Here is a 47,919-nt window from a genome sequence, read left to right on the forward strand (position 1 = left end):
CATGGTCTGCCTCTCTCGTTGAATCTTTAATCCGCAGAAAGCCTAGATTAAGTTTTACAACGTCGTGTAACGATATTACGCGTGAACTCTTTATTATTCCGAGACGATTGAAAGTGTAAAATTATTATGAATATTCCATGAATGTCAGTAAGTGAAATATTCAGATAATTGATTACATTTTTCAAAAATATGTAGCCTCACCTAAAGACAGCATAAGACGATTGGCCCAATTGAAAAATGCTGATGCTTGAATGAGATCCAGTATTTCTTCATCAGAAAATCCAGATGTTTTCAGTTCAATAATATTGTTCTCATCAAACTTATTTTCACTTTCTGTTAAAGTTACTGCTGCCTGTACAATATCTTTATTCCGTTCCTCAAATTTAGAATCTATTCCGTGATCCAGAAGATTTTTTATATCTGTATCATCCTTAGAAAACTGTACAGAAAACCGGGCATGAACAGACGCACAATAAATGCAGCCATTATACCGTGATACTGCAGCAGCAGCCAATTCCCGCTCTGCTCTAGGCAGACCACCCGCAGAATAGAAAATGTCTTTATCCAGGCGCGTTCTCGCCCCCAGAACATCGGGATCACGCGCAAGTAGACGGAAATATGTAGATTTAGAACGCGCCTGATCTACAAGTCCACGATAGTGCTGCGGTGTCAAATCCTCAGGCTCCAATGGTGCAATCCACGGAAGCCAGTCCAATTGACTGACAGTAAACGTGTTGACTGATTTACTATTGGGGTAGGAGAGAATATTGATCATTATTTATACGCTTTCTGTTGTTCGTGAAGACGACTGAGCAACAAGCGCTGCAAAACCAGCAACAATGCGGACCTGAAAGCTTAAAAAAGAAATGAGTTGAGATAAAACAACAATACCGTCTTCATCCCATACGGCAGAAGCGAGGTGGCTTAGCCCTGTCGCGTTGGCATCCCGAGGATGAGTGGCTAGAAGATGAGCGTGTTCCAAGGCTGCAATTAGGCGGGAACCAAAAATGCGCTCCTGCTCAGGAGTATGTTTCCAGATTTCTCCTGACACATCTTCCGCACTCAATGGGCCCGAGGGGTAAGAACCCCATGGACCATTAGCATCAATTTTCTGCAAAATCTGTGCCAGTTCATGCTCCCATACAGGAGATACGCTTTGCAAGAGTGCGCGATAATGGCTTTGTGTTGCGGGTTCCTTATAAAGGCCGGCTACAAAAGCCGCAATCAGGCGGCGTTCATCCAAGCTGACTGGTCCAGGCGTCTGCGGGTACAGCAAAAGCTGGTAGCTCAGTTCGGCCTGTTCACGAGCAACGGCTCGACGCTGATAGTTTTTTGCAACAGCACTGCCCGGAATAATCCCTGCAAGTTGTTCGATAATGGTTTGTGCGGCTTGAACTTGTTCTGGCATAATTTTAAGCTTTCCTACGCAGGTCAGCACTGTTTGATGTTCCCCACCCCAAAGCTGGCGCAACCTGTGTTGCAAACAACTCCAGAGAGCGTAAAATAAAAGAATGTGGTGGATCCACAGAGTGGACCTGAATAGTCACTTCAGTTGCATGATCCAACGCGCGATCAGCAGACAAGGAGCGCACGACTTCTTCCGGTGTGCCTAAATGCACATCAAATGTGCGCAAAAGGCTTTCAACACTACTGTCATCAATCGTGTGGCCGCTGGCCCGGAATTTTTCCACCTGCCGCAACAACCCTGTACGCGCAAAATCCAACGCCTGAGATCGATCATCCGCGACAAATACGCTACGAGAAGCCATAATCCGTGGTGCGACATGTGCAGGCAGGTTTTTAAGATAAGCCTCTATCAGTGGAATCTGAATATCTGCAAGGCTGGCGTCCGTTCGTCCCTGCGGACGCGGTTGGGTGCGAGAAAGCATGAGTCCATCCCCAGCGGCTCCTGCCTTTTCTGCCCCTACGGCAGAAAAGGTAGCCTGCCAGCTCCGCAACTCCAAACCACGTCCAGCGGGCCACAGATGGTTTTGGCCAGGAAGCGCCTCCCCTTTCCAGGCAGCTTTAACAATCCCAAGATTACGATCCATCAATGCATGTCTTTGAGCAAATTGCTGCCCAAAAGCTTCGTATGAACGCGGGGTTCCCCCAGAGCCAAACCCGACTTCCAGCCGCCCATTGGACAAGATGTCTGTTACCACCGCATCTTCAGCGACCCGAACAGGATTTTCCATTGTCAGGGTTACAACACCTGTTCCCAGCCGAATACGCTGCGTGCGTGCGGCAACATAAGACAAAAAGGGGAAAAGTGCAGGCAATCCACCCTCATCCCCATGGAAATGATGCTGCGCAACCCATGCCGTATCAAATCCCAGAGCTTCTGCTTTGTTTATTTGCTCCGCAGCCAAAGCGTAACGCTCTTCCGCTGGAACATTATCCAGAAGTCTTGTAAAAAAACCTATTGTTTTTTGACTCATTACCAAAATCATCCAATGAATTAAAAAGTAAACAAAACACTGATTTTAAGTTTACTTATGTCATTTCCATGATCATCATTCCCACAACTTTAATAGAAATATTTTATCATCCTCAATACAACGCTCCCTCCCGCTCACCACGGAATGGAAAAGGACGCACCTAAATCATACACGCATTAAAACCATTAAAAATCGTAAAAACAACAAAAAACGTAAATTGATAAGATAATTTTTTTTCAACTTGACGAATCTGAAAATTTATAATTAACGACATTTATCGTAGTTAATTTGGATTTCCACATGTTTTTATCGTTTATATGTTGTTGTCACAAGCATGATCCCGCGACGAGGCAATTCGAATTTTTGATTACGGTCAGTAAACACAATGTCAAAACCAAAGAGAAATAGCCCCATTAAAGTTGGGTTAACCCTTGCGATTATCTTCCCATCATCAGCATTTTCTATTGTGGCACATGCGCGTTCAACGGCAGTATCTGCCGCTTCCGTGGAAGAACTAACTGTAAGCAAGGATGCAAACGATATCCCGTCAGTTTTTCGTACATCCACTCCTCGGCATAGCACAACGCGCGTCAGCATAATTAGCGGGGAAGACCTGCTTAAAACCGGACAGACAAACGTTATTAACGCTTTGCAGCAGGCATCACCCGAGATCAATGCTCCGCCAGGCGGTGGTGGCGGTGGATATTCAACAACCCCTACCCAGACTGTTATTCTACGCAATCTTAATGCGGATGAAACACTGGTGCTGGTCAATGGCGTGCGCCGACATGCCAGTGCATTAGGGAACTGGAACTACGGTCCAGCGCAAGGAACTGAGCCAGCCGATCTGAGCTTAATACCAATAAGCGCCATTGATCATGTTGAAATTATTACCGAGGGTGCAACCGCCCTATACGGGCAGGATGCCATCGGTGGCGCAGTGAACATTGTGCTCAAGAATGGCGCGCGCAATGGTGGTACTGCCAATGTACAAAATAGCGGATACTATAAAGGCGATGGTCAGGGAGTTACTGGCTATGGTGATATATCGCGCACTATTGGCACCAAAGGTGGCGGTATGGATCTGGCATGGCAGGTGCAAAACCAGCTTCCCACGCACCGGGATGGTATTAATCCCTCATTAGGTGATGTTAATCGCATTGAAGGGGTTAGCCGGACACTGTCCGAACTTTTCGCTTTTAACGGACATATGCCCATTACCCGCTCGATCCGGGCTTACCTGACTGCAACACTCGCACACCGTGTAACTGATCGCGTAGGATTTGTACGTGGAGCAAACAACATAAACAACGTTCAGTCTTTACACCCCAACGGGTTTGAACCCATTGAATCTTTTGATGAAATGGATTTTCAAGTCAATGGTGGTTTACGTGGCACATTAGGGGCGGGTGTCGCATGGAATACATATGCGTCCTTTGGTCGCGAACAGGTAAACCAAAGCGCTTATGATGACAATAACCCGACTTTTGGCCCAGAAAGCCAGACACGCTTCAATATGGGCAAAATTATTAATACCGAGCTGATCGGCGGCATTAAATTCTCTAAAAATTTTACCATTCCTACTCTTTCAAAACCCGCGGCTTTGGAATGGGGATTGGAATACCGCCATAATACCTATCAGATTGGCGCTGGTGATTATCAGTCATGGGCAACTGGCCCCTATTACAATGGTTTAAATTCTCCTGGTTCTACCGGATATAATGGCTTTCAGCCTTCCAACGCCGGAAACTGGTCTCGTGATATTTTTGATGGTCATGTGGGACTGGATTTTTTTGTTACCCCCAAGTGGGAATGGACACTGGGGGGCCACGTTGTCAATTACTCTGATACGGTAACAGCACCGACTGGCTCAATTGGTACACGTTATAATTTTACAAAAACTTTTGCCATTCATGCAAACGTTAACACGGGCTACCGCCCTCCCACTTTGGGCGCGATTCACTATGATGCCATATCATCCGGTCCCGGTTACACAACCGTCAACCTGTCCGAAACAAGCGAAGTTGCACGTCTTTTGGGAGCGCACGCGCCTAAAGGGGAATATTCACGCAGTTACAGCATTGGGCTGGACTACCGGCCAATACCAAGCCTGCAATTAACGCTGGATGCTTACCGGATCGATATTAACGACCGGATCGAAAGCACGAGTGCATTTACAGGCTCAACCATGGCTGCCTATCTGGCATCCAAAGGGGTTGGCGATAACATTACTTACGCCAGTTATATGACCAACATCGGTAACACGACCACCAACGGCTTTACAGCCAAAGTGACTTATAAATTCCCTATTAAACCCGCTTATGGTGAACTGGTCGGTTCTGCCCAGATTAACGCAGCCGATACCGAATTAACCCATTATGCAGATACACCGGCGATCCTGACCTCTCTTGGACAAAGCTATTTTTCCAAGGCAGCAGAAACGGAGCTGCTTCGCTCCTCCCCTAAAAACAAGGAATCTTTCTCTCTTAACTGGACCAAAGGTCGCTTTAGCGTATTTGTGCAAGAGCAACGCTACGCCGGAGTTGCATGGTTGGTTTACCAGAGTGACCCAAGTAGTTACTGGACGCATGTCCGCCCTCAAGTCATTACCAATCTGGAAGTGTCAGCCAAGCTAGGTCATGGTTTTACCGCTACGCTTGGCGCAAATAACCTGTTCAACAAATATCCAACACATACAAATCACAAAGCACTGCAGGAAAGCAGTGGTGTTTTTGCTTACCCTATGACAGCTCCCGGTGGTTATGAGGGCGGATATTACTACGCCCGCATGGGTTATACTTTTTAACAAAGATGAGTTTTATGTATTTTCAACGGCATATTTTTTCAGCCAAGCTCAGTATACCTTTAATGCTGGTGTGGAGCACCTTCTGTGTATCCCCCGCACTCTTCTGTGCCACGCCAGCACACGCGGAAATATCTGTTCACCATGGAGGTACTCTGCTGTATCTGGAAAAACAGGCACATAAATCTCTCTATCCACCAGCGGGAGGATTTTACCCTAATGGCGGCATTCTTGCCCAGATAACGGATAGATTGACATGGCAGAACACCCAGACACTTGCCATTGAACCATGGTTGGCAACATCTTGGCAGATCAATGCTGATAGTACCATTTATACGTTTGAATTGCGCTCAGGCATTACATTCTCAGACGGTACACCAGTTGATGCCGCGTCTATCGCGCTCAATTTTGATACTTACGGCAAAGGCAGCAAAGCCCTTCATCTCCCTCCATCAGAAGTTATCAATAATTACGATCATAGCGAAGTCGTAGGGCCACTAACGGTTCGCTTTTATTTTAGCAAACCATCGCCCGGGTTTTTACAAGGGACTTCCGTTATCGGCTCAGGCATTGTCTCTCCTCGCACATTACACATGCCGCTGGAGCAATGGGGAGAAGGACACAACATTATTGGATCTGGGCCATTTGTTGTGCAAGACGAAGTTCCGGGTAAATCCACTACCTTGCAAGCCCGGCACGATTATAACTGGGGACCAGGCGAACTTGCCCCCCAGGGCCCCGCAAAACTGGAACAGATACGCATTCTTGTGGTCCCCGAAGACAGCATACGCATTGGTGCTTTTTTGAGTGGTCAGGCGGATTTTATTCGTGAAGTTGAAGCCTATGATGAAAACCAGATAACCCGGAGTGGCAACCTGCTTTATGCTCCATCCACACGAGGTGTGAATGACAGTATCGTATTTCGTCCAGACAACGATAAGGTGGCAGACGTTCGTGTTCGGTTAGCGCTTCTACGTGCCACAGATCGGCAGGAAATACTGCACACCCTGTTTTCTCCTCGTTATCCACTCGCGCGGTCCATCCTTGCGGGAAACACACAAGGTTTTCAGGATCATAGCTCCGAACTTTATTACAGCCCAACCGAAGCAAAATATCTGCTGGACAAAGCAGGTTGGCTGCTTGCCTCTGATGGTTGGCGTTATAAAAATGGAAAAATTCTCTCTCTGGGCATTCATGTGTCTGCTCCGCATCCACAAAGCCGCAGCATGTTGGTGCTTCTGGCGCAACAATGGCGCAAAATTGGCGTTAAACTGAATATTCTTACTGGCAGCCCTGCCATGGTGGTGCTGGATGACCTTGATCCACAAACCACCCCACTTTATCAAGCAGAAGTTGGACGGGCAGATCCAGATGTGCTCAAAAGCGCTTATTATCCGACAAACCGCAATGTACTGTTACAAAAAGGTGGACAGAGCCAGCATGTCCAGCATTTTACTGACCCGGAATGCAACCAGCTATTACTGGCCGTAGCATCAGAAACAGATCCGCTCCGTCGTTTGAGGTATGTGGCAGATATACAGAGCTTAATCCTCAAAAACTCTTACAGTATTCCAATTTTTGAAGAACCACAGGTCTACGCAGGTTCCACTCATGTACATGATATGCGTTTTGAAGCTGTGGGACGACCAGTTTTCTACCGCGCATGGTTAGATACCCCTTAACAGGATGCACATTCCAATGACACGCTACCTGTTTACCCGGACCTTACATGCGATTTTTGTATTGTGGGGAGCTTTCACTCTTTCCTTTATTCTTCTTCAGGTCATGCCGGGAGACGCCGTTCTGGTCAAATTTCAAGATCCTGAACTCGGCCTTAACCCGCAACAGATTGCCGATATGCGTGCAACATACGGCGCTGATGAGTCTGCAATAACGCAATATATACATGTGCTCGGTCGCACCTTGCACGGTAATTTAGGTTATTCGATCGAAACCGGTCTGCCCGTCGGTCATATGCTACAGGCTGCTTACCCAACCACATTGCGGTTAGCAATAATCAGCTTTGCAGGAGCCATAATTCTTTCAATAACGTTTTGCACTCTGGCTCTTCTTCTTTCCGAGCATGTGACAGGCCGCTATATTGCAAGTTTTATTTCTGCCATACCGGGTATTACCAGTGGCATTCCGGTATTCTGGCTTGAAATTGTTGCCATTCAACTCGTTTCTTTCCACTGGAAGCTCATACCAGTCGTTGGACTTTCTGGCTGGAGCGCTGTCTTTCTACCAGGCTTGGCTCTGGCTATACCCATTTCTGCTCCGCTAGCTCAGGTTTTTATGACGACAGCAAAGCGTGTGCAGCAGTTGCCATTTATAGATGTTCTGCGTGCACGTGGCCTATCCCCGTTTCGGATACTATGCTCTCATATTATCCCCAATGCTTTCCCTCCAACGTTAACTGTAAGTGGGCTGGTATTCGGCGAAATTCTGGCTGGTGCAGTCGTTACCGAAACCGTATTCGGACTGGATGGGTTAGGACAACTGGCACAACAGGCTGTAGCCAGTCAGGACGTAGCAGTTCTTCAGGCTATTATTCTTATTTCTGTAGCCGGTTTTATATCGATCGGTTTGCTCAGTGAATTTATTCAGCCTCTGCTAGATCCACGGATCGGCCGGAATGGCCAGCAAAGGAAATATTAAATGCCTCACCATTTCACACCCCTAAAGCTGGTTGCGGCATTGCCGGTCATCCTACTTGGATTAGCAAGCTTATGGCCTTCTTTGCTTTGCGCTCAAAACCCGCTAACAGGTTTTCCCGCTGAATATTTATCTCCTCCTTCCATTAACCACTGGTTTGGTACAGATCAGTTTGGTCGGGATGTATTGGCACGCGTGGTTTATGGCAGTTTTTCCACGCTATCTTCGGCAATTCTGGCTGTTGGCATCAGCCTTCTATGGGCCATTCCTGCTGGACTGTTAGCCGGACTTGGCAGTGTGCATGTTGAACGTGCCATTCTTGCATGTGCTGACATTGTGCTCTCCATACCAGAAATATTTCTTTCTCTGAGCATCATTACCCTTATTGGCCCTGGCGCTGCTCATGTTGCACTTGCTGTTGGTGCCAGCCAGGCGGCAGGATTTGTACGTATGATTCATACTGAGGTCGCACGGATCAGAGCCAGTGAATATATCGAGTCTGCTGCTGGCATGGGAGCAACATTTAGCCAGATTATCCTGCGTCACGTACTGCCAAATAGCCTCAACCCTGCACTGGCTTTGGCCTCTCTTCGTTTAGGCACGGCCATTCTTGCAATTTCAACCATCTGTTTTTTGGGATATGGCCCACCACCACCATCTCCAGAATGGGGATTAATGATTACCGAAGGCCGTGATTATCTCTCCACTGCCTGGTGGATTACCACATTCCCCGGCCTTGCCATTATTTTTGCCGCATGGACGACTAACCTCGTCTCCCATGCAATCAGGAGACCGCTATGAACCAGAGATGCTTGAGTATTCGTAATCTGGACATATGCTATAAACGCCAGAATACAACGCATCATGCGCTCAACGATGTGTCTCTTGATCTTCATGCGGGTGAAATACTGGCTCTGGTAGGAGAATCAGGTTCTGGTAAATCTACTTTAGGCCGTTCTGTGCTTGGCCTTTTGCCAGCAGCAGCAAGATTACAGAGTGGCAGTATTCATCTTGGTACAAAAAATGTCACTCACCTTCCCGAACGCGAATGGAGATCTATTCGCGGGCAAAAAGTTGCACTTATTCCCCAAGATCCAGCTCATTCCCTCGACCCCGTGCGCACAATTGGTGCACAATTAGTCGAGGCTTTACATCCAGCAAGCACAAGCTTTCTGCTCAGGTATAATGCCAAAGCTGAAGCTGCTGCTCTACTGGATCAGATGGGTATTTCCCAACCTAAACAACGATTGGCACAATATCCACATGAACTTTCTGGAGGTATGAAGCAGCGTGTGCTTATCGCTGCCGCTATTGCCCAGCGTCCATCCCTTATTGTGGCCGATGAGCCGACAAGTGCTCTGGACGTTTCCGTTCAGGTGCAGATCATGACATTGCTGGCAAAACTTCGACGAGAATTAAATACAGCTATCCTTTTTATTACTCATGACCTTGCTCTTGCAAGTGAACATACTGATCGTGTTGCTGTTTTGCATAATGGTAAGATTTGCGAAATAGCTCCTACCAAACAGATTTTTCAGGCGCCACAAGCCTCCTATACGAAACGTTTGATTTCTGATCTACCTATTTTTCAAAAATCTCCAGAAAAAATACCATCGTCTTCACCTGATGTCATTACTGTCAAAAATCTTGGTTATACATATGCAAAGACTGCACATTCAGATCACCAACATACAATGCGAAATCTCTCTTTTTCTGTTTCAAAAGGTCGCACTTTGGGCATTGTTGGTGAATCCGGTTCTGGCAAAACGACACTCTTAAAGTGCTTATTAGGGCTGCTTACTCCACAAACCGGCAGTATCCGAATACTCAACCAATATCCGTCTCAATTGCAAGGCCAAGCTCTCCGTGATCTAAGGCGTAAGGTACAATTTGTTTACCAGAATCCTCATGTCTCTTTTGATCCGCGTTACACTGCACTGCAATCACTGGAAGAACCCTTGATTAACAGAGGAATTCAAAGTCGTTCACAACGCCAAAAAGCAATAAACGATGTTCTTTTTAAAGTGCATCTAGATGCAACATTACTGGAACGCCGGATTTCTGCTTTATCCGGTGGACAAGCCCAAAGGTTGGCTCTGGCACGCGCACTTCTGTGCCAACCCGAAATTCTTATTCTAGACGAAGTTGTCTCTGCGCTTGATGTCTCTATTCAGGCAGAAATTTTATCGCTTCTTGAACAGATACAGAATGATCTTAAATTAACTTATATTTTTGTTTCACACGATTTAACTGCAATCAAACGTCTAGCTCATGATGTTTTAATTCTAAAAAATGGAGAACAGGTTGAATACGGGAATACCAATCAAATTTTTCTAAAACCAAAAAATAAATATACAAAAAATTTAATAAACTCCATTCCAAAAATTTAAAATGCACCCAATGTTCATAATACAAAGAGATGATAGCATGTCCTACTTACTCAGACTGGCAGGGTAGCTATTGTCTTTGCAAGGTGACGCAGATAGATACCATTTTTCGGACTTCTGATTAAACTACGATCCTTCCTTTAAATGGAAAGGTTTTATGAGCAAGATCACGTTGAAACGATATTCAAATATATCCTGATCGAGGGTTACGCTGGAAGATATCCGGGGAGAGCAGACGCAGCGAGCATATCTCTCTCCCTTGATGATTATTAAGAGTTTTAGGCTGATTTTTTCTTTTGAGATTCACTAATACGTCTCATAATATAAGCCCCTGCGGTAACAGGTTCATAATGAGATGCTTCTGTTTCTGGTAAACCCAGATCACTTGGGTCAATAACTGCATCAAAGTCAGGGTCATAAAACGTAGCTATGGAAAAACGTTCTTTTCCTGATTTATTCAGCACGCGATGCATGTTTGAACGATATCTGTCATTGGACCAGCGACACAACAAGTCACCAATATTAATAACCAGTGTGTCTGGAATAGGCACTGCAGATACCCATTCATTCTGAAGGTTCTGAACTTCCAATCCACCGGTATCATCCTGCCATAATAACGTAATGCACCCATAATCAGTATGTGGCGCAACACCATAGGTTATGATTTCTGATTCAAAACGTGCTTCTGCGGGTGGGTACCAAATTGTTTGCGTTCTTTGTAGTGGATAATGATATTTTTTTTCGAAAAATTGACTTTCAAGATTCAACGAATGAGCAACAGCTTTCAACAGTATTTGTCCACATTCAGCAACAGCCTTGTAATAAGCTAAAAATGCATCCCTAAAAGCAGGGCGATCTTCAGGCCAAATATTTACTCCCTGCAGTTCATTCTTCGGTAGTTTTTGCTCAGATTCTGGAGAAAGTTCCGGTCCAATCTGATAAAACTCCTTATAGTCTGGCCGGGCTGCGCCATACATAATAGTACGATTTAGCGCATTAAATCCACGCACTGCCTGCTTAGGGCGATAACGTTCTTTTTCTGATAATGGTAAATGGAAAAAATCTAATGATTGTTTTTTTAACTCTTCGATACATTCAGTCGGAATACCATGATTTTTTATGTAACAAAACCCAGATGAAACAAACGCATCGTGAATTTTCTGTCCCACCAACGCATAATTACCAGTGTGGGCTGGAGCAAGATCAATAACGGGAATAAAGGTATCTTGCGTCATTTTTTATCTTCTCCTCTTTTAAAGCTTGAGATAATCAGAATTTTATATTCTGATACAATACAGAGAACTTCCTGTCTCTTTAGGTATGAAAGTAGTATCCGGCATATTCTCAGATGAACAATACCAAACACTTCCCCGTGAAACAAAGGAACATGTACCTTTGAATTGCATTGTCCAGCCCCCTGTTGAAGGAAACAGGAAGTAATCTCTTTTTTCTTGTTCATTGCTTTGAATAGAAAAAGAAGTTTGATGCAGAGCAAACTCTATATTTTTTTCCACACTTTCTGGACAACGTATCATCAGGTTAAGTGCTTGCACGGCTCCATTTGTGCATGACGACAGCACCTGATCTTCCCCACAAAACGTATATGGTTTGCAGCATGTTTCGAGCGTATGAAACCATGCTCCAGCTTTTTCGTGTAGCACAAGCGTGCCGGGACCAATCAGAGCAATTAACCGCTTCCAGCCTGCAAACGTGGAAAAAGGCGCATCGTGCAAAATATCTGCGACACTCAACCGCCACTCAGGTGGAGTATGCGCTCTATCCTCAGCAATAATGCGCGTTAATCCATGACCATTCCGCCATGCTACAGCGGCTGTATCTACCAAAAGCCGCTTTTGCCACATTAGTTAACCAACTCTGGCAACATTTTACCGGGATTAAGGATATTATTAGGATCAAAGGTAGCTTTAAGCATCCACATAACATCCAGGGCATCGCGCCCATGCTCTCGCTCCATGAACTCTTTTTTGCCCAATCCTACACCGTGCTCTCCGCTACAAGCGCCTCCTAGAGACAACGCCCGTCCCACTATTTTACGATCGAGTTCAAGCGCGCGTTCCAAGCCATTATCTTCTGGAGGCACAAGAATAACCGTATGAAAATTACCATCTCCAACATGGCCTACAATCGGGGCAATAAGACCTGATTCTTCAATATCGCGCTTACTGCCAGTAATAAGCTCCGTAAGAGCAGAGACAGGAACAACAGCGTCTGTTGCAATACCGCGATGGTGAGGACGATAAGCCAAACAGGCCCAAAAAACATTATGTCGAGCCTTCCAGAGTTCATTTCGATCCTCTGGGTTATTGCTCCACATAAATCCTTTGCCGTTGTGGTCTGCAACAATGGCCTCCATAGTTTCCACCTGTTCGCTTACCGCAGCAGGGGCACCATGGAATTCAAAAAACATTGTTGGTAAAACGTCATAGCCAGTCAATTTGGAATACTGGATACACGCATCCATCTGCACTTCATCCAGCAACTCCATACGCCCTATGGGCAGACCAAGCTGCATGGTGGTCACCGCAGTATTAACGGCATCTTCCAATCGATCAAACTGGCAGACTGCAGTAGCTATGGTTTCAGGCAAGCCATGCAGGCGTAATTGTACTTCCGTAATAATGCCAAGCGTGCCTTCCGACCCGACGAACAGACGGGTAAGATCATAACCCGTAGCGGATTTACGTACCCGTCCGCCTGTGCGGATAATGCGACCATCGGCCAACACAACTGTCAGACCTAATGCATTTTCTCGCATAGTACCGTAACGCACGGCCGCAGTACCAGACGCGCGTGTGGCACACATACCACCTAGAGTTGATTCTCCACCCGGATCAACAGGGAAAAACAACCCCGTGTCTCGTAGATAAGCATTCAACGCATGCCGCGTTACGCCAGCCTCGACCCTACAATCCAGATCTTCTGCATTCAACTCGACAATACGTGTCATACGGGAAAGGTCGAGGCTAATTCCATATTCGCTTGGAGTAACATGCCCTTCCAGAGAGGTGCCGCCACCAAACGCAACCACGGGCACCCCATACTGGTTACATGTTTTTAGGACAGCAGAAACCTCCTCTGTACTTTCCGCAAAAATGACTGCACCAGGCAAACACGCTGGCTGCCATCCCTCCCCATGTGCATGATGATCACGCACAGATTCTCCGCGAGAAATACGGTCCCCAAACACTTCAGATAAATGATTTAAAACACGTTCGAGTGCAGACATAACTCACTTTCCTGACCAGAAAACGATCAACCAGCAGGATTATAGAACAAGATCAGCCAAGGCATTCATGACTATGTTATTCTCTTCAGGCAGACCAATACTTATTCTAATCCAATTTTCAAAACCTGCTTCCTTCCAGGGTTTTATGATAATGCCCTGCTCCAACAACGCTACAGCCAGTTTATCTGCCTTCATGGAAGTGCGAACAAAAACAAAATTTGTCCATGTCGGCGCAACAAATAGACCTTTTGTTATCAGAAACTGCACCACCCGTTCCCGTTCCGCAACAGTTTTGCGAACACAATCTTTCATATACGCAACATCGGCCAAAGCTGCGCACGCAGCGACCTGTGCTGGCATATTGGTGTTAAACGGGTCGCGCACGGTATCCAAAGCAGCAGAAATTTCGCCAGAAGACGTGAGTGCATACCCAATGCGTAAAGCTGCAAGGCCATATGCTTTTGAGAAAGTTCGCAAAATTATCCATGGCCGCTCCTGCTTTTCCAGAATAATGCGGGCATCGGGATACTCTGGGTCTTGTTCTGCGTATTCACGGTAAGCTTCATCCACCACAATCAACGCATCAGGTGGACAAGAAGCAATAAGTTCTTGCAGTTCGTCCCCTTTCATCATGCAGCCAACGGGATTGGATGGGTTAGCAAACATGAGGATTTTGGTCGGACTCTGTACTGCCTGCTGCAGTGCAGCGCAGTCAAATGTAGCTTGCTCCGTAATTGGCACGGCATCAACCACGGCTCCCATCATACGTGGGCAAATCTCATGCAGACCAAAAGCCGGCTTTACCGTAACAACCCGATCTTGGGGGGAAAGATAAGCCTCCGCAATCATGCGTATAATCTGCTCAGAGCCGTTACCAACAAGAGTGCGGTCCAGCTCGATACCACAAATCTTTGCTATATCCGAGCGCAACGTCATGGCAGCAGCATCAGGATAACGACCAAGGCGGCTTGCAAGATTATCCCACACAGCTTTTACCTGTGTAGATGGCCCATATGGATTTTCATTACTGCCGAGTTTGACAATATTTTTGAGACTGTACCGCCTCTGGACCTCATCTTCTGACAGGCCTGCATTATAGCGCGGCAACCCGGAGACTTCTGGCCGACATAATGGCTGCCGAGCCAATCTAGAAAGAGCCACAGTGTCTGACATCGTGATGAACCCCCTGCCTAACGCGGTAGTTATCATTAATGTATAGACATATTATAGCTGTAAAGAGAAAAAATCAGCCAAGCATAGGATGCAATAGTTTATTTTTGCACTCAAAGTCGCAGAAATGGCAGAAAACCGGGAAAATGTTTCGTTTTCAGAACGTCAATAAAAAAGTCTTAATAGGACTGAAAAGACTAAATTTACGCCGCAGATGTTTATGAAACACGAACAAGCACGTTTTTGCTTGACCGTGTGTGTACATACAACATATGGTTTTGATATCGGAACGTAAGGAAAAAATGCTTATGGCACTTCCTATCTCCCCATTCACACTGGATGAAACAGCAGTCAAAGCGTTTCAAACAGAAGGTGTAACCATTGTAAGAGGTGCGTTTACTGACTGGATAAAACCTCTGCGCACTGGTCTGGCTGCCACTATGGCCGCCCCCAGTCCTTTGGAGCGCTCTTACCGCCCAGAAGGGTCTGCTCCTTTTTTTCAAGATCTTTGCAACTGGCAACGCATTCCCCAGTTTCGGGATTTTGTAGAAAACTCTCCCGCTGCACAGGTTGCCGCACAACTCATGGAATCGCATGAAGTCCGCTTTTTCCATGACCATGAACTCGTAAAAGAACCTGGCACAACATTGGTTACACCATGGCATCAGGATAGCCCTTATTATTGTGTAACTGGTGATAAAACGTTGAGTTTATGGATTCCTCTCGATCCAGTTGACAAAGCCCATTGTCTGGAATGTGTAGCTGGTTCCCACTTATGGGGAGTAACACACCGTCCTCGAAGGTTTGATGGCTCTCGTCTTTATGAAAATGACACAATGCCCGAAATGCCGGACATTGATGCAAACCGCGCCGCCTATACCATTCGGAGTTGGGACTTAACGCCGGGCGATGCCATTGCCTTTGACTTCCGCATGATTCATGGCGCACCTGCCACGACCGGGAATACTCAAAGTCGTCGTGTTTTTTCTGCCCGATGGGTGGGGGATAATGCCCGCTTTGCTAACCGCGGAGGCAAAGGCTCTCCTCCATTTCCACATGTTTCCCTGCAAGATGGAGACTTGTTGGATGGTCCAGATTTTCCTTTGATTTACAAATCTGCTTCCTGATTGAGATTAGAGGAGAAGAACTGGCATGAAAAACTATTCTCTTTTTTTGTCCCGTGTTCTTCTTCTGGCTGGCAGTGTGGCCTTCCCTCATATCTGGCATACCTTTGCACAGGCGGAGTGTCTGGACGACATTCGTAAGGCCGGTGTACTGACAGCAGGCAATGCTTTATTGGGGGCCCGCCCCTCTCTATGGCAGGAACAAGACGGCACTTACCGCGGAATTGACGCTGATCTTTTACAAGAAATAACAAAGCGCCTTGGAATTCCACGCTGGCAATTTATTATTACAGAATGGACCACTCTGATTCCAGGCTTAAAGGTCGGACGATGGGATATTGTCCTTTCTGATCAAACCATAACTGAAGAACGCATGTTTTATGGGCATATTACTTACTCCCACCCATATTTCTTGCTTTATGATCGTATTATTGTTCTCGGTAACTCCCCATTTCATACTGTAGCGGATCTTAAAAATGCAACGCTAGGGTCTGTTCTGGGGACGACAGATTCTCTTATGGCACATTCGTTGGTTGATAAAGGATTGGCCGCAAAGGTAAGTGATTTTAATACCTTCGGTGACCCTTTTGTCGCTCTAAGAAATGGGCAGATTGATGCCATTGTTGTCGACCAGGCAACATTAAAGGCTCAAAAAGAACATTTTGTAGATCTTCGCACATTAGGCCCCCCCATTTTTTACGATGCCAAACCTGCGTGGAAAGAGGCGCAAGCCAAAGCTTCCTACAAGCTCGGTAGCGAAGGCATTGTAGTACGCGCCAACTGTCCCCGCCTTTTGCACGAAATTAACCGCGCCATGGATAGCATGAAGCAAGACGGAACCATTCGTACGATTTTAAAACGTTACAACGTGTGGGAAGAGCTTGAAGATAATCTCACACAGAATGAACAGGCGGAGTAGGATAAATGTCTGTTTTCTGGTCTGAATTACAAGAATATTTCCCGTTTTTGTTAATGGGCGCAAAAGTTACTCTTGAGCTTTCCTTTATTAGCATGGCGGGAGGAATGGTGCTGGGCTTTTTGGCTGCTATTGGCCGCCTTTCAGAAAACCGCCTCATACGCTGGCCGCTGGAGGCCTATGTAGAAATATGGCGCGACACCCCTCTTATTGTACAACTTTTGCTAATATATTTTTCATTGCCGGAATTTGGCATTGTTCTTTCCGGTTTCTGGGCTGGTGTTCTGGGACTGACTTTAAACTTGTCGGCCTATCTTTCTGAAGTGTACCGGGCTGCTATTATCGCGGTTGATCCGGGGCAAAAAGCAGCCGCGATCTCGTTAGGTATGTCTCCTTTTCAGGTTTATCGCCGGCTTATAGTGCCACAGGCTTTTGTGGCCTGTCTTCCAACACAAGGTGGATACTTTATTGCCCTGCTTAAGGATTGCTCTCTTGTATCATTTATTTCAGTCAATGAACTCCTGCGTCATGCAACCATTGTGATTTCCAATACATTTGACAGCATGAACACATACCTGATGGTTGCCGTAATTTATTTCTGCATGAGTTTTACCAGTGCGCGCTGTGTTGGATGGCTGGAACGAACCTTAACTCCGGCACGCAGGAAAAAAGTAGTTATAAAACCAATCATGTCAGAATTGGCGGAAGAGGATAAGACCTTATGACCCAAGCTTCTGCCCCCGTGCTACACCTTGAGCAGGTCTATAAATCTTATGGAGAAACTGCCGTTTTGCGCGGCGTTGATCTCAAGGTTTTTCAAGGCGATGCAGTTTTTCTGATCGGTCCCAGTGGAGGCGGCAAATCCACTCTTTTACGGTGTATCAATTTTCTTGAGTATCCTGATGCCGGTACTATTACTGCTCTGGGCGAAAAGCTTTGCAATCAAAACCGAACACATTTCGAAATCGCTTCAGAAAAAACATTACGACATGCACGTGCCCGTATGCCCATGGTATTCCAACAGTTCAACCTGTTCTCTCACCAAACCGTGCTGGAAAACGTGATTGAAGGACTCATCACGGTTAAAAAAATTCCTAAACGGGAAGCCATAATACTGGCACGCACCGCGCTTGATCGTGTTCATATGCTTCAGAAGCAAAATCATTATCCTGACCAACTTTCTGGTGGGCAAAAACAACGCGTTGCCATAGCGCGGGCACTGGCCATGGATCCGCCTGTGATTTTGTTTGATGAACCAACAAGCGCTCTTGATCCTGAACTCGTTAGTGGCGTGCAAACCATCATACAGGACCTCTCCTCACAAGGACTAACTTTGCTGGTCGTTACCCATGACCCCGCTTTTGTTCAATCAACAGCGCATACAGTTTGTTTTTGTGGTGATGGTTACATTCTGGAAAGTGGAACAGTGAATGAAATTTATGGCAATCCACGTACGGAACGGGTGCGTAAATTCATTCAATCTTCTGGTGCACACTTAACCTGATCGTTTTCTTTTTATTGCAATAAAGAAACATGTTATCATTCTTGTAACTACTCTTACGTATATAGCGACACACTCAGACGCATCCGGCATCCAGGACTCAAGCATGACTTTACACCCTACTGATGCACACGCCCCTGCCAGTGCTGCAGTCATTGAACAGCGCACGATTTACCCCATCCCTCATTCCGAGCGCATGGGGCATCCGCGAGACCTGTTTTCTGTATGGTTTGGCACAAACACTACTATTCTGACCGTTATTACGGGAGCATTGGCATCCGCAATGTTCCATCTTCCTCTTATGACAGGATGTTTGGCCCTGTTGCTAGGGAATTTGGTTGGGGGAGTTTTTATGGCTCTCCACGCGGCACAAGGGCCGCGTCTTGGTGTCCCCCAAATGGTACAGACATGTGGGCAGTTTGGATCAATGGGTGCAGTCCCCATGATTCTGCTGGTTGTATTTATCTATATCGGATTTTCAGCCTCGAACCTTGTTGTAGGAGGAGAGGGATTTCATTTAGCACTGCCATGGTTAGGTTATACAGGCGGTGTTCTTGCTGTTACGGCACTCTCGGCTTTTCCAGCATTCTGGGGCTATAGAACGATCCATACCATTACCAAGCTCATATCCTTAGGATGTGGTATCGCCATTATATGGGCACTGGTGTGTATTCTTGGTAATGCTGAGGCCTATACTCTTCTTGGGAGTTTTGGCCACACGACATTGCCTGGCTTTATGGGGGCGGTTTCGGTAGCTGCACTTTGGCAACTTGCTTATGCACCATACGTTTCCGACTATTCGCGTTATCTGCCTAACAGCAAGCAAGGTGCCAAACATGCATTCCATGCCACCTATTGGGGGTCTGCTTTAGGCACGCTTTTGCCCATGTTCCTCGGGACCATACTTGGCATTATAACCCCCCGAAGCAGCGAAATTCTGCCAACGCTTATGCACTACCTTGGTGGAGCCGGTCCTCTTATTATGACCATGCTTGTTATTGGCATTACTGTTGCCAATGGTATGAGTATTTATTGTGGCAGTCTGTCGTCCCTCATGCTGTTGCAGATGGTTTATCCTAAGCACCATTTTGGCGTAAGAACACGCATAGGCGTTACAGCAAGCCTCATGCTTTTTGTGTTGCTCCTGACCATGCTCATGACTCACGATTTTATGGAAACCTACACTGAATTCCTGAATCTTCTTATGATTATCATGATCCCATGGACCTCGATTAATCTGATTGATTATTATCTTATACAACATGGCTCTTACGATGTTGCGTCTTTTTTCAGGCCAGATGGTGGCCGTTACGGTCGCTATAATGTTCCAGCTCTTATATGTTATGCCCTAGGAGTTGCTGTTCAAATTCCTTTTGTATCCAATCACCTTTATACTGGACCAATTGCTCAACTCTTGGGACATGCAGATATCTCGTGGGCAATTGGGTTGGTCCTCACATCACTCATTTATCTGTTTATGACAAAAAAATCTCGCACGACTATTTCATCGTAAAATCTACAAAAATACGGGGATAATATGCCTGCAAGATGGCTAATATCCCCGTATTCATATTGACCATTCGTGATGAAGAATTTTACGCGTCCCTTCCTCGAAGCATGCGCTGGCTAATTTCTGACCGTATCCAAAGAATGCTGCTTACGTAACAACCAAGATAGCCGGCAGAATACCGTAATCATCGTGTCGGTTCTGAGCTTGGTTACTGCACCAAACACCATAATTTGATTACTCACTATGCTTGGCATTATCACGGCACAGCATAATTGAGTTTATGCCCAGTCTTCTGGTCATATTTATAAAAAATTCTCTAAAAACCACACTCAAAAAATATTTCGATTCCGTTTTAAAATTCTATTGACCTAACTCGTATGGACAACCTAGGGTTCTTGCATATCTTGGATCGATCATGAAACGAATCATGCGGCTAAGACGACGAAACATCCTGTCTATATCTATTTTTATCCTGCGCCTCTAGCAGCCCGGTGGAGTTCAGACGCATGAGACCCAGCACCTTTTCTCTGACCAGACTTTTACTCTTCTCCTCCATGTTTATCTCTGTTGGCAGCGCAAATGCTCTTGCAGCCACACCCAAGAAGGCAGATGTTCCTGCCAAAGTCGTTGCAAAACGGAAAGCTACTTCTGCAACATCCAATGCAAGCTATCTGAGCTCCACCTCGGAACAGTTTGAAGTTACATCCAAGCATGTGCCTCATGGTGCGGTTGTAACCATTGGACAAAAACTTCTGTCCCAAGCGCCGGCAGGGACTAACCCGCTCAAAACTCTGGCGCAATTGCCTGGCATTATGTTCCAGTCTGCCGAACCACAAGGTATTGATATTTGGTCTAATCAAGTATTCATGCACGGTTTTCAGCAGCAGCAAATTGGTATGACTCTGGATGGTATGCCACTAGGTGAACAGACTGTACGAAACTATAATGGTCTCAATACCATTCAGGCCATTTCATCAGAAAACGTGTCACGCATTGTTGTATCGCAGTCTGCTGGGGCAGAATCTGTTGCTGCGACCAACAACCTTGGTGGCTCTTTTGATTATGTTTCACGCGATCCATCCCACAAACTCGGTGGTACAATCAATCAGGGGTTTGGCAGTTATGGCAACTTCCATACCTTTGTACGCGGCGATAGCGGTGACCTGAATAGCTCTGGAACGCGCTTTTATGCCTCCTATATGCGTCAAGACGGGCAAATATGGAAAGGTACGGGTGACCAGTTCATGCAACAGGTTAACGCCAAATTTCTACAACCCATTGGGGAAAGCAGCAGCATTTCTGCTTTTTTTGACTGGGCAGATCTACATCAGTTTTCCACAGCCGATGCCTCTCCAGAAGTCCTGAATAATGTCGGGTATAATGTTGCCAACTATTACAATGGCAAACAAAGTGGCCTCCAACAGGCGATCAATGCGGCAAATGGCCAATACCCCTCCAGCTTTAGCAAACTGCAGGACCCAGCTGACTCTGCTTACTACGATGCTGTGCTGAACACGGTCGATACTTTTGGTGGTATTAAGGCACATATGCAGATCACCAATAATCTGACGTGGGATACAACTGCTTACGGTCATGGCGAAAGCAACCAAACTACCTGGACAACTCCTTACTACCCCTCCCCTAATGGTTCCCCTCTTTCCGAACTGGTCAAGGAACCGTCTATCCGCCGGTTTGGTATTATTTCACAAGCACATTACAATATTGCGCATAACGATATCAGCGGTGGCGTGTGGTATGAAAACAACCATTACCAGTCCCCCATGTATGCCTATTCAATGCCAAATATTGTTAATGGCCAGTTAACATCAGCACTCCCTGATCCACTGGGGCATTGGTCTGACCCGTTCGCAAAAATCTATAATCAAACCTACAATACCAATACTTTTACGGCGTTTGTGCAGGACACTTACCGGGTTTTACCAAACCTGGCGCTGCATTTCGGCTTCAAGTCCGTTCTGGCTACGACCAATGTGGGGAACGGTTATATCAATGATGACTACTATGGCTCAGGTGCCAACATTACCAGCGGCGTTGGACTAACAACGTCCAAACCATTCCTGCCGCATATCAGCGCTGACTGGCACTTCCTCAAGCATCATGAACTGTTTTTTGATATTTCCGAAAACGTCCATACTTACGCTCAATCTGGCTACAAGCTTTCCGCGTCTCCGTTTGCAATCTCTCAGACCGCGTTTGACGCTGGACGCAACTCTTTCCGCCCCGAAACGGACTGGACCTATGCCGCAGGCTACCGCTACAGCAGCCAGATCGTTGGCGCGTCTGTTTACGCCTATCGCACCAACTTCAACAACCGTTTGCAGCAGGTTACATCGGGTTCCGCTGTCAATCCCATTTCCACCGTATCTAATGTTGGTGGTGTCACAATGAATGGTGTGGACGCTGCAATTACCATTATGCCAATCAAAAACTTGGCATTCACAAATAGCGTCAGCTACAATCACGCTACTTATGACGACAATCTAGTAGAAGCCGGTGTATCCTACCACACACGTGGCAAACAGATTATCAACTATCCCCGTTTTATGTACAAAACACGCCTATCGTATGACTGGAAAGGACTGACAGCTTACGTAGATGCAAGCTACACAGGCAAGCGCAACTACAGCTATGTTGGAGATGTTAAAGTCCCAGCTTACTGGATGACCAACCTTGGCATACAGTACAACCTTGCCAAGCTGCCATACTTCCAAAAATCCGTTGGTTTTGTTAAAGACATGACACTCAACCTAAGTGTTACTAATATCCAGAACAACCGTTACATCGCCACCATGGGCGAAAACGGAAATCCGCTCAGCATTTCCAGAGGAGCTATGGATTTCCAGTCCATGTTGGTGGGAGCACCGCGTATGTTCTTTGGGTCGATCAGCACCAACTTCTGATCTATTCTAACTCCTGAATATGAACAAAAGCCTGTCACAATTAAATTTGTGGCAGGCTTTTTATTAGGCACAGCCGCTCATACTTTGCCGCACAACGACTTCATGACGTTCAGTGCACATCCGGCTGAAAAGGATAAGCATATGTCCAACGCTCCCTCTCTTCACAAACATAAATCGCATATCGTCACCGATGGTATTATGCGCGTTGAACAGCGTGCCTTTTTGCGGGCCACTGGCTTAGGAGACGAAGATATGGCAAAATCTTTTGTCGGGATTGTCAGCACCGCTGGGGAAAATACTCCTTGTTCCATGTCATTAATCCCACAGGCCGACAGCGCCCGCCTGGGAGTGGCTGAGGGCGGCGGCGTCCCGGTAAGCTTTACAACAATCTCCGTCTCGGATGGTACAACCATGGGTCATGCAGGCATGTGCATGAGCCTACCATCACGCGAGTTGATAGCCGATAGTGTGGAAATGTCAGCACGTGCACATGCTTATGATGGGCTGGTCAGCTTTGCCGGGTGCGATAAAACACTCCCTGCGATGATGATGGCAATGGTACGCCTTAACTTGCCATCCATTTTTGTTTTTGGCGGTGCCATGCTACCCGGCTATTCCGCGCATGGCACGGAACGAACAGTTCTTAATGCTGTGGAGGGGATCGGTCAGTATCAAAGTGGACAGATTACCCTAAGCGAGCTGAGTGACATTGAACGCACCTGCGCTGTGACTGTCGGCGCTTGTCCTGGCCAGTTTTCAGCCAGCACAATGGCAATGGTGGCAGAAACACTAGGGCTATCGTTTTTGGGGTCATCAAGCATCCCCGCAGTGTACAGCGAACGCATGGTTATCGGGCGTAAGGCGGGCAAGAGAGTCATGCAGATTATAAATGATGGTGGCCCTTTGCCGCGAAGCCTGATCACACGCGAGAGTCTGGAAAACGCCTGCACTGCGGTCGCTGCCACAGGAGGCTCGACCAATTCTGTATTACATATTCCAGCCATTGCGCATGAAGCTGGTATTCCATTTAATTTTGATGATATGGCGCATATTTTTCAACGTACACCTCTTATCGCCAATCTTTCTCCCGGCGGGCAATTTTTAATCAAAGATTTAAACCAGATAGGGGGTGTGCCCGTCATCCTCAACGCATTGCTGCAAGGAGGATATCTGCACGGCAATACGCCAACCATTACAGGTTGTTCACTGGCTGAGGAACTCGCACACCACGCAGGTCCTGATGGCAAAATTGTTCGTTCATGCTCTAACCCTTTGGCAACGACGGGTGGATTGGTCATGCTTAAGGGTAATCTTTGCCCTGATGGAGCATGGATAAAAACAGCAGGTTTAAAATCCCTTTATTTTGAAGGAAAAGCACAGGTTTTTGAAAATGAAGAAGACTGCGCACAGGCTGTTGCAACACAAAACTATACACCTGGAAGTGTACTGATTATTCGCAACGAAGGGCCAAAAGGTGGTCCGGGAATGCGTGAAATGCTAGCTGTTACCGCCGCCATTTATGGGCAGGGGATGGGTGAGCAGGTCGCATTGCTGACTGATGGTCGCTTTTCCGGGGCAACACGCGGAATGTGCATTGGCTACGCTAGTCCGGAAGCTGCACAGGGTGGCACTATAGCGTTGGTACGAAATGGAGACATCATTCGTATTAACGTGAAGGCTGGCACTATAGAACTGATTGTTCCCGAAAAGGAGCTACATAATCGAAAAAAAACCTACGTTGCACCTAAAGTCCCATCCATCAATGGTGTTCTGGAAAAATACGTTAAGCTCGTCGGCCCAACTCATTTAGGCGCAGTTACGCATATTGGAGGTTTTGCCTAACGCCACATTTTGCAGGCACTTAACACCTACGCAGCATGGTAGTGCCTGCAGCATGTAGTTTTTCTATACTGGTTATCCCAGCTAGCGCCATAATATCACGAATTTCACCTTGTAGGCCGCCAATCATCTCAATCAGAACTGCTTCTCCCCCCGCGGCCAGTGCCCACGCCAAGGGACGCCCCAACCCAACCAAAGAACTTCCCTGAGCCAACGCACATACTACATCTGCTCCACGCCTTATGCCACTATCCATAACAACTGAGCCAGAAGGTCCAATGGATGCGACAATATCTGGCAGCACGTCCAGCGTAGCCGGAGCGGGGTCAAGCTGACGACCACCATGATTGGAAACCATAACGGAATCTGCTCCTACCGCCACACATTGCACAGCATCATCGGGATGCATAACGCCTTTGACAACCAATTTGCCCCCCCACTGTGCACGCAACCATTCCAGATCCTTCCATGTCAGACTAGGATCAATTTGGGAGGCAGCAGTTTTGGCTTGCTCCAATAATGTTCTACCCATTCCGTACGGCTGCAAGTTCCCCAAAACTGGCATACCATGGCGCATCATGCCAAGGCTCCAGCGCCATGCCTGCGCAAACGAGACCAATTGCCCTAAAGACGGATGAGTCAGCCGCCTGAAACCATTTTTTTCGTCCCGCGGCCTTAACGGCGTTATCGGCGTATCCACTGTCAGAACAAGAGTGCTTACTCCACATTGGCGTGCACGATTGATCATATCGCGCGTGATCTCACGATCACGGAAAACATAAATCTGAGCGAGAACATGAGCCCCCTCAACGGCGCATATATCCTCAAGGGCAGTAATGGAAAATGTTGAAACACAAAAGGGAATTTTTGTTTTAGCTGAAGCACGTGCCGCCATAAAATCGGCTCCATAACGCATCATGCCTAAAAACCCTACTGGTGCAAGCATGAAAGGTGCTGCGCACTCATAGTCCAGCCATTGCGTTGATATGGAAACCTGAGAAACATTACGCAGGCAGCGAGGCATTATAGCCCATTTTTTAAATGCATTTCTATTGGCTAGCACAGTCACTTCATCATGTGCGCCTCCTGCCACATAATCCCTAAACAGGCGCGGCAGCATGTGTTCTGCTGTTTGTTGCAAGCAATCCAACCCGACAAACACCATAAGCATACTTTCTATAAAATACCCCCGAACTGGTCAGTTCGGGGGCCCATTCATTAATCCAGTAACGCTCCACATTCTGGCAATGGCACCAATGCTTTTACACGCTCTACCATAACAGCTTTGGCAATAAGTGCTCGCATAGCTTCGATATCGGGAGTGAATAGTCTGTCTTGTGCAAAGAACGTAATTTCCTCACGAACAGCATCTTTTGCTACACTCAGAGGGCGAGACGTTTTGAGCGGAGCCAAAAAGTCCAACCCCTGCACTGCTGCCAGACATTCAATGGCAATAATGGTGCAGACATTCTCCACAATGTCTTCCAGACGTCTGGCCGCAAAGGTCGCCATGCTCACATGATCTTCCTGATTGGCTGATGTTGGAAGACTGTCCACACTGGCTGGGTGCGCCAGAGTCTTGTTTTCCGATGCTAATGCTGCCGCAGTAACCTGGGCAATCATAAAACCAGAATTCAAGCCGCTATCCTGCACCAAAAAGGGAGGGAGCCCACTCATCTGTGCATCCATCAACATTGCCAGGCGCCGCTCGGAAATAGCCCCAATTTCGGACAGGGCAATAGCAATGGTATCCGCTGCAATAGCCACAGGTTCCGCATGAAAGTTGCCACCCGAGATCATTTCATCCGTATCGGCAAAATGAATGGGGTTGTCAGACACAGCATTTGCTTCCGTTACCAATGTTACGGTCGCATTACGCAATGTATCCAAGCAAGCTCCCATAACCTGAGGTTGGCAGCGCAGGCAGTAAGGGTCCTGCACACGTTCATCCCCTTCCCTATGAGAATCACGGATTGGGGATGCTTCAAGCAGACTACGATAAACAGCAGCTGTTTCCATTTGCCCACGCTGGCCACGAAGTGCATGCAAACGTGGATCAAATGGTGCATCGGTGCCGCGCGCAGCATCCAGTGTTAAGCCGCCCGCAACAAGAGCAGCCTGAAAAACACGTTCAGCTTTAAATAGGCCTGACAACGCCAGCGCGGTAGAAGCCTGTGTGCCATTCAGCAGCGCCAGACCTTCCTTCGGTCCCAGCACAATAGGTGCCAAACCGGCAGCTTTAAGTGCTTCAGCGCCTGTCAGTTTTTCACCCTTATAAAACGCATGGCCTTCGCCAATAAGCACAGCACTCATATGAGCCAGAGGAGCCAGATCGCCCGAAGCACCAACGGAACCTTTTTCTGGAATAACCGGCACAACTCCGCGGTTGAGCATGGCAAGCAGAAAGGTCACAACCTCTTTGCGCACACCGGAAAAACCCCTGGCCAGCCCATTAGCTTTGAGCAGCAGAATCAGCCGCACAACAGCCTCGCTCATGGGAGCACCAATTCCTGCTGCATGACTAAGCACCAGATTACGCTGAAGATCCTTGAGTTTGTCATCAGGGATACGCGTTTTAGCAAGCTTGCCAAATCCCGTATTCACCCCATAAACAGGCTCCCCACGAGCAACAATTCGCTCAACTGAAAGTGCAGCCTTATGCAGAACCTCCTCTGCTTCTGCTGCCAGCTCCACTTTTGTGGACGGTGAGAAAAAGAAAGAGCGAATTTCGGCATAAGTTAATTTACCAGGATGAAGAGTAAAGGCTGTAGCAGTCATATTCTTTAAGCTCCACGCGTAATCATTGGCAGATCAAGGGATTTTTCGTGGGCACACGCCACAGCAATGTCATACCCGGCATCAGCATGACGCATCACACCCGTAGCAGGGTCGTTCCACAAAACGCGCTCCAGCCTGCGGGCTGCCTCGGGTGTGCCGTCAGCGACAATGACCATGCCCGAATGCTGCGAGAAGCCCATACCAACACCGCCGCCGTGATGCAGAGATACCCATGTTGCACCAGATGCTGTGTTTAACAGGGCATTCAGCAACGGCCAGTCAGAAACAGTGTCACTTCCATCCCGCATGGCTTCGGTTTCGCGGTTTGGACTGGCTACAGATCCACTGTCGAGATGATCACGACCAATAACAATTGGTCCCTTTAGTTCACCGTTAGCGACCATTTCGTTAAAGGCCATGCCCAGACGATGACGATCCCCCAAACCTACCCAGCAAATACGGGAAGGCAGGCCCTGAAATTGAATTTTCTCACGCGCCATATCCATCCAGTTGTGTAAATGAACATCATCTGGCAGCAGTTCTTTGACCTTTTGGTCAGTCTTGTAGATATCTTCCGGATCACCCGACAACGCGGCCCAGCGGAATGGTCCAATACCACGACAGAACAGTGGGCGAATATAAGCAGGCACAAAGCCGGGAAAGGCAAAAGCATCCTCCAGCCCTTCTTCAAAAGCCATCTGGCGGATATTATTACCATAATCGAACGTGGGAATACCCATACGATGGAAGGCCACCATAGCTTCCACATGATCGCGCATGGACTGGCGGGCTGCTTTTTCCACCACTGCTGGGTCCGTCAGACGTTTATGCTCTGCCTCTTCCAACGTCCAGCCCTTGGGCAGATAACCATTGCGCGGGTCATGAGCTGATGTCTGGTCCGTAACGGCATCTGGGCGAATACCGCGTCGAACGAGTTCAGGGAACACTTCTGCGGCATTCCCCAAAAGCCCAACAGAAATTGCCTCTCCCTTTGCACAGGCAGCGTTAATAAGGTCCAGAGCTTCGTCCAGTGTATCAACACGACGGTCCAGATAACCTGTGTCCAAACGTTTCTGAATCCGGCTTGGTTCACACTCCACTGCCAGCATAGAAGCCCCGGCCATAACAGCAGCAAGCGGTTGCGCCCCACTCATGCCCCCCAGACCGCCTGTCAGGATCCAGCGGCCTTTAAGGTTACCGCCGTAATACTGACGCCCCATTTCCACAAAGGTTTCGTAAGTGCCCTGAACAATTCCTTGCGAACCAATGTAGATCCACGAACCGGCCGTCATCTGCCCATACATCATCAGGCCCATACGATCGAGTTCGTTAAATTTATCCCAGTTTGCCCAATGCGGCACAATATTGGAATTGGCGATCAACACACGGGGAGCATCTGTATGTGTCCGAAAGACACCAACAGGCTTACCTGATTGTACAAGTAGGGTCTGATCATCTTCCAGAGTTTTAAGACTACGCACAATCTGGTCATAACACTCCCAGTTGCGTGCAGCACGCCCAATACCACCATAGACAACCAGTTCAGATGGACGTTCTGCCACTTCTGGGTCCAGGTTATTCATCAGCATCCGCAAAGCAGCTTCTGTCTGCCAGCTTTTAGCTGATTTTTCCGGCCCGGTTGGAGACCGAATTACGCGATCATTAGCAAGACGATTATTGGAAACTGCGGATGCGTCACTCATTTTCAGTCCCTTGTCAGTACTTGTATATACGTTCATTTAGGCGCTGAACATTTTCATTGTCAATTAGCAATATTCTAAAAAACTCATCTATTTTCGGCTTATGCTCTAAAAGCCAAGGCACACTGCAAAAACTGCGTTAAAGCCTGCTTTAAAAGTTCCACTTTGGAAGAATTCAAAAGCCATGGCTTCTCTTCGCTTTCAAGGTAGGTTGTTTGTGCAAGTTCAAGCTGCACAGCATGAACTTGCTGATCCGGCCGTCCATAATGGCGAGTCGTATAACCACCTTTAAAACGCCCATCCAGCACGTGCGTGTAATGCGGTAATGTGCTTGCGTGCGCAACCAACGCCTGAGCCAGATCCGGCGCACAGGCAGCCCCCATATTGGTACCAAAGTTCAGGTCTGGCAAAACCCCTTCAAACAAACGGGGTATTTTTGAAGCAATGGAGTGCCCATCCCACAAAACTGCCCATCCCCATTTGGTTTTTAACCGTGTTAGTTCCTGCTCGATTTGTGCGTGATAAGGTTGCCAGAACACACGCGTTCTCTCCGCGACTTCCTGTTCATCAGGGATATGACCGTCCTGATAAATGGGTAAACCAGAAAAAGTCAGGTGGGGCACAAGCCCCGTGCTTGGGCGTCCAGGGTATAGAACACCATCATCAGCACCACGATTGAGATCAACCACATAACGCGAGTAATTGGCGCGCAAAACACCAATTCCTAAACCCTGTGCAACATCATATAATGTTTCCATATACCAGTCTGTGTCCGGCAGAGTTGCCCCATGCTCGGTCATGCGTTCTTTAAATCCTTGAGGTAAAAGCTGCCCTGCATGAGGCAACGTAACAAGAACCGGCGCATCACCGGGTGTAAAGGTATAAACAGCTTCCATCCGCTTCACCCTTCCTGCTTTCTAGTGGCTAATTTTCAGAAAAAATTGTGCGTATAACTTTACGAAACTGTTGCGTTAGAGAGTCCTGCTGTAAGTGCCGGCCATCCCTGACACGCCAAGCTCCTGCACACATCACATGCTTGACTGGCAGTGCTGAAACAGAAAATAGAGCAGCGTCTAACAATGCATCACCTTCCAGATCAGGAAGAGGTAGATGCTCTAAGTCCAGCACACACAGATCTGCACGTGCACCTTCAACCAGCCCCCATTGTGCCAGACCGCAAGACTGAGCACCACCAGCAAGAGCCTGCTGATAAAGCCATCTCCCTGTGGACCCCAGTTCATTCTGCGGCAACGCCACGCAGCGACTTTGTTCTGACAAACGCAACCCATATTCCAAAAGACGTAGCTCTTCTGCCGGACTGATCAGCACATTACTATCGGATCCAATGCCAAAACGGCCTTTTTGCGCCACGTAAGAAACAAGCGGGAAGAAGCCATCTCCCAAATTAGCTTCCGTAATCGGGCAGAGCCCTGCAACAGCCTGACTTTGTGCAAGCTGAGTAACTTCCGAAGGTGCCAGATGCGTTGCATGAACCAGACACCACCAGGCATTAACTTCCACATGATCAAACAGATAATTCACTGGCCGCTGCCCTGTTGCAGCAAGGCATTGTTCAACTTCCCCGATCTGTTCCGCTATGTGAATATGCACAGGCATTTCCACAGCGCCACTCTGCGTCAACTGTTTGACATCCGCCATATCCACAGCCCGTAAGGAATGCAGCCCTAATCCAGTGGAAATCAAGATATTCTGCTTAGTTTGCGTCTGCACAGCTTGTAGAATATCAACAATCTGCTCAGGTTTTGTTGCAAAACGTTTCTGCTCATCCAGTAATGGACGCCCACCAAACCCAGAATACATATAAAGTGTGGGTAGAACTGTAACACCAATACCTGAAGTTTTGGCCGCTGATGCAATGCGCAAAGCCATTTCAGCTGGGTTTTCGTAAACATTACCCTTTTTATCATGATGAAGATAATGAAACTCCGCAACCTGCGTATAACCGGCACGAAGCATTTCCATGTATAAAAATGCGGCAATGACTTCCATTTGCTCTGGCGTTATGTGGCCTGCCAACCGATACATAAGGTTGCGCCAAGTCCAGAATGTGTCCGAAGGTGTTTGCCTGCGCTCTGCCATTCCAGCCATCCCACGCTGAAAAGCGTGAGAATGTAAACTGATCTGGGGTGGCAGAGCGACACTCACTCTTTCCGCTCCCGCCGAAGGCTGGGTGTTAGGCCGAACGGAAGAAAAAGTGCCATCCTTCCCCACAACCAACGACACATTCTTATGCCATCCATCTGAGAGAAAAGCCTGATCCACAAAAAGCTCGGTCATGCAGCTCTATCCATATCTGCTTTTATTGCACCCAACTCCCGGCTGCACCGCTAACAGCAGAGTCTTGCCGTTGTTATTTTGGAATCATAACGGATTTGACTTATTTGTATATACCTTTGTATGTTAGGTCATACATAGAGAAAGCAGGAAGCCATGTGGGATACACTCTGGACGGACGTTCATCTGGCTACTATGGCCCCCTCGCGTATTACTCAGGATGACCCATATGGCTGCATAAAAAATGCTGCCATTGCAGCGCAAGATGGAAAAATTGTATGGATTGGTGCAGCCAAAGATCTTCCAAATTCACCTGAAAATCTTGCCAGAAATGTCTATTATATGAGCCATCAATGGGCTACTCCGGGGCTCATTGATGCTCATACCCACCTTGTCTATGCAGGCGACCGCAGCAATGAGTTTGCTCGACGTTTAGAGGGTGTAAGCTACCAGCAGATCGCGCGCGAGGGTGGCGGTATTAATGCCACAGTCAGCGCAACACGCGCTGCGTCAGAAGAAACATTGCTCGAATTGGCTATAAAACGCGCCAAACGTATGATTGCTGGAGGCACAACGACTATTGAAGTCAAATCTGGTTATGGCTTAACATTGCAGGATGAATTAAAACTTCTGCGTGTTGGCCGTGCTCTGGAAAAACATCTACCCATACGTGTTCATACAACATTTTTAGGCGCACATGCCCTGCCTCCAGAATATTCAGGCCGTCAGGATTGTTATGTAACAGACCTGATCGAAAATATGCTCCCCCGCATAGCTGAAGAGCAACTGGCAGATAGTGTTGATGCTTTTTGTGAAAGTATTGCTTTTTCTACCCAAGAAGTAGAACGTATTTTTGAAGCTGCCACCAAGTTAAATCTGCCGGTGCGTATCCATGCAGATCAGATGTCAGACAGTAATGGCTGCGCGCTAGCTGCAAGCTTTAAAGCTCTCTCGGCTGACCATGTGGAATATGCAAATGAGACCGGCATAAAAGACATGGCTACTGCTGGCACAATTGCTATGCTCCTCCCTGGTGCTTTTTATTTTATCCGTGAAACCAAACTCCCCCCGATAGATTTATTCAGGAAATACAAGGTGCCTATGGGCCTTGCCACCGATTGCAACCCCGGCACCTCCCCTGTACTGGATATGACAACTATCATGAACATGGCCTGCACTCTTATGCGCCTAACCCCTGCAGAAGCATTGCATGGCGCAACATCTATCGGTGCTCATGCCCTTAACATGCAAAGCAGAATTGGATTGCTGTGCGAAGGCTATTCGGCAGATATTGCTTTCTGGCCTGTGTCCGGTCCTCATGAACTTTCTTACTGGATTGGAGGCGTTACACCATCAGCTCGGGTATTTAAGGGCGAAACCGATTAAAACTCTCTTCAAAGGACATTGTAACACCTTTCATCTATACAAGATAAGAAAAGGCCCATAATTTAACAACACACCTAGACCGCCCAAAGGACCAGTCCAAGATGCAAACCACCACTGCGGCCCGCCCCCAACTGCGCTATGAACAGGTCAAACATTATATTATTGATCATATTAACCGAGGGGAATGGAACGTAGGGGAGCGGCTTCCTTCTGAGAGTGAACTGGTAGACACTCTTGGCGTGTCACGAATGACAGTGCATCGGGCATTACGGGAACTCATGGCCGAAGGGCTGGTTACGCGTGCACAAGGTGTTGGAACTTTTGTAGCTAAACCTGTGCCACGGGCTACCCTTCTCGAACTTCATGACATCGCTGATGACATTATAGCTGCGGGCCATATACACACCCAAAAACTCGTCACACTGGAAGCCATAAGAGCGGATGTTGATCTAGCCATGGCATTTGATCAGCGCCCTGGTGCCAAGCTTTTCCATTCTGTTATTGTGCACTTTGAGGACGATATTCCACTTCAGGTTGAAGAACGCTACGTTTCCCCACACTTTGTCCCAGATTATCTGGAACAGGATTTTACCAATCTACATCCTCATCGCCTGCTATCGCACATTTCCCGGCCTGATGAAATGGAACACGTTATTTTTGCCATTACACCGGACGAACAACTCCAGCAGCTTTTGGAATTGGATGAACCCACCACGGCCTGCCTTCAACTAGTGCGCCGTACGTGGGTTCAGGGGAAAACCGTTATGAAAGGTATTTTCACCTACCCCGGCAATCGTTACAGTTTAGGTGGACGCTATCAAATTTGAAGAAGGTCGAACAATGTTCTCTATCCAGCCATCAAACGTCCAATAACTGTTCGTTGAATTTCAGATGAACCTTCATAAATGCGCATAATCCGAGCATCTCGCACAAACCGCTCCAGCGGTAGCTCCCGTGTGTGACCATAGCCACCGTGTCATTGCAGTGCGCGATCAGTAACAAAACCTAACCATTTCACTCACAAAAAGCTTTGCTATGGATGCAGCCATTGTGAAAGGCTGCTGGCATGTTTTCAAATGAGCAGCTTGTAAGCTTAGTCCACACGCAGCTACTAAATTTTCAACCTGCCGGCTATGAGAACGACCTATCTTTGGCCTTTTTTATCAAGAGGACCAAAGGTTTCCATCCACGCTTCACCCGATAACCATGTCATGAGTACAAAGAAATTTACAGTTGTTTATTCCAGAAAATTTCTCATAAACATTTTGATAAAAAGCACTATAATCATAAAAACTTCTCAATCTCAAAATTAGAAAAAATCTTCCTATTGTCACTTCAGATCTGTGTTTAAATACGGATCTGAAGAACAGAAGATTATCCCTCAGGCAGACTGAAGTAATTCCTTGGTAGAATTCTGCTGTAGAAGCGGTCTCTGCCAGTGCCCCTGATCGAGTTTAATGATTTCCCGGTCAATCTCTTCGACGACCTGCCGCGCAAAAGGACCGAGGTGCAAATAGAGTGCGCTGGGCATAACCACATATGGTAAGGCTTTTGGATTGTGCAGAGCGCAGTCCAAAAGCATCCGCCAGAACTGTAATGCCGAGCCGGGACCCGCCCTGTGAATACGAAAAAGCAACCGGAAGAAGCTACGAAGATCTCCCTTGATCATCTGATGGGCGCGCTTGCGTTTGAGCATACGCCCTAACCTGCGCACCCGACCGAAATAGGCGGTCGGCTCATAGATTGTTCCAAGGACTGTCCGATAATCATCCAGCACATTCCGGCGTGGACGACTGGTCTCGAAATTCAGGCCAGCTGTGCACTGGTCGCCCGATTGTGTTTGTCCGTCATCCACAAAGAGACGCCCTTCCGCTAGCAGCCGACGTGTCAACTGTGTTGTCGGCAGGGCGTAAAGCAGGCCCACCATGCAAACTGGAATCGACGTGTCTTCGATACACTCGATCATGCCCGAAGCAACGCTACCTTGCTCGCTGTCAAAGCCTACAATGAAGCCAGCATTCACAAAAATTCCCGCATTATGGATGATCTCAATACTTTGTTGCAGACTGCGGCGGGTATTCTGCTTTTTCTGCGTCATGACCAGCGTGTCAGTATCTGGGCTTTCAATTCCTATGAACACAGCAAAAAAATTGCTCTCGGCAAGATCCGATAGCAATTCGGCATCATCAGCAAGGTTGATCGACGCTTCAGTCGAAAACTCGAACGGAAAGCGCTTCTCATTTTGCCACCGCTTAAGGTCTGGCAGGAATTTTCTGAGCGCTTTTTTGTTGCCAATCAGGTTGTCATCAACAAAATCGACATGCCCGCGATAACCAAGGGCATAAAGCGCATCCAGTTCCGCCATGACCTGTTCGGTCGTTTTGGTACGCGGCACACGGCCATACAGCTCGATAATGTCACAGAATTCGCAACTGAACGGACATCCGCGTGAGAATTGAATCCCAACGTGCAGATACTGGTTAAGCTTCAGCAAATCAAAACGCGGTAATGGGCTTTTTGTAACGTCTGCCTTGCCCATGGGCGCTTCAAACTCTCCCTCTCTGGCGCCGCTTCGCCACGCCGAGATGAAGTCGACCATAATCTCTTCAGCTTCCCCAAGGACCTGAAAATTTGCAGCTTTATAGACAGATGGACTGGATGTAACATCCGGTCCACCAACCACTACAGGCTTCCCTTTGGCTCGGCATGTTTCAATGATATGCAAGGCATCGTTTCTCTGCGGAAGCATTCCCCCGGTCATCACCATATCGGCCCACGCGAGGTCTTCTTCCGTCAGAAGTTCCGTGTTGCGATTAATCAATCTGACATCCCAGCTATCGGGAAGCATGGCTGCCACGGTAATGAGGCCAAGAGGAGCCGCTGGGTAGCGTGCCCCCGTCAGTTCACAAGCTTCTTTATAGTTCCAGAACGAACCTGAGTTAAAAAGCGGGAAGATCATAAGGATCTTGCAGCTGTCGGTCATCAAGGATGAAGTCCTCCGATAAAACAGCTGATTGCGATCAAAGCCAGAAAATGTCTGCTTTTTCGAAAGCACGCCGGACCACGTCATGGCCTAAGTCAGTTTTAGGGAAAAATTGCTCAAGAGACACCTTGATTCTTACTGACGTCTGGCAAGGAGGCTCTGCAAGGCAATATCCGGACGAAGATTGTCGTATACCTTTGGTGAACGGAAATAACCTTATAAACGTAATGTTCCAAGATAGCGATAGCGCTGCATCAATTAGCATCATTATACTAAACAGCTGAAGTCGGCTCCGGACCTCGCTATAGAAAGACCAAACTCCGTTGTCCGCTATTCGCATCATAATTTTGCGGCTTATATATTTTGAATAAGGGCATACTCCGCTTATCTGCCTTCACGCTCCTTGATCGAACAGGTAGTTTGAGGAGGTAAATGGACTGGCGGACTTGGGTTTAATTTCGTGACAAGAAATTAAACATATTAAATCTTAAAATTCATCACATATTTTTGAACAAAATATACCACAATGTCAATCTACCAATACAATTCAAATCTCTATATAATTTTTCTTATCTATTTTATATTAAGGGCAATTCATTCGCATCATGAATACATTCAATATTTACAGACCGACACAGATGATAAAGGATGAAGAAAGTCAGGAGTATATCTGTGCCAAAGAACAGGAAAAAAGCTTATGGGAGACAAAGTCCATTTGTATTCCTCCCAAAGACACCAACCTGCGAAAAGTATGTGTTTCATCAAAATCTTTGCAGGTCGTTATAATTAAGGATGGTGAAGAAATCGTACATAGCGATACCTATTGCATGGACAAAAAGGGGTCCAGGCAAGGTAAACTCATGCATGGTTGCCCCAAAATAACAAAAGCCATCACTGATCCAACTAAAAAATATACAGTCGAGTTTCGAACACCCGAAACGAAAGATATTACGACATGGCTTGAAAGCAATTTTTCTCCAGAACGGAAAGCACTAGGAGCAGTCTTCCGAGATGTGTATGATTATCTGGAAGCCAGTAAGGCAGAAATCACACGGATATCGAAATCTGTTTCTGAAGATTTGCAAACAACAAAAACAGTATTCGGAAAAATTCAGGAATCTGAAAAACAGGCATCACAGGATCGGAAGATTGCATCAAAAGAAAAGAAAGTTGGTTTTTTAGTCGGTATTTCTGGTTTTCTTTTAGGATCACTCATGGACTTTGGTCTTTTGAAAGACCTTAATATATTTTCAATTACAAAATCTGAGGCTGAACTAGGGCTAAGCAGTGCCGTCATCATTCTTTTGGTTGCTGGTTTTCTAATGGTCTTCAGAAAAAACAAGTCATAAATATCTTCTGAATATAAAAATGAGCCCTATCAAAGTCTTCCCATACATACAAAAAATAACATAGGATTTTTATTTTTTTGTATCCTTGCAATTATTATCGTGCAAAACAAAAAAAACTCTGGATTATGAAAGTTTATACATTATAATATACATGAAACCTAGGAGAATTTTCTTCTTCATAAGTTGCCGAGTTTTAGTCATTACCCAACATCCCTTATTCCCAGTTGGCACTTGTATCGCATGATATTTGCAAGACCAATCTGACCATAGCCAACATATCACTCAGGTGCATGGCCTCTCACGAATCGGGCAACCCACATCGACATGATAATGTGTATGCTTGCGAGGATCACCTGAAAATGGGTCATCTGATGAGGCAGAACATGAACCAGAGCGACTTTGGGCATATCTATTATGATCGTGTTGTACAACTATTCTGAATAGCGTCGAAGAAACGGATATGGACCAAATCCCCATGGCCGCGTAATTTGTGAAATCCGGTCCCGGCCAGTTGTGGGACTATTTACATCGCGTAATCCAGCATAAACTGTTCAGGGTTCAAGATATTGTCTCTACGTCTTCTGCTTTCTTCCCTGAGCCTTGCGGCCCTTCCGGCTCTGTACCTCGCACCATGCAGTCGGGCGGCCTCTGCTGAGTCCTCGCCTTTCTCGTTCCAGCATACCTCTCTCGATGCAACAGGCGAACACCCAGAAATCTGCCTGCATTTCAATCAGAGCCTGAACGCACGAGACACATCAACACTGGCCCATTCGGTCCATCTCTCACCCAAAAACGCTTTTACACCGCGGGTTGAGAATGACACGTTCTGCCTTGGCAACCTCGCCTTCGGGCAGGGTTACACACTAAAGATCGACCCGAATTTTGCTTCAGCTGATGGCCAGAATCTTGCCTCCCCCCTCACACTCAGCGCCCGCTTTGGGCGCCGTGATGCGCACGTTGGGCTGACAGGAGACGGCTTTATCCTGCCCGGACGCACGACCGGGCATACGCCCGCCCTCGCGATTGAAACTGTTAACGTTTCCACTGTTCGCCTCCACGTCTTTCGGGTCGCTGCCTATCAGCAATTTCCCGGCACAGATCATATCGACAGCACGCTTCCTGATCTGAACCAGACCAGTTTTGACCCTTATACATTCCAGAACCTGCTGGACACGACCATGCGTGAAATCTGGCATGGCACCATGGCTATCGATCATGCGGCAGACCGATCTGTAACAACTGGCTTCCCGCTGGCAGAGATAATTGGCGCAGGACAGAGCGGACTTTATCTGGTGACGGTTGAAGACGCCGCAACGCCGCCCGAAAAAAGCTCCGTGGAAACCGCGCTTAAACGTGGGAGCACCAACACCGATCTCCTGCAAAGCAAGCCTATTTCTGCCCACTGGGTTAATCTGAGCGATCTTGGCCTGACCATGCTGCGGGGTGAAGATGGGCTGACAGTCAGTGCCCGCTCCCTGATGAGCGGGCAGCCCACTCCTGATGTGACGCTGACACTGCGCGCCCGTGATGGCGGCACTCTGGCAACAGTCACAACGGATGCGAGTGGCCTTGGGCATTTTGATGCCCCCCTGCTCCGTGGCACCATGGCAGACCGCTCTGCGGTCCTGCTTGCCAGCAAGGGAGAGGATTTCGGTTTTCTGCATCTTGACCGGCAATGGTTCGATTTTTCAGAACAGCATCTTGCTGACGCAGTCAGCCCCTTTCAGGGGAGCAGTCGCGCGCTCGTGCAACCTGACCGCGGGATCTATCGCCCCGGTGAGAGCGTGCATCTCCTCACTCTTCTGCGTGACCGGGCCGGACAGGCTATTCCAGAAGCACACCCGGTTCTTGTTCTACGCCGTCCGGATATGATGGAAGAACGGCGCATTCCGCTTACAGGTGCAGCAGAAGGTGGCTACGCGACCACTCTGCCTCTGAGCGCCAGCGCACCCACTGGCCTGTGGCAAGCTGATATTCTACTCGACCCATCCCTACCCGCTATCGGTTCGGCCCGTTTCAGCGTTCAGGATTTCGTGCCCCCCAGTATCGAAACCAGTTTCAGGCCTCCAGCTTCCGCAACCGCCGGACAGGCCGTTGTGATTGATGCCTCAGCACGCTTTCTCTACGGCGCGCCCGGTGCGAGCCTTAAAAGTGACAGTTCCTACAAACTTGTTGCCGCGACTGACCCGATTCCTAACCACACAGGCTGGGCCTTTGGGTTTGAGAATGAAGAGATACCATCAACTAGTGACGACATCATCGCAGCTCCAACCGATCATGAAGGCCATACTCAACTGACCTTCACGCCGGATATTCCTCAGGGCCTTACCCGACCGCTTGCTCTTGATATACGTGCCGGTTTTCTTGACCCCATGGGGCGGCGTGTGGGTGAGCACTTTACAATTCCCGTCCGGCGCACCACACCGCTGATCGGCCTCCGTGTTGCAACAGATCCCTCCTCCAGCATGGGCAGTGCTGTTATCCCCATTGACCTTGCAAGTTTCGCGCCTGACAACAGTCCGGTTGCCATCGGCAAAATTCACTGGACTTTGGCACGCGTCAACCGGATCTATAACTGGTCCCACACACCCGACAATGGCTGGACCTTCAGCAGTCACACCGTGGACGTGCCTATGCGCTCGGGCGATCTTGCAACAGATGCCAAAGGCACAGCGCGGATCACCCCCACGCTGGACTGGGGCGAATATCGCCTGAGTGCCATCCCGACCGAAAGTGGCGGGGTAACAGGCAGTTCACTCCGCTTTCAGATCGGCTGGGGTGGAAGCGGTGATGCCAACACACCGGACCATCTACCGCTCAGCGTACGCGATGCCCATATCGCGTCAGGCGGCAGTACGATCATCCACATTGGCGGTGGTTTTGCCGGACAAGCCCAGATAACACTTGCAACAGACCGCGTGCTGAACACACGCTTCGTGGACGTTCCAAAAGAAGGGCTGGACGTGCCGGTAACCGCCACACCGGACTGGCATTCCGGCGCCTATGTACTGGTCACACTCTATCGCCCCCTCAACAGCCCCTCCGGCCTGCGCCCCCATGACCCTGTGCGAGCGGTTGGCGTCACATGGATTGGTGTCAATCAGGATACGCACCGGTTGAACGTAAGGCTTGAGGCGCCAGGCACTGTCACACCGCGCCACCGCATTACCATTCCCGTGACAGTTCAGGCCAGTCAGGGTCTCCCGGTAGGGCAGGTGCAGGTCGCGGTGTCCGCGGTCGATCAGGGTATTCTCAACCTCACGCATTTCACGCCGCTCAACCTGTTTGATGCCCTTTACGGTCGCCCCCGTCTCGGGCTGGACATGTTGGACAACTACGGGTCTCTCCTGCTCAGTGATGCGAAAAATGGCCAAATTCGGTCTGGGGGAGATGCAACGTCAAATGACAGCAGTGCGGACGGCCCACCCGTACGGACAACGGAAAGCGTCGCGTTGTTCGAGGGACCAGTCGCGCTCGACAGCACCGGACACGGCACTCTCTCGTTCGACGTACCGGATTTTGACGGCCAGCTTCACCTGATGGCCTCAGCCTGGAACAAAGATGCCGTTGGCAACGCGCAGGCAGACATCACAGCACGGGACCCGGTTTTTCCCGACCTTGGATTGCCACGGTTCCTCGCCCCGGGAGATACGGCACAGGCACAGGTCTCCATCATCAATGTTGATGCGCCTTCAGCATCTTACGAAGTCCAGATTACCACGGATGGGCCGCTCCGCGTTCTCGGCTCCGGCACACTTAGCGCCCCTGTCAAACCCGGTGGGCGCGCTGACCTGCGTGTTGCGCTGGCCGCCACCCCAACCTTGCCGGGCCGCACCGCCATTGCACATATCCATCTCACATTGCACCGGTCCGGCTCATCAAAAGCCCTGCTGACACGAAGCTGGCCCATCGGCATCAGGCTGGCGCATGTTCCGCTTACCGTCAGCCGGACTGTGCCGCTCCCACCCGGTAGCCATAAAACATGGGACCGTACGGAACTTGCGGGATTCAACCCGGTAGACGCACGGATAACCCTCAACATCTCCGCATCGGACGGCCTTGATACCGTCGGGTTGCAAGAATCCCTGCAAACCAGCGTGTGGGGGGATTCTAATACACTCGCAGCTCAGGCCCGTGCGCTGCTACAACAAGGCAACCAGCCCCTCCCCCAAACTCGCGATCACAGAGATAGTCCGGGCAAATCCATCCAGTCAGTCATCAATACCCTTTTTGATCGCCAGAACCCGTCAGGTGAGATTGGCCAATGGGACCGCTCCGATGGCCTCAGTCTTCCCGACGATCTGGACTATCTTGCCGATTTCCTGGTCCGGGCAAAAGCTGCTGGCTACCCCGTGCCGGAGGACCGGCTCGACCTGCTGCTCAACCATATTGAAAGCGAGCAGCTCCAGTCTCAAAGCGTCGACGATGACGAGCATGATAGTGAAAGGCTGGCAGAACAGCTGAATACACGTGCTTACGCGGCGTACGTGCTGGCCCGCGCGGGTCGCCTCCACCCTGATGCAATCCACACTCTCGCTGCCTCACTCGTCACGCAGCAGGATGGTAATCGTATCAGCTATGTCTGGGCTGGCACGGCAGGCTCCAATGCACAGGCCTTTCCTCTGGCTCTTGGGCATCTCGCTGTCGCCCTCGCAATGGACGATGCGCCGGTGGACAACAGCGCGACATCACCAGAAGCACTGCTGGACGCAGCCATCTCGGCACTCGGGCCACCCCGCACCGGAAAGCCGGATTTGTGGGATTACCGATACTGGACCTACGTGCGCGATCTGGCCGGGCTTGCTGCCTTAACAGCCGAAGCGCATGACGACCAGCGCACCCATCTGCTCATCGGGCGGTTTGGCAAGCTGGCTCTGTCGCCTGATATGCTGACAACCGCGACCAAAACGGCACTGCTCGAATCTGCCAGTGCTCTGAACAGGGATACTGACGGCCGGAGTGTGCGTGTGCAGGGGCGCTCCAACACCACGCCACTGCGCCTGCCACTTACCTATCCGTTTGATTCCACCGCACTCGAAAAAGGTCTTCAGGTTGAAAATACCGGCAGGAAGATGCTGTTCAGCACCCTGACCGTGCAAGGCGAACCAGCCGGGGATGTCAAACCTCTCACCAAGGGACTGACACTGACCATGCAGGGTTTTACCCTGACTGGCCAGCCATTTGACCTGACACATATGCAACAGAATGACCGGTTTATCGTCAGTCTCAAAGGCACGGCCCTCCACCCCGGTCAGTATCTGGTGGGCATTACCAGCCTGCTTCCTGCCGGATGGGAAATTGAGAGCATTGTGTCTCCTGAGGATGTCGCATCTGATGACCATGACAGCGACGACCCTGAAAACGACCGCGCAAAGCTCCCCTACGCTTTTCTGGGCACACTCAGCAACGCCGAACATGCTGCAGCACTGGATGATCGTTTTAGTGCTGCGGTGCGCTTCACCACACAGTCTCCAGACCTTACGGCGCGGGGTTTCCATGTCGCTTATATCGTCCGCGCCATTACGCCGGGCCGCTTCATTCTACCAGAAGCCATAGTCAGCGCACAGCGTCTGCCGAGCCTGATGGCGCGCACGGCATCAGGGACTGTCGAGATCACCGCACATTGAGGGATTTTCGCCTCCTCGCCAGAAACTGTACACTAGGCCTGCTGCTCACCAGCCTCCTTCCGGCTGGTCTGCTGGTGGCCGACCGTTTTAACCCGCCAGACCTGTATCGGGCCGAGCAAGCCGCCCTTCTTGTTCAAGCCCGCGACCATACATTGCTTGACGGCCATACAAGCCGCGATGGCTTCTGGCGTCTGCCGGTTGAAAGCCAGAATGTTGATCCGACTTACATCACGCTCCTGCTGACGACGGAAGACCACCGCTTTGAAAGCCATCCCGGGGTTGATCCGCAGGCCCTTGCACGCGCCATCTGGCAACTGGTCCAGCGTGGTCATATTGTCTCTGGCGGTTCAACTCTAGCCATGCAGACAAGCCGCCTCCTTACCCCGCACCGTCATACATGGGGTGGCAAGCTGCGGGATATCCTGCGTGCCCTCCAGCTTGAATGGCGCTTCGGCCGCCGGGGCGTGTTGAACCTTTACCTTACACTGGCTCCTGAAGGTACGAATATCGAAGGCATCCGTGCGGCATCCCTGCTCTATTTCGGGCATGAACCCAGCCATCTGACATCCACCGAGGCTGCGCTCCTTGTCACTTTACCCCGGCGGCCCGCCGCACTCCGCCCAGACCGCCATCCCAATACCTTGCTGAACGCAGCACAGCGCACACTGCAACGCGCCACTTCATTAAGACCTGTTGCATGGCCAACACCAGACACACGCGGCGTGCCGCATGACGCCCCTGAACTCGCCGGTCATTTTATCAGCGCAGGACGCAACGGCGTGGTGGTGACAACGCTTGATGCACGGCTCCAGCGCAATGCACGGCAAGTGCTTGCCAACCACCCTGCCCCGCTGCGTGGAACATTTGCCGCACTGATTGTTGACCACGAGCGGCAGATCATTGCATGGGTCGGAGGGGCCGAGCATAAAGCTCCGGGCAATGCGATAGATGCTGTTTTGGCGCCCCGCTCTCCCGGTTCCACACTCAAACCATTTGTCTATGGGATGGCGTTTGAAAAAGGCTGGATGACACCCCACACACGTGTGCGCGATAGCCGACTGACCATTGGCGGCTATGCCCCCAGAGATTTTGACCATGCTTTCCGGGGGGAAACCACTGTGAGTGAAGCCCTTCAGCTTTCACTCAATGTGCCTGCCATTCAGGCGCTGGAACGGGTTGGTCCCTCCCGGTTCATGGATCGCCTCTCCAGCTGCAGTGTACGATTGCGACTACCCAAAAACCCGGATGGCACACAAAGCGCACCGAGCCTTGCAATCGTTCTCGGGGGAGCAGGCATCTCACTCCATGACCTGACAATGCTGTACGCGGCACTCGATCATAATGGTTACGTCGCCCCCCTGCACCATGAACCAACAGACCCGAAAGCGACAACGTCCGAGACGGTCCTGCTGTCCAGCAGAGCCAATGCCGATATTCGTACAATCCTGCGGGGTACCGCTCCACCGGCTGGCGTAGCATCATGGGAGGACGTTGCCTTCAAGACAGGCACATCCTATGGCAACCGTGATGGATGGGCAATGGCCTCTACTCCGCAGGCAACAGTCGGTGTATGGGCCGGACGCCCGGACGGCACTGCCTCTCCGGGGCTGACAGGACGGGATACGGCGGGACCCGTGCTGGCAGATCTCCTCTCTCTGGTTTCACTCCCGCATAAATCAGCCTCGACAGCCAGTGCTCAACCTCATCGTGCTGTTGCAGTCCTGTCACCTGCCCTGCGGGTCCTGCAACACGGACAGGCACCGCAGATCATCTTCCCACGCAATCATGCCGAAATTGAAAGCCGCTCTTCCGATGGCACGATGGTTCCCATCGGGCTGGAAGGCTCAGGCGGCCATCCGCCTTATCATTGGTATATCAATGGCACTCCGCTAAATGTGCCGCCCGGTGCGCAACCATCCTGGACACCCGATGCACCCGGCTTTGCTCACGTCACTCTTACGGACGTGCAAAATGCCCATGCGACCATTGATATTCGCATACGATAAAATGGAACCTTCTTGCATTGTTAATTTATTTTATAACGTACTTTCTTTTTTAGCCAATTAAGGCCTGTTAAATTTTTAAATTCTTTGCAGTCAAACGTGGGATCGTCGCCCACCAGCGCGACCGCAGCCTGCGGCAGACCCCACGGGAATGATCATGCAGGGACTATGATTTACGTGTAAGAACGCTCGGTGGTAGCTTCGGGCGCATCATTACACGTCGATCCAGCACAGGCCCGTCTGTCACAAAGGTGCCATCGCCAATAGCGTGCAGGGGTGAGCGTTCCTTGCGATGCGGGTCGGCATGGACCGCAACCCCTTCAAGAATGACGATGCCATACGGCGCGATGATGTCGATGACGCGGCATTCGATGTTCGCCAGACATTCAGTCAGAAGCGGTGCTTTCACCCTGTCCGCCTTACGGCGGGCAAGACCGAATTTTTCGAACTTGTCCGTATCCCTGCCAGAGCAGAGACCAATCCCCACGACTGTGTCGAGCATGTCTGCGGGCGGAATGGCGAGCACACATTCCCGCGTTTTCTCAATCGCTTCCCATGAGTAATTCCAGGGACCAGTGGTGATGGCGAAACGCGCGTCGAAATCCAGCACCATGGTCCAGGTAATCGTCATGACATTGTCGCGTCTGCCGTCATGCGTGGTCACAAGCGTTACCGGCCCGGATTCCAGAAACGTAAAAGCCTGATCAAGGGGAAACGGCTGCATGGCAATCTCCGTCCGGTTGCCGTGGATACAGATATTATAGCACGGCTTCCATGCCTGATTATATTGAATACTTATGCCTTACGGCGTGACCTTGTGGAAATTGAAGGGGCAACCCACATTTTTTACAGCGAGGCTACCCCACGATTTTGACATGGAGACGAGAATCAAACTGCTGAATTTAATGGGAAAAAATTCCGCAATTCGGGGTGAAGAAATTTCACCAGTTATTCACCAGTTATTCACCAGTTATATGTCAGGTTTCCATATACTCGGCGACCCTGGCCTATATAACAAGTGCCGCCTGCTCCACAGGTAGTAATATAATATTTATTCGTCAGGTTCGACATGGCCAATTGCGCCTTCAACCCTCGTAGGGCAGGTAGCACTTCGCCAAAATCATAATGTGCTCCCACATCGAACAGAATGTACGCAGGGGCCTTAAAGGATTCAACATTGCCAGCATAATTAAATCCAACATATCTCAGACCCCAGTTGATCCCAAATCCTCTCGCCCAGGCTTTTGGAAGATCGTAGTCAAAGAAGACAGAGAACATATTTCGTGGAGTTTGAGGAACCGATTTACCTTCTTGTGATATCGCCGCTCCATAAAACTCTCCGATGTAAGGATTATATTTTCGCGATGTTAAATTACTTTTTGCGAAGCGAGCATCCGTGTAGCTATAAGACGCAAGAACGCGCAGGTTCCGTGTAATGTTTGCGTTCGCTGATACCTCAAACCCTTGCGATTTGACACGCCCCGCATCTTCTGAATATCCCGTATGGATAAGATCACTTATAAGGTAGTGATCCTCATCTATATGAAATGCGGATGCTGTTATTAGGATATCCTTATTAGGAACTTTATATTTTAGGCCAGCCTCCATCTGCTTGCCTTGTAAAGGGGCGATAAGACGCCCTTGCCAGTTCGTGGTGTCCTGAGGTGTGAATGACGTCGCGTAGCTAAAATAAGGAGAAAGACCGAAATCAAAATTATAAATCAGCCCCGCCCTCCAAGTGAATTTGCTTTGAGAGTATGATGTGTCGTGTTGACCGGTTCTGTAATTATAAGAATGTGATTGATCGTTAAACCAATCCTGACGTCCCCCTAAGATAACTGATAATCTTTTCCATTTTATCTGATCCTGAAAATAAACACCTTCCTGAAAATAACTCCATGTTCCATCGTAACCTCGCACATGGCAACCAGAACTCGAAGCGATATTCAAGCATGGCGTAAACTGTGTCGCCTGTGGATTATAGAGATCAATAATCGCATCTGTTGATGATATTATATTATTTTGATTTAAATCATAATGCCGAAAATCTGATCCGACTACCCACGTATTCTTTACATTTCCAATTTTAAACTTTCCATCGAGACGAGTGTCAAAAGCTATGCTTTCGGAAGAGTAATTTCTTGTCTGTGGTCTATAATACTGCAGATTAGGAGTGGCGCTATCAACACTCCCATCGTTGTAAGAATCTTTACTATTTTGTACTGTTTTTTCATAGCGAAGCACCTGACTGAAATTGATGTATTTATTAAATTCGTGCTTAAATTGGTATTCGAACATGGCATTTTTTCTGGGTTTTTCATTCCACCAGTTAGTCAAGCCAGCAAAAGTGCTGCGTGATATCCGCCGGTAGCCGTCCGTAACTAAGCTGCCTTGTGCCGGATATTGTGCTCCAGCATTTGCTCCGTTCGCTGGCGTGTAAGAATAAGAGCCTATAAGAGTCAGAGATGTACGCGGATCGATATCCCATGTGAGGGAAGGAAGAATACCGACACGTTTGTAATGAGTGTAATTTGACTGGGCTCCTTGTGTATCGCCGATCGCTGCAATGCGGTAACGAACGTTCCCAGATTTTGTGATTTTGTCGCTGACATCGATGGTCGCTTCGTAGCGGTTCCAGTTTCCGAAGCCAACAGAGACCTGATGAAGGGGAGTATCAGTGGGCTTTTTAAGGGTCATATTGACCAAGCCACCTGGCGCGGACTGTCCATACATGACAGAGGGTGGCCCATTAAGCACTTCGATCCGCTCAAGAAAAGAGGTCTCGCCTGACGTCAGGGACGTGCTCATCAAACCGTCAACAAACTGCTGAGTACTAAATCCACGCTGCTTGATCGCACCACCGCTCCCGAGTGCTTCGCCTGACGAATACGAACCATATGGTTCCGAATAAACACCGGGACTATAACGTAACGCTTCCTGAATGTTCTGTGGTTGTTGATCGATCATCTGCTGTTTTGTGATCACATAAATTGAGGTCGGTATTTCCGTGATCGGTGTGTCGGTCTTTGTTCCTGCCATGGTAGTTGTAGCAACATACCCTACCCCAGGCCCCGTGGGGTCCTGATGCGCAATTTTTCCACCTACACGCACAGGACCAAGGGTGATGTTGGTAGAGGCTTTAACGATTACAAACGCATCGTGGCCCTTCGCCATATAAGAGAGGCCCGAGCCGTTCAAAAGCTGTTGGAGTGCTGAGGACGCGGACATCGTCCCCGATACGCCTTTGAATTGCCCCGGGTTTTGTGGAGACAGAACGACCCGAGAGG

General features: G+C 48.8%; 33 protein-coding genes. 17 read left to right on the forward strand and 16 right to left on the reverse strand.

Annotated features, from left to right (window positions below; translation table 11 throughout):
* Positions 1-181: 181 nt before the first annotated feature.
* Genes Absy_RS00980 through Absy_RS00990 form a run of 3 tightly spaced genes read right to left on the reverse strand, consistent with a single transcriptional unit; the run spans position 182 to position 2,438 of the window.
* A complete protein-coding gene (locus Absy_RS00980) occupies positions 182-775 on the reverse strand; it encodes an alkylhydroperoxidase domain protein (RefSeq protein WP_048852875.1) in 594 nt (197 codons plus the stop codon).
* Positions 776-778: 3 nt separating this feature from the next.
* Positions 779-1,408: a CMD domain protein gene (locus tag Absy_RS00985; protein WP_048852876.1), complete on the reverse strand. Its 630-nt coding sequence runs from the start codon at positions 1,406-1,408 to the stop codon at positions 779-781.
* Between the two features lie 4 nt (positions 1,409-1,412).
* Positions 1,413-2,438: a putative FMN-dependent luciferase-like monooxygenase gene (locus tag Absy_RS00990; RefSeq protein ID WP_048852877.1), complete on the reverse strand. Its 1,026-nt coding sequence runs from the start codon at positions 2,436-2,438 to the stop codon at positions 1,413-1,415.
* 385 nt (positions 2,439-2,823) lie between these two features.
* On the opposite strand from Absy_RS00990, the gene Absy_RS00995 reads away from it, so the two are divergent.
* Genes Absy_RS00995 through Absy_RS01015 form a run of 5 tightly spaced genes read left to right on the forward strand, consistent with a single transcriptional unit; the run spans position 2,824 to position 10,286 of the window.
* Positions 2,824-5,244: a TonB-dependent receptor plug domain-containing protein gene (locus Absy_RS00995; protein ID WP_084596774.1), complete on the forward strand. Its 2,421-nt coding sequence runs from the start codon at positions 2,824-2,826 to the stop codon at positions 5,242-5,244.
* 14 nt (positions 5,245-5,258) lie between these two features.
* Entirely contained in the window at positions 5,259-6,923 is a 1,665-nt protein-coding gene (locus Absy_RS01000; protein WP_245614649.1) for a TIGR04028 family ABC transporter substrate-binding protein, read from the forward strand.
* Between the two features lie 16 nt (positions 6,924-6,939).
* Positions 6,940-7,899 (forward strand): ABC transporter permease, encoded by a 960-nt coding sequence (locus Absy_RS01005; RefSeq protein WP_048852878.1) that lies wholly within the window; start codon positions 6,940-6,942, stop codon positions 7,897-7,899.
* Positions 7,900-8,697, forward strand: a complete 798-nt coding sequence (locus Absy_RS01010) for an ABC transporter permease (protein WP_048852879.1) — start codon at positions 7,900-7,902, stop codon at positions 8,695-8,697. It begins immediately after the preceding gene.
* The gene (locus Absy_RS01015; protein WP_048852880.1) at positions 8,694-10,286 is read left to right on the forward strand and encodes an ATP-binding cassette domain-containing protein; all 1,593 of its coding nucleotides are present in this window, start codon (positions 8,694-8,696) and stop codon (positions 10,284-10,286) included. Before Absy_RS01010 ends, Absy_RS01015 begins: the two co-directional genes overlap by 4 nt.
* Positions 10,287-10,561: 275 nt before the next feature.
* On the opposite strand, the gene Absy_RS01020 is transcribed toward Absy_RS01015, so the two are convergent.
* Genes Absy_RS01020 through hisC form a run of 4 tightly spaced genes read right to left on the reverse strand, consistent with a single transcriptional unit; the run spans position 10,562 to position 14,739 of the window.
* On the reverse strand, positions 10,562-11,518 hold the full coding sequence (locus Absy_RS01020; protein ID WP_048852881.1) for an isopenicillin N synthase family dioxygenase: 957 nt from the start codon (positions 11,516-11,518) through the stop codon (positions 10,562-10,564).
* A 42-nt stretch (positions 11,519-11,560) separates the two neighbouring features.
* The gene (locus Absy_RS01025; RefSeq protein ID WP_158319831.1) at positions 11,561-12,127 is read right to left on the reverse strand and encodes a HutD family protein; all 567 of its coding nucleotides are present in this window, start codon (positions 12,125-12,127) and stop codon (positions 11,561-11,563) included.
* Between the two features lie 17 nt (positions 12,128-12,144).
* On the reverse strand, positions 12,145-13,530 hold the full coding sequence (locus tag Absy_RS01030) for an FAD-binding oxidoreductase (RefSeq protein WP_048852883.1): 1,386 nt from the start codon (positions 13,528-13,530) through the stop codon (positions 12,145-12,147).
* Between the two features lie 39 nt (positions 13,531-13,569).
* Positions 13,570-14,739 carry a histidinol-phosphate transaminase gene (gene hisC / locus Absy_RS01035; RefSeq protein ID WP_245614650.1) on the reverse strand — a complete coding sequence of 390 codons (1,170 nt, stop codon included), beginning with the start codon at positions 14,737-14,739 and terminating at the stop codon, positions 13,570-13,572.
* Positions 14,740-15,008: 269 nt separating this feature from the next.
* Here hisC and Absy_RS01040 point away from each other — a divergent pair, with 269 nt between their 5' ends.
* The 7 genes from Absy_RS01040 (at position 15,009) to Absy_RS01070 (ending at position 24,514) form a co-directional block, all read left to right on the forward strand.
* A complete protein-coding gene (locus tag Absy_RS01040; protein WP_048852903.1) occupies positions 15,009-15,827 on the forward strand; it encodes a phytanoyl-CoA dioxygenase family protein in 819 nt (272 codons plus the stop codon).
* Between the two features lie 25 nt (positions 15,828-15,852).
* A complete protein-coding gene (locus tag Absy_RS01045; protein WP_084596778.1) occupies positions 15,853-16,743 on the forward strand; it encodes a substrate-binding periplasmic protein in 891 nt (296 codons plus the stop codon).
* Positions 16,744-16,748: 5 nt separating this feature from the next.
* Positions 16,749-17,465, forward strand: coding sequence for an amino acid ABC transporter permease (locus tag Absy_RS01050; RefSeq protein WP_048852885.1), 717 nt, complete (start codon positions 16,749-16,751; stop codon positions 17,463-17,465).
* A complete protein-coding gene (locus Absy_RS01055; RefSeq protein WP_048852886.1) occupies positions 17,462-18,244 on the forward strand; it encodes an amino acid ABC transporter ATP-binding protein in 783 nt (260 codons plus the stop codon). The genes Absy_RS01050 and Absy_RS01055 overlap by 4 nt, the downstream gene beginning before the upstream one ends.
* 103 nt (positions 18,245-18,347) lie before the next feature.
* On the forward strand, positions 18,348-19,754 hold the full coding sequence (locus Absy_RS01060; RefSeq protein WP_048852887.1) for a purine-cytosine permease family protein: 1,407 nt from the start codon (positions 18,348-18,350) through the stop codon (positions 19,752-19,754).
* 503 nt (positions 19,755-20,257) lie between these two features.
* Positions 20,258-22,672, forward strand: a complete 2,415-nt coding sequence (locus Absy_RS01065; RefSeq protein ID WP_052945671.1) for a TonB-dependent receptor — start codon at positions 20,258-20,260, stop codon at positions 22,670-22,672.
* A gap of 48 nt (positions 22,673-22,720) precedes the next feature.
* On the forward strand, positions 22,721-24,514 hold the full coding sequence (locus Absy_RS01070) for a dihydroxy-acid dehydratase (protein WP_245614651.1): 1,794 nt from the start codon (positions 22,721-22,723) through the stop codon (positions 24,512-24,514).
* A 19-nt stretch (positions 24,515-24,533) separates the two neighbouring features.
* Here Absy_RS01070 and Absy_RS01075 read toward each other — a convergent pair whose 3' ends face one another.
* From Absy_RS01075 to Absy_RS01095, 5 genes are all read right to left on the reverse strand, one after another.
* Complete coding sequence (locus tag Absy_RS01075; protein ID WP_306414349.1) at positions 24,534-25,682, reverse strand: alpha-hydroxy acid oxidase; 1,149 nt, start codon at positions 25,680-25,682, stop codon at positions 24,534-24,536.
* 47 nt (positions 25,683-25,729) lie between these two features.
* Positions 25,730-27,289 (reverse strand): histidine ammonia-lyase, encoded by a 1,560-nt coding sequence (gene hutH / locus Absy_RS01080; RefSeq protein WP_048852889.1) that lies wholly within the window; start codon positions 27,287-27,289, stop codon positions 25,730-25,732.
* 5 nt (positions 27,290-27,294) lie between these two features.
* Complete coding sequence (gene hutU / locus Absy_RS01085) at positions 27,295-28,992, reverse strand: urocanate hydratase (protein ID WP_048852890.1); 1,698 nt, start codon at positions 28,990-28,992, stop codon at positions 27,295-27,297.
* Between the two features lie 98 nt (positions 28,993-29,090).
* Positions 29,091-29,885, reverse strand: coding sequence for an N-formylglutamate deformylase (gene hutG, locus Absy_RS01090; protein WP_048852891.1), 795 nt, complete (start codon positions 29,883-29,885; stop codon positions 29,091-29,093).
* Between the two features lie 28 nt (positions 29,886-29,913).
* Positions 29,914-31,287, reverse strand: a complete 1,374-nt coding sequence (locus Absy_RS01095) for a formimidoylglutamate deiminase (RefSeq protein WP_048852892.1) — start codon at positions 31,285-31,287, stop codon at positions 29,914-29,916.
* A gap of 153 nt (positions 31,288-31,440) precedes the next feature.
* Between Absy_RS01095 and hutI the strand changes: the two genes are divergently transcribed.
* Both hutI and hutC read left to right on the forward strand, forming a co-directional pair.
* The gene (gene hutI, locus Absy_RS01100) at positions 31,441-32,670 is read left to right on the forward strand and encodes an imidazolonepropionase (protein ID WP_048852893.1); all 1,230 of its coding nucleotides are present in this window, start codon (positions 31,441-31,443) and stop codon (positions 32,668-32,670) included.
* Positions 32,671-32,771: 101 nt separating this feature from the next.
* Positions 32,772-33,497 carry a histidine utilization repressor gene (gene hutC, locus Absy_RS01105; RefSeq protein ID WP_048852894.1) on the forward strand — a complete coding sequence of 242 codons (726 nt, stop codon included), beginning with the start codon at positions 32,772-32,774 and terminating at the stop codon, positions 33,495-33,497.
* Positions 33,498-33,517: 20 nt separating this feature from the next.
* Here the strand turns inward: hutC and Absy_RS12960 are convergent, their stop codons facing one another.
* Both Absy_RS12960 and Absy_RS01115 read right to left on the reverse strand, forming a co-directional pair.
* Positions 33,518-33,601, reverse strand: coding sequence for an acyl-CoA dehydrogenase family protein (locus Absy_RS12960; RefSeq protein ID WP_456303453.1), 84 nt, complete (start codon positions 33,599-33,601; stop codon positions 33,518-33,520).
* Positions 33,602-34,051: 450 nt separating this feature from the next.
* A complete protein-coding gene (locus Absy_RS01115) occupies positions 34,052-35,653 on the reverse strand; it encodes a B12-binding domain-containing radical SAM protein (protein ID WP_048852895.1) in 1,602 nt (533 codons plus the stop codon).
* 638 nt (positions 35,654-36,291) lie between these two features.
* On the opposite strand from Absy_RS01115, the gene Absy_RS01120 reads away from it, so the two are divergent.
* From Absy_RS01120 to pbpC, 3 genes are all read left to right on the forward strand, one after another.
* The gene (locus Absy_RS01120) at positions 36,292-37,002 is read left to right on the forward strand and encodes a hypothetical protein (RefSeq protein ID WP_048852897.1); all 711 of its coding nucleotides are present in this window, start codon (positions 36,292-36,294) and stop codon (positions 37,000-37,002) included.
* Positions 37,003-37,568: 566 nt separating this feature from the next.
* Positions 37,569-42,629 (forward strand): alpha-2-macroglobulin family protein, encoded by a 5,061-nt coding sequence (locus tag Absy_RS01125; RefSeq protein WP_048852898.1) that lies wholly within the window; start codon positions 37,569-37,571, stop codon positions 42,627-42,629.
* A 74-nt stretch (positions 42,630-42,703) separates the two neighbouring features.
* Complete coding sequence (pbpC, locus tag Absy_RS01130; RefSeq protein WP_146802628.1) at positions 42,704-44,635, forward strand: penicillin-binding protein 1C; 1,932 nt, start codon at positions 42,704-42,706, stop codon at positions 44,633-44,635.
* A gap of 163 nt (positions 44,636-44,798) precedes the next feature.
* On the opposite strand, the gene Absy_RS01135 is transcribed toward pbpC, so the two are convergent.
* Complete coding sequence (locus Absy_RS01135; RefSeq protein ID WP_048852900.1) at positions 44,799-45,356, reverse strand: flavin reductase family protein; 558 nt, start codon at positions 45,354-45,356, stop codon at positions 44,799-44,801.
* A gap of 239 nt (positions 45,357-45,595) precedes the next feature.
* Positions 45,596-47,919: TonB-dependent siderophore receptor (locus Absy_RS01140; RefSeq protein WP_048852907.1), on the reverse strand; the 2,324-nt coding region annotated here is incomplete at its 5' end.

Source organism: Acetobacter syzygii, assembly GCF_000964225.1.
Taxonomy (GTDB): Bacteria; Pseudomonadota; Alphaproteobacteria; order Acetobacterales; family Acetobacteraceae; genus Acetobacter; species Acetobacter syzygii.

Excerpts from the sequence above, each read along its gene's own strand:
- Absy_RS00985 (WP_048852876.1), bottom strand. The coding sequence starts at position 1,408 with ATGCCAGAACAAGTTCAAGCCGCACAAACCATTATCGAACAACTTGCA.
- Absy_RS01135 (WP_048852900.1), bottom strand. The coding sequence starts at position 45,356 with ATGCAGCCGTTTCCCCTTGATCAGGCTTTTACGTTTCTGGAATCCGGG.
- Absy_RS01015 (WP_048852880.1), top strand. The coding sequence starts at position 8,694 with ATGAACCAGAGATGCTTGAGTATTCGTAATCTGGACATATGCTATAAA.
- hutG (WP_048852891.1), bottom strand. The coding sequence starts at position 29,885 with ATGGAAGCTGTTTATACCTTTACACCCGGTGATGCGCCGGTTCTTGTT.
- Absy_RS01030 (WP_048852883.1), bottom strand. The coding sequence starts at position 13,530 with ATGTCTGCACTCGAACGTGTTTTAAATCATTTATCTGAAGTGTTTGGG.
- Absy_RS00980 (WP_048852875.1), bottom strand. The coding sequence starts at position 775 with ATGATCAATATTCTCTCCTACCCCAATAGTAAATCAGTCAACACGTTT.
- Absy_RS01055 (WP_048852886.1), top strand. The coding sequence starts at position 17,462 with ATGACCCAAGCTTCTGCCCCCGTGCTACACCTTGAGCAGGTCTATAAA.
- Absy_RS01005 (WP_048852878.1), top strand. The coding sequence starts at position 6,940 with ATGACACGCTACCTGTTTACCCGGACCTTACATGCGATTTTTGTATTG.
- hisC (WP_245614650.1), bottom strand. The coding sequence starts at position 14,739 with ATGATAACTACCGCGTTAGGCAGGGGGTTCATCACGATGTCAGACACT.
- Absy_RS01045 (WP_084596778.1), top strand. The coding sequence starts at position 15,853 with ATGAAAAACTATTCTCTTTTTTTGTCCCGTGTTCTTCTTCTGGCTGGC.
- Absy_RS01040 (WP_048852903.1), top strand. The coding sequence starts at position 15,009 with ATGGCACTTCCTATCTCCCCATTCACACTGGATGAAACAGCAGTCAAA.
- Absy_RS01050 (WP_048852885.1), top strand. The coding sequence starts at position 16,749 with ATGTCTGTTTTCTGGTCTGAATTACAAGAATATTTCCCGTTTTTGTTA.
- Absy_RS01065 (WP_052945671.1), top strand. The coding sequence starts at position 20,258 with ATGAGACCCAGCACCTTTTCTCTGACCAGACTTTTACTCTTCTCCTCC.
- Absy_RS00990 (WP_048852877.1), bottom strand. The coding sequence starts at position 2,438 with ATGAGTCAAAAAACAATAGGTTTTTTTACAAGACTTCTGGATAATGTT.
- Absy_RS01010 (WP_048852879.1), top strand. The coding sequence starts at position 7,900 with ATGCCTCACCATTTCACACCCCTAAAGCTGGTTGCGGCATTGCCGGTC.
- hutC (WP_048852894.1), top strand. The coding sequence starts at position 32,772 with ATGCAAACCACCACTGCGGCCCGCCCCCAACTGCGCTATGAACAGGTC.
- Absy_RS01075 (WP_306414349.1), bottom strand. The coding sequence starts at position 25,682 with ATGCTTATGGTGTTTGTCGGGTTGGATTGCTTGCAACAAACAGCAGAA.
- hutH (WP_048852889.1), bottom strand. The coding sequence starts at position 27,289 with ATGACTGCTACAGCCTTTACTCTTCATCCTGGTAAATTAACTTATGCC.
- Absy_RS01115 (WP_048852895.1), bottom strand. The coding sequence starts at position 35,653 with ATGACCGACAGCTGCAAGATCCTTATGATCTTCCCGCTTTTTAACTCA.
- Absy_RS01020 (WP_048852881.1), bottom strand. The coding sequence starts at position 11,518 with ATGACGCAAGATACCTTTATTCCCGTTATTGATCTTGCTCCAGCCCAC.
- Absy_RS01060 (WP_048852887.1), top strand. The coding sequence starts at position 18,348 with ATGACTTTACACCCTACTGATGCACACGCCCCTGCCAGTGCTGCAGTC.
- Absy_RS01120 (WP_048852897.1), top strand. The coding sequence starts at position 36,292 with ATGATAAAGGATGAAGAAAGTCAGGAGTATATCTGTGCCAAAGAACAG.
- Absy_RS01000 (WP_245614649.1), top strand. The coding sequence starts at position 5,259 with ATGTATTTTCAACGGCATATTTTTTCAGCCAAGCTCAGTATACCTTTA.
- Absy_RS00995 (WP_084596774.1), top strand. The coding sequence starts at position 2,824 with ATGTCAAAACCAAAGAGAAATAGCCCCATTAAAGTTGGGTTAACCCTT.
- hutU (WP_048852890.1), bottom strand. The coding sequence starts at position 28,992 with ATGAGTGACGCATCCGCAGTTTCCAATAATCGTCTTGCTAATGATCGC.
- Absy_RS01095 (WP_048852892.1), bottom strand. The coding sequence starts at position 31,287 with ATGACCGAGCTTTTTGTGGATCAGGCTTTTCTCTCAGATGGATGGCAT.
- hutI (WP_048852893.1), top strand. The coding sequence starts at position 31,441 with ATGTGGGATACACTCTGGACGGACGTTCATCTGGCTACTATGGCCCCC.